Raw genomic sequence first — 56,372 nt, forward strand, 5'->3', positions numbered from 1 at the left:
AAAAAACAACCAGGCCAACGCTCTTTGATCAAACTACTTATATAGAAGAGCAGCTTCAGATAACGCCCGCAGCCTTCAGCGCAGCCACATTCGCCGAATCCAGACCCAACACCCCCTGCAGCACCTGCACCGTATGCTCGCCCAATAGAGGAGGCGCATTACGATATTCCACCGGTGTCTTGGACAACCGCATCGGACTGGCGACCTGAGGCACCATCCCCGCCAATGCATGCGGCAACGCCATCGCCAACCCACGCGCCTTGACCTGCGGGTCGGCAAACACCTGCGCCAGATCATTGATCGGCCCACACGGCACGCCTACTTGCTCCAACTGCGACACCCACTCAGCCGTCGTCTTGAACACTGTGGCCTGGCGAATCAGCGGAATCAGCTCCGCACGGTTAGCCACCCGCACCTTGTTAGTCGCGAAGCGCGGATCATCCGCCCACTGCGGCTGCCCGGCCACCTCAGCAAACTTGCGAAACTGTCCGTCATTACCCACCGTCAGAATGAAGTCGCCATCAGCCGTGGGAAAGTCCTGGTAAGGCACAATATTGGGGTGAGCATTGCCCAGGCGCTTGGGCGCGATACCCGTCGTCAGGTAATTCATCGCCTGATTGGCCAGGCACGCCACCTGCACATCCAGCAACGCCATGTCGATATGCTGCCCACCGCCGTCATGATCCCGATGAGCCAGCGCCGCCAGGATCGCCACGGTCGAGTACAGCCCCGTCAGGATATCCGTCAACGCCACGCCCACCTTTACCGGCCCAGCTCCCTCATCACCCTCGGGCCGACCGGTCAGGCTCATAAGCCCACCCAGCCCCTGGATCATAAAGTCGTAGCCTGCACGCGTCGCATAAGGCCCCGTCTGGCCGAAGCCTGTGATCGAGCAATAGATCAACTCTGGATTGATTTCCTTGAGCGACTCATAGTCCAGCCCATACGCCGCCAGACCACCCACCTTGAAGTTCTCGATCAGGATATCGGACTTGGCCGCCAGGTCGCGCACCAACTTCTGCCCCTCAGGGCGCGTGAAGTCGATGGTCACCGACTCCTTGTTACGGTTGGCCGACAGGTAATACGCCGCCTCACTGGTGTTCTCGCCATAGGCGTCTTTAAGGAAGGGCGGCCCCCATGCCCGCGTATCATCGCCACTGCCCGGCCGCTCAACCTTGATCACCTCGGCCCCAAGGTCTGCAAGGATCTGCCCGGACCACGGGCCGGCCAGCACTCGTGACAAATCCAATACCCGCAGATGTGAAAGCGCACCCATGCCGTTCTCCTATTAATAGAACGCTTGAAGACCGGTCTGCGCGCGCCCAAGAATCAAGGCGTGCACGTCATGGGTGCCCTCATAGGTATTGACCACCTCCAGGTTGACCAGGTGACGCGCCACCCCGAACTCATCCGAAATACCGTTGCCGCCCAACATGTCCCGCGCCATGCGCGCGATATCCAGGGACTTGCCACACGAGTTGCGCTTCATGATCGACGTGATCTCAACCGCCGCCGTCCCTTCATCCTTCATGCGCCCCAAACGCAGGCAGCCTTGCAAGGCCAGGGTGATTTCGGTCTGCATATCTGCCAGCTTCTTCTGGATCAGTTGGGTAGCCGCCAAGGGCCGCCCAAACTGCTGACGGTCCAGGGTGTACTGGCGAGCGGTATGCCAGCAAAACTCGGCAGCCCCCAGCGCCCCCCAGGAAATGCCATAGCGTGCCGAGTTAAGACAAGTGAAAGGCCCCTTCAGGCCGCGCACATCCGGGAAGATGTTCTCCTCGGGTACAAACACGTTATCCATGACGATCTCACCGGTAATCGAAGCCCGCAGGCCGACCTTGCCGTGAATCGCCGGAGCGCTCAGCCCCTTCCACCCCTTCTCCAGGACAAAACCACGGATATCACCCGCATCGTCCTTACCCCACACCACAAACACATCGGCGATCGGGCTGTTGGTGATCCACATCTTGGCGCCGGTCAGGCTGTAGCCGCCATCGACCTTACGTGCACGGGTAATCATCGCACCCGGGTCAGAACCGTGGTTAGGCTCGGTCAGGCCGAAACAGCCGATCCACTCGCCCGATGCCAGCTTTGGCAGGTACTTCTGCTTTTGCGCCTCGGTGCCAAATTCGTTGATCGGCACCATCACCAATGACGACTGCACACTCATCATTGAGCGATAACCGGAGTCGACACGCTCCACCTCACGGGCAATCAGCCCGTAGCTCACGTAGTTCAGGCCACTGCCGCCGTACTGCTCAGGGATCATCGCGCCCAGCAGGCCGGTTTCACCCATCTCGCGAAAAATCGCAGGGTCGGTCTTTTCATGGCGAAAGGCTTCGAGCACACGCGGCGCCAGCTTGTCCTGGGCGAATTGCTCAGCACTGTCGCGCACCATGCGCTCTTCTTCGGTGAGCTGTTGATCCAGCAACAGCGGATCGATCCAGTTGAAGCTTGCCTTGCCAGCCATGAATAAGTCCTCGGGGAAGAAAACAGAAGTCGTGGATGCAGCCTAGGCCTAGCAACCGCAGAGGGCAAACGAGGTTTATGCATAGGGTTGTGCTAATTTCTCACTTCGTAATGAGCTAGAAGCGCACAAATGCGCTTTATGAGTGAGTACAACGTACATGCGCAGAAAAATTCCCAGCACCACCGCCCTGGTCAGCTTTGAAGCAGCGGCCCGCCACGAGAGCTTTACCAAGGCGGCGCACGAGCTTTCACTCACTCAAGGCGCCATCTGTCGACAGATCGCCAGTCTGGAGGAGTTTTTGAGTGTCGAGCTATTTCGACGCTCACGGCGGGGCGTCAAGCTGACGGAAGCGGGGCTGTCGTATAGCCGTCGCGTTGCCATGCAACTGGACGCCGTAGAGCGCGATACCTTGTCGGTCATGGGGCAGCAAGGTGCGAATGTCATCGAGCTGGCAGTGGTGCCAACGTTCGGCACCCAATGGCTGATCCCACGGCTCAAGGACTTCCAGCACCAACACCCGGAAGTCACGGTCAACCTCACCAACCGCACGCGCCCTTTTCTGTTTGCCGACACCGAGTTCGACGCCGCCATCTACTTTGGCGATGCCGATTGGTCGGGCACCGAATCCCACCGGCTAATGGGCGAAAACCCCGTTCCCGTGTGCAGTCCGCGCTTACTGGGCAGCCGTGCCCACTTCAGCCCGGAAGAGATCGCCCAACTGCCACTGCTGCAACAAACCACTCGGCCATATGCCTGGCGCCAGTGGTTCAGCGCGCAACAACTGAACATACCTCGCGACATGACAGGCCCGCGTTACGAGCTATTCTCGATGTTGTCGCAGGCAGCCATGCATGACATGGGGATCGCGCTGATTCCGCCTTTCCTCATCCAGCGCGAGCTGGAGGAGAAGCATCTGGTGATCGCAAGCCTCGAAGCGCTGAGCAGCACAAAGGCTTACTACCTGATGATTCCCGAAAGAAAAGTCGAATCTGCGTCGCTGCACGCGTTTAGAGATTGGCTGATCGACCAGTCACAGCGCTATAACCCCAGCATTTAAAGGACAAGGTCATTTTATTGACCTTGTAGTCAAATAAATTAAGCGCCTACAGATGTAACTATATGTCGTGTTTTGAAAGACTGTACCTCTCAGTGTAAAAATGAGCTTAACGCCATGACTGACAAGGCTTGTAGCGACTATCAGCTGCCAATGCCCGACCATTCACGGCAAAGATAGGAAAACCGTCTACAACCCTCTAAAACCCTTTAAACACCTGTATTTAAAGAGGTTATTTTGCCATGTTGCGACAATCAGTCACAGGGTGACTTGTAGTTAATTTTTCGTCACCCGTCATAATCCCTTGAAGGCCGTAAAGTTCGCCTGCAAAATGCCGCGCCCCGCTGTCATTTCAGCGGGATCGTGCTGATCGGCCGCCCCAGCTGCGCCCCTCACGGTGCACTGGCCTTTTTACAAAAAGATCAAAAGCAAAAAGATCATGCAGGAGATTTGACGTGCACATTGGTGTTCCTCTCGAAACCCAGACCGGTGAAACGCGGGTGGCTGCCACCCCGGAAACCATCAAGAAGCTGATCGGCCAGGGCCATAAGGTCACTGTACAAAGCGGCGCAGGCATTACCGCCAGCATCGTCGACAGTGCCTATGAAACGGCAGGCGCAACCATTGGCAGCGCCAGCGACGCGTTTGGCGCCGAGCTGATTCTCAAGGTGGTTGCCCCCAGCGACAGCGAACTGACGCTGATCAAAAGCGGCACCGTGTTGGTGGGCATGCTCAACCCGTTCAGCAACGAAACCATCGCCAAGCTGGCAGAGCGAGGCATTACCGCCTTCGCGCTCGAAGCTGCGCCACGTACCTCGCGAGCCCAAAGCCTCGACGTGCTGTCGTCACAGGCCAACATTGCCGGCTATAAAGCCGTATTGCTGGCAGCCCATCACTACCCACGCTTCATGCCGATGCTGATGACTGCCGCCGGCACCGTCAAAGCCGCGCGCGTGCTGATCCTCGGCGCGGGTGTCGCAGGCCTGCAAGCCATCGCTACAGCGAAACGCCTGGGTGCCGTGATCGAAGCGTCTGACGTGCGCCCTGCCGTAAAAGAGCAGATCGAGTCCCTCGGCGCCAAGTTCGTCGACGTGCCCTACGAAACCGATGAAGAGCGTGAATGCGCGGTCGGTGTCGGCGGCTACGCGCGCCCGATGCCATCGAGCTGGATGCAGCGCCAGGCCCTGGCCGTGCATGAACGCGCCAAACAAGCGGACATTGTCATCACTACAGCGCTGATCCCGGGCCGCAAAGCCCCGACCTTGCTCAGTGCCGAAACCGTCGCACAAATGAAGCCGGGTTCGGTGGTCATCGACCTCGCCGCCGCCCAGGGTGGCAACTGCCCGCTGACCGTCGCCGACCAAGTCGTGGTGGAAAACGGCGTGACCATTTGCGGCCCGACCAACCTGGCCGGTGCCGTCGCCGCCGATGCTTCTGCTTTATATGCGCGCAACCTGCTGGACTTCCTGAAGCTGGTCTTCACCAAGGAAGGGCAGTTTGAAATCAACCTCGAAGACGACATCGTCGCCGCGTGCCTGATGTGCCGCGACGGCCAAGTCATCCGCAAAAACGCCTAAGCAGGGATTCAGACGATGGAAGAGCTTATCTCCCCCGGTATCTACAACCTGATCATCTTTGTGCTGGCGATTTATGTCGGTTACCACGTGGTCTGGAACGTCACACCCGCGCTGCACACACCACTGATGGCGGTGACCAACGCGATCTCTGCGATCGTAATCGTCGGCGCCATGCTCGCCGCAGCCCTCACCGTGACACCACTGGGTAAAACCATGGGCACCCTGGCCGTGGCCTTGGCGGCGGTTAACGTATTCGGCGGGTTCCTGGTCACGCGCAGGATGCTGGAGATGTTCAAGAAGAAAGCCCCGAAAGCAAAAGAAGAGGCGCCAAAGTAATGAGCATGAATTTGGTTACGACGCTCTACTTGATCGCGTCGATCTGCTTTATCCAGGCCCTCAAAGGCCTGTCGCACCCAACCACATCGCGACGCGGCAACCTGTTCGGCATGCTCGGCATGGCGCTGGCGGTGCTGACGACCGTGGGCCTCATCTACAAGCTCGGCGCTGAGCTTGCAACAGCCGGTATCGGTTACGTGATCGTCGGCCTGCTGATCGGCGGCACCGCCGGTTCGATCATGGCCAAGCGCGTAGAAATGACCAAGATGCCAGAGCTGGTTGCCTTCATGCACAGCATGATCGGCCTGGCGGCGGTATTCATCGCGATTGCCGCCGTGGTCGAGCCGCAATCCTTGGGCATCGTCAAACACCTGGGCGACTCGATTCCTGCGGGCAACCGCCTGGAACTGTTCCTCGGCGCAGCCATTGGTGCAATTACCTTCTCCGGTTCGGTGATCGCATTCGGCAAACTCTCGGGCAAGTACAAGTTCCGCCTGTTCCAGGGCGCACCGGTACAGTTCGGTGGCCAGCACAAACTGAACCTGGTGCTCGGCCTGGCAACCCTGGGCCTGGGCCTGGCGTTCATGTTCACCGGCAACCTCACTGCGTTCGCGTTGATGCTGGCCCTGGCTTTCGTGCTGGGCGTGCTGATCATCATCCCGATCGGCGGCGCCGACATGCCGGTGGTTGTCTCGATGCTCAACAGCTACTCCGGCTGGGCAGCGGCGGGCATCGGCTTCTCGCTGAACAACTCGATGCTGATCATCGCCGGCTCCCTGGTGGGCTCCAGCGGCGCGATTCTGTCGTACATCATGTGCAAGGCAATGAACCGCTCCTTCTTTAATGTGCTGCTCGGTGGCTTCGGCAACACAGCAGATGCCGGCGCAGCGGCAGGCTCCAAAGAAGCGCGTCCGGTGAAATCCGGTTCGGCGGACGACGCCACGTTCCTGCTGACCAACGCCGACACCGTGATCATCGTTCCCGGCTACGGCCTGGCAGTCGCTCGGGCGCAACACGCCCTTAAAGAGCTGACCGAAAAGCTGACACACCGTGGCGTGACCGTGAAGTACGCGATCCACCCGGTAGCGGGCCGTATGCCTGGGCACATGAACGTGTTGCTGGCCGAGGCGGAAGTGCCTTACGACCAAGTGTTCGAGATGGAAGACATCAACTCCGAGTTCGGCCAGGCCGACGTGGTGCTGGTGTTGGGCGCCAACGACGTGGTCAACCCGGCCGCCAAGAACGACCCTAACTCACCGATTGCCGGTATGCCGATCCTTGAGGCATTCAAGGCCAAGACCATCATCGTCAACAAGCGCTCGATGGCCAGCGGCTACGCCGGTCTGGATAACGAGCTGTTCTACCTGGACAAGACCATGATGGTCTTCGGTGATGCCAAGAAAGTCATCGAAGATATGGTCAAAGCCGTCGAATAACACTGCGCCAGCGCAATACACGAAACCCTGGCCTCCAGTAGGCTGGGGTTTTTTTATTGTTCCCAAGCTCTGCGTGGGAATGCATCCGGGAATGCTCGGCGTTCCGCTTTGTACTCACGTGAAACCCGACCAAAGGCTCTAAATCGCTGCCTGGCATTCGACCATGGTAGCGGGCCGAATTTTTTTGAAATCACTACACTGCCCACCTTGCTTCCGTAGCCTGAGATAACAATTCATGTACCGTGATCGTATCCGCTTGCCTTCGTTGTTGAACAAGGTCATGAGCGCGGCAGATGCCGCCGCACTGATCGAGGACGGCATGACCGTCGGCATGAGCGGCTTCACCCGTGCCGGTGAAGCCAAGGCCGTCCCCCACGCCCTGGCCGAACGCGCCAAGACTTCGCCGCTGAAAATCACCCTGATGACCGGTGCCAGCCTGGGCAATGACTTGGACAAGCAACTGACCGAGGCCGGCGTTTTGTCGCGCCGCATGCCGTTTCAAGTCGACAGCACACTGCGCAAGGCGATCAACGCAGGCCAAGTGATGTTTATCGACCAGCACCTGTCGGAAACCGTCGAGCAACTGCGCAACAACCAGCTCAAGTTGCCGGACATCGCCGTGATCGAAGCCGTCGCGATCACCGAACAAGGACACATCGTGCCCACCACCTCCGTGGGCAACTCGGCCAGCTTTGCGATTTTCGCCAAACAAGTGATTGTCGAGATCAACCTGGCGCACAACCCGAACCTGGAAGGGCTGCACGACATCTATATCCCGACCTACCGGCCAACGCGCACGCCAATCCCACTGGTCAAGGTCGACGACCGCATCGGCAGTACCGCGATTCCGATCCCGCCGGAAAAAATCGTCGCCATCGTGATCACCAATCAGGCCGACTCCGCCTCAACCGTGACACCACCGGACGCCGACACCCAAGGCATCGCTAACCACCTGATCAACTTCCTCAAGCAGGAAGTCGACGCCGGGCGCATGACCAACAAGCTCGGCCCGCTACAGGCCGGGATCGGCAACATCGCCAACGCGGTGATGTGCGGCCTGATCGAATCGCCATTCGAAGACCTGACCATGTATTCGGAAGTGTTGCAGGACTCGACCTTCGACCTGATCGATGCGGGCAAGCTGAGCTTTGCTTCCGGCAGCTCCATCACCTTGTCGGAGCGACGCAACGCCGACGTGTTCGGTAACCTGGAACACTACAAGGACAAGCTGGTACTGCGCCCACAGGAAATCTCCAACCACCCTGAAGTGGTTCGGCGCCTGGGCATTATCGGTATCAACACTGCGCTTGAGTTCGACATCTACGGCAACGTCAACTCCACCCACGTCTGCGGCACGCGGATGATGAATGGGATTGGCGGCTCCGGAGACTTCGCGCGTAACGCGCACCTGGCGATTTTCGTCACCAAGTCGATTGCCAAGGGCGGCGCGATCTCCAGCGTGGTGCCGATGGTCAGCCATGTGGACCATACCGAGCATGACGTGGACATTCTGGTGACCGAGGTTGGCCTCGCTGACCTGCGTGGCCTGGCGCCACGCGAGCGCGCACGGGTGATCATCGACAATTGCGTGCACCCGGCTTACCGCGATGCGCTGAACAGTTACTTCAACGCTGCCTGCGCGATCGGTGGGCATACTCCGCACATCCTGCGCGAAGCACTGAGTTGGCACATCAACCTGGAAGAAACCGGGCATATGCTCAAGGCTTGATTGATACAGATCCGAGCTGATGCAAACACAGTTTGTTCAGCTCGGTGACCACAGCCGTACATTTTGAAAAAACTGTACTGCTGTACCGGTCATTTCCTATTGAATTCTCCTACGAACCCCACCGCAAATGCCAATTTCGCACCAATAAAGTGCAGACAGGTACAGTTGCCCCATTTCCGTACAGTACAGCCGCTATAAACAGTTAACTGGCCCCTCACAATACAGGTGAACTGTATCTAGAGAGTCTTGCGTCGGAGGAGGATCATTGGCATCAGTTAAACCACTACCTAATCCCGCCACAAGCGGAAGGATGTCATCATGGAACGTACACTCAGTTCCGATCTGTTCTTCGAAGAAAAAGCTGTAAACACCCAGGCTTCCCTGCCTTTGCGCGTTCTCGCCAACCTGATGTTGTGGCAGCGCCGCATCTCCAGCCGCCATCAACTGGCTCGTCTGGATTCGCGTCTGCTGGCTGACGCCGGTATCAGCGAAGCTCAACGCTACGAAGAGCTGAGCAAGCCGTTCTGGCGCTAATTGGCGCCCGCTGGCCCTGACCCGCCGGGTCCACCGCCAGCACCCTGATTTAACAAAACAAAGCCCGCCCCGGGAAACCGGAGGCGGGCTTTGTTGTTTCCGGGTTTCAAACTTTACACGGCTAAAACAGACCCCAGAGATAAGGACCAGTACAGTTTAAATAACATAACAATTAGACGGTACAATTTAACTTTGGTGTATCTGTATTGGTAAAAGCTGGCCGCCCAAGATGGTGTTCCAAGACCTCATGGAAGGCCGCCGTCATGAACACACAGACCTCACGTTACAAACAGTTGATCATTCGAATGGCTTGCGCCCTGGGCAGATGGGCGCGGCAGGCCCATGAACGCCGCCAACTTGCGCAACTTGACCCACGTGAATTAGCCGACGCCGGCATCAGCCAGGGCGACCGTACTGCCGAGCTGTCCAAACCTTTCTGGCGTGACTAGGCAGATAGAGGCTTTCCGAACGGATAAGCGGCAGCTTAAGATCCCGTTATTACGTGGCGAACCTTGTAGAGCGGACGTCTGATGCTTAATCCGCAGCAATGTCCGTTTCACAGTGGCCGCTTTGCGCCGCTTTTATTTGATCTTCTACAGGAGTTTTTCCATGTCCCGTCTTCGCCTGCTGAGTGCTGCCACCCTGTTGGCCCTGGCCGCCAACGCCAACGCGAGCAGCCTTATCGTGACCACCGACTCGATCGTCGGCGCCCTCAAAGCCACTTCCGATGCCAGCTCCGATGCCACGTCGTCCCTGCGTGACAACAAAGTCGTGCAAGCCGCCCGTGACGACGCTGCCAGCTTTGTTGCCAGCGAAGGCGCCATTCGTGGTGTGAAACTGGAAAGCGCCCTGGCCCAGATCCGCCAACAAGCCCCACAACTGAACACAGCGACCGACGCACAACTGGCCCAGGCGATTCTGGCCATCTGATGATCCGGTAAACGCCAGGGCGCGCCAGCCGCTACCAAATGTGTCAGCACTGGCTCTCGCCCGGGCGTTGCGCTAGCCTTGGCGCTCGCTTTCAGTTGTCGAGTCCCATGGCTTTTTCATACCGCCTGTTGATTGTTCCCGTGTTGTTTTCCGCCTGCTGGTCACCCTTGGCTTCGGCCTTTGATGTGTCCACCCAGAGCACCGTCATCAGTGCCTACGCCACCAGCAAGGTGACGTCAGCGCCCTTTGACAGAAAATTGATACTGGCCGCCCAGGATGACGCTGCCGCTTTTATCGCCACTGACGGCCAATGGCGGGGAGCTCGTCTGGAATCTGCGCTGGAGTATCTGCGCCGAACCCAGCCAAAACTTCATGTCAGCGACCTTGAACTGGCGCAGGCAATTCTCGTCCAATAATCATCGTATATTTCTATCTTTGTATTTCGGAGTCATTCCATGCGTAGCCCGCTGATCGCCGCCGCTCTGGGCCTGCTGTTGTTGGCCGATGTCGCCCACGCGCAAACCCTGAAAGCCACCAGTAACATCATCGTGCGTGCCTCGGCGCGCACCATTGATTTCACTTCGGACACCACCACTTCCATCCGCGACTCCAAAATCGTGCGCGAAGCCCACGATGACGCTGCCAGCTTCGTCGCCTCCAACGGCGAAATCCGCGGCGCACAATTGGAAGCAGCCTTCGATACCCTGCGCACCCGCGTACCGGAAGCCCGCGACGCCAGTGACCAGACCCTCGCCGAAGCTATCCTCGCTCTGTGAGGCGCCTGTTCGCCTGGCTACTGGCCGGGACTGTGCTGCTCTGTGCAGGCACAGCCCAGGCCAGCCTGCAACTGCGGCTCAAGACCGATGGCTTGAGCCCGGCCGAACAGCAGGCCAGCCAGGCGTTGCTCGACGAAGCGATGCGCGCTCTGCCGCCGCGCTTTATCGAGCAGTTGGACCGGCGTATTGATGTCGGCTGGACCGACAAGATGCCTGAAAACGCCTATGGCCAGGCTTCTCTGGTGTCCGAACTGGACCTCAACAGCAACCTGCTCGCCAGCCTCACCGACGGCAGCGCCGCCACCCAGAAGACCAATCGCCCCCATGGCACTGTGCGCCGCGAAATGCTCGCCACCGTGCTGCATGAGCTGACCCACATCTATGACCGTGCGCGCTTGTGGTCCACAGACGAGCGCCGCCTGATCCAACGCTGCAGCCGTCAGAACAACATCACCGGCCTGATCGGCCTGCCCGATCAATGCCGTGGCCAGAACGACCGTCGTTTCACCCTGAGTGACGACCCGCGCCTGCTGGACATTGCCGGCTGGCCCCAATACGTGGGCCGTCGCGGCGAGCGCGAGCAACATAACCACCAGGTCGCCCGCAGCCCCGATATCTACGAAACCACCAGCCCGCTGGAGTTCGTGGCGGTCAATATGGAGTATTTCCTACTTGACCCGAGCTATGCCTGCCGTCGCCCCGCGCTGTTTCGCTATTACAAGGAACACTTCGGCTGGGCACCGCCCGAACAAGACACCTGCGCCAAGACCTACGCGTTCCTGAACGCCGGCAATGACTTCGCCAAAACGCCGCTGGGCCAGATCGACCCGGAGCGCGTTTATGAAATCGACTACTTGCTGGCCGAGGCCAACCAAAATCTGGTGAGCCGCTGGGGCCACAGCATGTTGCGCCTGGTGATCTGCGCACCCGGCCGCCCGCGTGGCCCGGATTGCCGATTGGACCTGGACCAGCACTTGGTATTGTCTTACCGCGCTTTCGTCGGTGACGTACAGCTCTCGAGCTGGGATGGGCTGGTGGGCAAGTACCCGTCACGGCTGTTTGTGCTGCCGTTGGCGCAGGTGATCGACGAATACACCAAGACTGAACTGCGCGGCCTGGCCTCGGTGCCGCTCAAGCTCACCCGCCAAGAGATCAACGACACCGTCGAACATGCCGCCGAGATGCACTGGAGCTACGACGGCAATTACTTTTTTATCTCCAACAACTGCGCGGTGGAGAGCCTCAAGCTGCTACGCAGCGGCAGCGCCAACCCGCAACTGACCGGCCTGGACAACATCACCCCCAACGGCTTGCTCGAGGTGCTCAGTGCCCGCGGCCTGGCTGATACCAGTGTGCTAGACGACAAGCGCGAAGCCTTGCGCCTGGGTTATCACTTCGACTCGTTCCGCGAGCGCTACCAGGCGATGTTCGACGTGCTGCGCAAACACCTGCCGATCAAGCAGACCCAAGTCGAAGACTGGCTCGCCCTCAGTGCCGCAGAACGCCGCCAGTGGTTCATCCAGGCCGACCTGCGCACCAGCGCCGCGCTGCTGCTGCTGGAACAAGCCAGCTATCGCAAACAACTGATGCTGGCCCAGGACGAAGTCAAGCAGCGCTACCTCAATGCCCGTGAGCTGAAAAACGGCGGCATGGAAAAAGCCAACAACACACTGCAACAGATCCTCGCCAACAGCGGTTTTCTAAGCCGCCCGGCGGAATTGCTCGACAGCGGCGGCTACGGCCTGCCGCAACCTTCGGAAGCCAAACGCCTGGAATCGGAAAGCGCCGAGCGCCAGAAGCAACTGCAATCGTTGACCGGCGATCTGGATAAAGAGGTGAGGGCGCTGCTGGACCCCTCACGCGCCGACGAGATTGCCGCCTGCGAAGCCAACCTCAAGCAGATGGGCGAGCACCTGCGCGCCTTGCACAAAGCCTCAGGCGGTTTGGAGCTGCCCTGAGTCACCTTAAAGAAAATTCCTACAAACCTTCCATCATCTGACTTACACAGCGAAAGCTGGCTGAAAGCTTCCCCGTCTAGGATCGCCCCCACTGCCGGCAACAGACCGGCTGTAAACAACAACAATGGTGATTCCTGATGTCCGCTACTACCCGCCTGTTCGCTCCAACTCCACTCGTACGCTACGTGCCTTTCGTACTGCGCTGACCCCAACCCGGTTCGCCATTCCCTAGCCGCGCTACGCCCGGAGTATTCCTATGCTGACTTTCCTTGGCTTCGCCATGGTCATCACGTTCATGTACCTGATCATGACCAAGCGCCTGTCCGCGCTGATTGCCTTGATCATTGTGCCAATCCTGTTCGCCCTGTTTGGTGGTTTTGCCCCCGAGATCGGCCCGATGATGCTTGCGGGCATCACCAAGCTTGCGCCGACCGGCGTAATGCTGATGTTCGCCATTCTCTACTTTGCCCTGATGATCGACTCCGGCCTGTTCGACCCGGCCGTGCGCAAGATCCTCAAGATGGTCAAGGGCGACCCGCTGAAAGTTTCGGTCGGTACCGCCGTGCTTGCCCTGGTGGTGTCCCTGGACGGTGACGGCGCCACCACTTACATGATCTGCGTGGCCGCCATGCTGCCGCTGTACCAGCGCATCGGCATGAGCCCGCGGATCATGGCCGGCTTGATCATCCTCGCCGGCGGCGTGATGAACATGACGCCGTGGGGCGGCCCGACTGCCCGCGCCGCGAGTGCTTTGCATGTAGACCCGTCGGACATCTTCGTACCGATGATCCCGGCCATGGCTGTCGGCGTCGTGGCGATCCTGGTGATTGCCTACATGTACGGCAAACGCGAACGTGCCCGCCTGGGTGAACTGCACCTGCAGGGCGACGAGATCGATCACAGCGAGATCAGCGTGTCGCAATTCCCGGACGCCCGTCGCCCCAAGCTGATCTGGTTCAACGGCGCACTGACCTTCGCGCTGATGTGCACCCTGATTGCCGGCCTGTTGCCGCTGCCAGTGCTGTTCATGGTGGCGTTCAGTATCGCGATGATCGTCAACTACCCGTGCCTGCAACAGCAGAAAGACCGCGTCGCCGCCCACGCCGGCAGCGTGCTGGCAGTCGTCGGGCTCATCTTCGCCGCGGGCATCTTCACCGGCATTCTGTCCGGTACCGGCATGGTTGATGCCATGTCCAAGAGCTTGCTGGCGGTTATCCCGGAAGCGCTGGGCCCGTACCTCGCAGTGATCACCGCGCTGGTAAGCATGCCGTTCACGTTCTTCATGTCCAACGACGCGTTCTACTACGGCGTACTGCCTGTGCTCGCCGAAGCGGCCAGTCATTACGGTATCACCGCTGTGGAAATGGCCCGTGCGTCCATCGTTGGCCAACCCGTACATTTGCTCAGCCCGCTGGTACCATCGACTTACCTGCTGGTGGCCCTGGCCGGGATCGAGTTTGGCGATCACCAACGCTTTACCCTCAAGTGGGCAGTGCTGGTGTGCCTGTGCATAATGTTCGCCGCTTTGCTGATGGGGATTTTTCCGCTGTTCAGCACTCTATAATCGTAACGACCTGACCGCGCGGCGCTGCAGCTTGCGCGGTTTCACATTTGCTCAAAGGAATACACATGGAATGGCTGACCAATCCGGAAATCTGGATTGCCTTCTTCACCCTGACGGCCCTCGAGATCGTCCTGGGTATCGATAACATCATCATGATTTCGATCCTGGTCAGCCGCATGCCCAAGCATATGCAGGCGCGCACCCGGATCTTCGGCCTGGCCCTGGCCATGGTCACGCGAATCCTGTTGCTGCTGTCGATCACCTGGGTCATGCAACTCACCGCCGACCTGTTCGTGGTCTTCGGCCAGGGCATCTCCGGTCGCGACCTGATCCTGTTCTTCGGTGGCCTGTTCCTGCTGTGGAAAAGCTCCCAAGAGATGTACCACGCCCTCGAAGGTGAAGACGAAACCCACGATGAGCCGGGCGGCAAGGGTGGCAAGTTCATCTACACCATCATCCAGATCGCGATCATCGACATCGTGTTCTCCCTGGACTCGGTGATCACTGCGGTCGGCATGGTTTCCCATGTGCCGGTCATGGTCGCTGCGATCGTGGTAGCCGTACTGGTGATGATGCTGGCTGCGGGCACCATCAGCGAATTCATCGACAAGCACCCGTCGCTGAAGATGCTGGCGCTGTCGTTCCTGCTGGTGGTGGGTACGGTGCTGATCGCCGAATCCTTCGACGTGCATGTGCCAAAAGGCTACGTCTACTTCGCCATGGCGTTCTCGCTGGCAGTAGAAGCGGTAAACATCAAGATGCGTACCGCTATCGCGAAAAAGAAGAAACAGCAGGATCCTGTGAAACTGCGCAAGGACATTCCGGGTCAATAAACCTGACCCGCTGCTGTTGATCGTTGTTGATCGTTCCCACGCTCCGCGTGGGAATGCCGCCTCAGGACGCTCCGCGTCCGCCCTCAAAGCGACGCAGAGCGTCACGGGATGCATTCCCACGCAGAGCGTGGGAACGATCTTCATGACAGTTTTGTTTCAATCCCCACTTTAGCTATGCGATGCTGGCGCAGAGCCCATTCGCCAACTACAGCTTAAGTACAAGACGTAGAACGGCACGCGGCAATTCTCATTTGCTCTTTCTGGAGCACACCCACACGGGGGGCCGAGCATGCTGACCTTGCTCAATCTGCTTTCCGCCGTGACCCTGCTTATCTGGGGCACGCACATCGTCCGTACCGGCATCTTGCGGGTCTACGGTTCCAACTTGCGCCAAGTCATCGGGCAGAACATGTCCAAGCGCTGGCTGGCGTTTATCGCCGGTATCCTGGTGACGGCCATGGTGCAAAGCAGCAACGCCACGGCGATGCTGGTGACGTCGTTTGTCGGCCAGGGCTTGATGGGCCTTATGCCGGCGCTGGCGACCATGCTCGGTGCCGACGTCGGTACGGCGTTGATGGCGCGGGTACTGACCTTCGACCTGTCCTGGCTGTCGCCACTGCTGATTTTTCTTGGGGTGATTTTCTTCCTCTCGCGTAAACAGACACGGGCAGGGCAGATGGGCCGCGTCGGTATCGGCCTGGGCCTGATCATTCTGGCCCTGCAACTGATCGTCGAAGCCGCCGGGCCGATTACCCATGCCCAAGGCGTCAAAGTTATCTTTGCCTCGCTGACCGGCGATATTCTGCTGGATGCCTTGGTCGGCGCGCTGTTTGCGATGATTTCCTACTCCAGCCTGGCCGCCGTACTGCTGACCGCCACCCTGGCCGGTGCCGGTGTGATCGGCTTGCACGTGGCCATCGGCCTGGTGATCGGCGCCAACATCGGCAGTGGTGTGCTGGCCTTCCTCAGCACCAACATGCAGAACGCTGCCGGCCGCCAGGTCGCGCTGGGCAGCTTGTTGTACAAACTGATCGGCCTGTTGCTGATTATTCCGGTGCTCGACCCTCTCGTACGCTGGATGGATGGTTTGGACTACAGCGCCCAAGGCATGGTCATCACCTTCCATGTGCTCTACAACACCACGCGCTGCCTGATCCTGCTGCCCACCATCGGGCCAATGGCGCGCCTGTGCGCCTGGTTGCTGCCGGAACAACAGGAGACCAACGGCAAAGCCAGGCCACGTCACCTGGACCTGGCCTCGCTCGCCACCCCAAGCCTGGCGCTGGCCAACGCCGCTCGCGAGACCCTGCGCCTGGGCGACCTGATCGACAACATGCTCACCGCCATGCTCGAAGTACTGCGTGGCAAGCAAACCGCCATTACCCAGGAAATGCGCAGCCTCAGCGATGACGTCGAGGCCCTCTACAGCGCGATCAAGCTTTACCTGGCGCAAATGCCCCGCGAAGACCTCAGTGAACAGGACAGCCGCCGCTGGGCGGAGATCATCGAGCTGTCGATCAACCTCAAGCTGGCCGGCGACCTGATCGAACGTATGCTGCGCAAAGTCCAGCAGCAGAAAACCTCACAGCGCCGACAGTTCTCCGAAGTCGGCCTGGAAGAACTCACCGGCCTGCACAGCCAGTTGATTGCCAACCTGCGCTTGGGCCTGTCGGTGTTTCTCAGCGCCGACCCCGAAAGCGCCCGCCAACTGCTGCGTGAAAAGCGCCGTTTCCGCGCCCAGGAGCGCCGCCTGGCCCACGCCCACGTCAGCCGTCTGCAGCGTAAAATCGTACAGAGCATGGAGACCAGTTCCCTGCACCTGGAGCTGATTGCCGACATGAAACGCCTGAACTCGTTGTTTTGCAGCAGTGCTTATGTAGTGTTGGAAACCTCAGACACCGGCGCACTCTCTGCCGAAGATATTGCCGACATCACTCATTCGCCCTGAACATACGATGGCCCGTGAAGTCAGTTAACAATGGACCTCACCCGCCAGGAAGCTTGTTATGCGTCGCCTGTTACTTGCCTGCCTGCTCATGGGCTCGGCACACACCTTTGCCTTCGACCGCCTGCAAGTCGAAGGCTACAGCTTGCCCAACGGCCTGCAATTGCTGCTCAAGCCAGGCACCGAGCGTGGGCACGTGGCGATCCGCCTGGTGGTCGGCGTAGGCCTGGATGACTTTCCCTGCGACGAAAAAGAACTGCCGCACCTGCTCGAACACTTGCTGTTCAGCGGCATCGACGGCGGTGGTGAAGGCGACCTTGAGGACCGCATGCAAGCCCTCGGCGGCGAATGGAACGCCTACACCAGCAATGCCGATACCACCTTTGTGATCGAGGCACCCGCGCAAAACCAGCGCAAGGTGCTGGACCTGTTACTGGCGATCCTCACCCGCACCGAACTGACCGACGCGAACATCAATGCCGCCAAAAAAGTGGTCGAGCGCGAAGACGGCGGCCATTACTCGCACCTGCAACGCTTGCTCGACCGCCAGGACCTGGGTCACACCGCCAGCAACCAATTGGCCGTCGAACTGGGGCTCAAATGCGCCGAACGTGCCGAAGTCAGCCAACTGACCCGTGATCAATTGCAAACCCTGCGCACACATTGGTACGCGCCCAACAACATGACCCTGATTATCGTCGGCGACCTCGACAAACTGCTTCCGGCGTACCTGGAGCGCACTTACGGTCAACTTGATCCGGTCGAACCCACCGAGCACCGGCCGCTGCCGGAAATCCAGCACACCGCCGCCAGCCATCGCGACCTTATCCACGGCTGGGTTGGTGACAGCGCCAAACTGCACTGGCTGTTCCCCGAACCGGTTTTGGACGACCAACACGATGAAACCTACGATTTGCTCAAGGACTACCTCGACTGGGCGCTGTACCGTCAGCTGCGCCTCAAGCACGGTTTGTCCTACGGCCCATGGAGTGAGCGCGAAGTGCTCGGCGGCGTCGGCTTCCTCAGCCTGAATGCCGACCTTGAGCGCGACAAACTCCCTGAGGCTGAACAGGTGTTGCAGAACCTCACGGCACAACTGCTCAAGGACGGCCTCGACCCAGCGGTATTCGCCCGCCTGCAGCAAGCTGCCATCGCGCGCCAAGCCTGGGCGGTGCAGGGTAACAGCGCGCTAGCCGACTATTACTGGAGCGCTGCCGGCGACTATGCCGATGGCCATATCAGCGACCCGGCCAAGCGCATCAAGGCCGTCAACCTGGCGCAAACCAACCAGGCCATGCGCGAGGTGTTTAACCAGAAGGGCTACTGGCGCATCGAAAAACCCTTGCTGAGCTATGACGCCCTGAGCTGGATCGGTGCCGGTGTACTCGTGCTGATCGCCAGTGTGTTGATCGGCGTGCGCCTTTATCGCAAACGGATCACGTAATGAGGCACCGAACACAGGGCTAAGACGTTATTCTGTCTGGGATTTTTCCTACACCAATTGTGAATCGCCAATGCCAAATCTACCGCCCCTTATCCAGCGCATTATCGAACTGATCAAGCGCTATCCAGGGGTGATCGCACTCGGCGGTTTCATATCCGGTGTGTGCAGCTTCATCCTGGTGGACCGCCAGCAGGGCATGGCCAGCTGGATCGCGGTGATCATGCTGGTGAGCTGGCTGTGGCTGATGCTGGAAAACAGCTTTACCCAGCTGTTCGCCAAAGTCTTCAAGCGCGAAATCCCCGAGCCGCTGCTGCGCTACGCGACCCAGATGATCCACCAGGAAAGCCTGTTCTTCGTATTGCCGTTCTTTTTCGTCACCACCGCCTGGAACAGCGGCCAATCCGTATTCACTGGCCTGCTCGGCGCGGCGGCGCTGGTGTCGATCACCGACCCGCTGTACTACAAGTGGCTGGCACCCAAGCGCTCGCTGTTCCTGGCGCTGCACACCCTGACCTTGTTCGCGGCACTGCTCACCGCACTGCCCATCATCATGCACCTGACTACCGCCGAGAGTTACAAATTGGCGCTCGGCGTGGCCATGGCGCTGTCGATCCCGAGCCTGGCCGCGAGCCTGCCGCTGCGCAGCGTCAAAGGCTGGGCGATGCTGCTCGGGGTGACGGCCGCCATCGGCTGCGCCGGTTGGTTCCTGCGCAGCTGGGTGCCGCCGGCCACATTGTGGATGACCGAAGTGGCGATCAGCACCCAGCTGCAAGACCGCACACCGGGCGATGACCTCAAGGAAGTCACCGCCGCGCAACTGCGCAGCGGCGGGCTGTACGCTTACACCGCGATCAACGCGCCACGCGGGCTGGATGAGCGGATTTACCATGTGTGGAAATTCAACGGCCAAGAGGTCGACCGCATCGCCCTGGATATCCATGGCGGACGCAAGGAAGGCTATCGCGCCTGGACCCACAAGCAGAATTTCCCGGCCGACGCGGTCGGGCGCTGGCAGGTGCAGGTGTTGACGGAGGATGGGCAAGTCATCGGCGTGCTGCGTTTTAAAGTCACTGACCCAGCACAAACGGACAACCCAAAGTAGGCCGTATCGTGCTATTACGTAGCAATTGTGGATAGCCAAACAAGCTCGGAGCTTATGACCACTCGTACCACGGCCGGCGCAGCCCACCTCGACACCTCCAGCGTTCCCCCGTTGCTCAGGATTACGGGGGACTGGACGCTTGCCCACTACGCCAATCTTAAAAAGCTGAGCGACAAGCTCGACGGCCAATACGACGCCGGTGCACGCATCGACCTCAATGGCCTCGGCGCCCTGGATACCGCGGGTGCCTCGCTGCTGGTCGAGTTGCTGGGCCCGGAGCGCATCGAGCATTCCGCCGAGCAGACCGATTGCAGCTTGTCTACCGCCGACCGGGCACTGCTCAAAACCGTCTACCGCTCCCTGAACGATTTCTGCGTACCCGACAAAGAGCCGGAAGAAGCCGCCGGTATCCAAGTGCTGGCGCGTATCGGTCGAGCTGTCGACACGGTATGGCAGGACGGCATGAAACTGCTGGGCTTTATCGGCCTGATCCTCGAAACCTTCGCCCGTGGCGTTTTGCGCCCCAAGCGCTGGCGCATCACACCGATGGTTGCGCATATCGAACAAACCGGCCTCGACGCTGCGCCCATCGTCGCGTTGCTGACCTTTCTGGTGGGCGCCGTGGTGGCGTTCCTCGGCGCCACCGTGCTCAAAAGCTTCGGTGCGACGATTTTTACCGTGGACCTGGTGGCGTTTTCTTTCTTGCGAGAATTCGGCGTATTGCTTACCGCCATCCTGATCGCCGGCCGAACGGCCAGCGCCTTTACCGCGCAAATCGGCTCGATGAAGGCTAACGAAGAAATCGACGCGATCCGTACCCTGGGCCTGGACCCGATGGAACTGTTGGTGCTGCCACGGGTAATGGCGCTGCTGGTGTCGCTGCCGATGCTGACATTTTTGGCGATGCTCTCGGGGATTGTCGGCGGCGGCGTGGTGTGTGCCGTCGCCCTGGATATTTCACCGGCGATGTTTCTCTCGCTGCTGCAATCGGACATTGGCGTGCAGCACTTTTTGGTGGGGATGGTGAAAGCGCCGATTTTCGCCTTCCTGATCGCGGCGATTGGCTGCCTCGAAGGCTTCAAGGTCAGCGGCAGCGCCGAATCGGTCGGCGCGCACACCACCTCCAGCGTGGTGCAGTCTATTTTCGTGGTGATTGTGCTGGATGCGGTCGCCGCGATGTTCTTTATGGAGATGGGCTGGTGAGTCGTCTACACCGTGCGCCCACTGAGGCGGTGATCGAAGTGCGCGGCCTGTGCAATCGCTTTGGCAGCCAGAGCGTGCACGAAAACCTCGATCTGGATTTGTACAAAGGCGAGATCCTCGCGGTGGTCGGCGGCTCCGGCAGCGGCAAGTCGGTACTGCTTCGCAGCATCGTGGGCCTGCGGCGGCCCAGCGAAGGTGAGGTGCGGGTATTCGGCAAGAACCTGCCCAATTTGTCGGAACATGAACGCTCGCTGGTGGAACGGCGCTTTGGCGTGCTGTTCCAGAAGGGTGCGCTGTTTTCCTCGCTGACGGTCACCGAAAACGTCGCCCTGCCGTTGATCGAACACGCCGGCCTCAGCCGTCGCGACGCCGAACACTTGGCGGCAGTCAAGCTAGCCCTGGCGGGGCTGCCTTTGTCGGCGGCGGATAAATACCCGGCGTCACTGTCCGGCGGCATGATCAAGCGCGCGGCCCTGGCACGCGCCCTGGCCCTGGACCCGGACATTCTGTTCCTGGACGAACCCACCGCCGGCCTCGACCCGATTGGCGCGGCGCAATTCGACCAACTGATCCTCACCCTGCGCGATGCGCTGGGCTTGAGCGTGTTCCTGGTCACCCACGACCTCGACACGCTCTACACCATCACCGACCGTGTGGCGGTGCTGGCGCAGAAGAAAGTGCTGGTGGCCGATGCCATCGATGTCGTCTCGGAAACGGACGACGCCTGGATTCACGAATATTTCCACGGCCCCCGTGGCCGCGCGGCATTGGATGCCGCTCAATCGCTTAACGAGGTATGACATGGAAACCCGAGCCCATCATGTGATGATCGGTCTGTTCAGCGTGATCGTGGTGGTCGGCGCCATGCTGTTCGGCCTGTGGCTGGCCAAGTCCAGCGTCGATAGCGCCTTCCAGGAATACGAGGTGGTGTTCAACGAGGCCGTCAGCGGCCTGTCCCAGGGCAGTTCGGTGCAATACAGCGGGATCAAGGTGGGCGATGTCACCAGCCTGCGCCTGGACCCGAAAGACCCGCGCCGGGTACTGGCGCGCATCCGTTTGGCCGGGCAGACACCGATCAAGGAAGACACCCAGGCCAAGCTGGCACTGACCGGCATCACTGGCACCTCGATCATCCAGCTCAGCGGTGGTACGCCGCAAAGCCCGGAACTCAAGGGCAAGGACGGCAACCTGCCGGAAATTATCGCCTCGCCGTCCCCCATTGCGCGCCTGCTCAATAACAGCAACGACCTGATGACCAGCATCAACCTGCTGCTGCACAACGCCAACCACATGTTCTCGCGGGAGAACGTCGAGCGCCTGAGCAACACCCTGGACAACTTGCAACAAACCACCGGCGCCATTGCCGACCAACGCGGTGATATCAAGGTGGTGATGCAACAGTTGATGCAGGTGAGCAAGCAGGCGAGCGCCGCGCTGGAGCAAACCACCACGTTGATGCGCAATGCCAACGGCTTGCTCAATGACCAAGGCAAGCAAGCCTTCGGCAGTGCCGAGCAGGCCATGAAGTCGCTGGAACAAAGCACCACGACCATCAACACCTTGCTGACCAACAACAAAGACTCGGTGAACAGCGGCATGCAGGGCCTCAACGAACTGGCACCGGCCGTGCGCGAACTGCGCGAAACCCTCGGTTCGCTGCGCGCCATCTCCCGCCGCCTCGAAGCCAACCCCAGCGGTTACCTGCTGGGCAGCGACAAGAACAAGGAGTTCACGCCATGAAGCGTGCTTACCAAATAATCGCCCCGCTGGCCTTGGTACTGATCAGCGCCTGCTCGATCCTGCCCAAGCCGGATCCGTCTGATGTGTATCGCCTGGCGTCGGCGCCAACCAGCACCCAAGGCGCGCCGGTGAGCTGGTCGCTGCGGGTGTCCAAGCCGCAGAGCAGCGAGTTTCTCGACAGCCCGCGCATCGCCGTAGTGCCAAACGGCGACCTGATCAGCAGCTACGCGAACTCACGCTGGAGCGACCCGACGCCGGTGTTGCTGCGAAATCGGTTTATGGACGGTTTCCAGCGCGATGGGCGGGTGACGCTGCTGAGTACCGACGAGACCAACCTGCAGGCCGATTACGAGCTGGGCGGGCAGTTGCAGGCGTTTCAGAGTGAGTACCATGGCAGTGCGGTGGAGGTGGTGATCCGCCTGGATGCGCGTCTGGTGCGTGGCAGTGATCAGCGGATTATTGCCAGTCGGCGGTTTGAGGTGAAGCAGCCGGTCGGCGATACAAAAGTGCCCGCGGTAGTGGCGGCGTTTGGGCAGGCGGGGGATCAGTTGAATAAGCAGGTGGTGGATTGGGTGGTGCAGCAGGGCAATGCTGCACTTGTGGCGAGGGAGCTTGCTCCCGCTGGGCTGCGCAGCAGCCCCAAAACCCGCCCATGAATTTTAACTGACACACCTGCCAAACCCTGTTGGGGCCGCTTCGCGGCCCAGCGGGAGCAAGCTCCCTCGCCACAGATAACTATGCCTTAACCAAAGAACCAGTAGCACACCGAAATTGCCGCCACCACGCCGGCAAACTCCGCCAGCAACGCACATCCAACCGCATGCCGCGCGCGCTGGATGCCCACCGAACCAAAGTACACCGCCAACACATAAAAGGTGGTCTCGGTACTGCCCTGAATCGTCGCCGCGACCAACGCCGGGAAGCTGTCCACGCCCTTGGCCTGCATGGTCTCGATCAACAGCGCCCGCGCCGCGCTGCCGGAGAACGGCTTGACCATCGCCGTCGGCAATGCATCGACAAAGCGCGTGTCCATGCCCGTCCAGGCCACCACATGGCGAATCCCCTCCAGGCCAAAGTCCAACGCCCCGGAGGCGCGCAATACGCCCACGGCGCAGAGCATCGCCACCAGATACGGCAGCAGGTTCTTGGCAACATCGAAGCCCTCTTTGGCACCTTCGACAAATGCCTCATACACCTTCACCTTGCGCAACGCACCGATCACCAGAAACAGCATGATCAAGCCAAACAGCGTCAGGTTGCCGAGGATCGACGACAGGCCCGCCAGCGCCGTGGCGGACAGTGTCGCCAGCAACGCCATAAAGCCGCCCAGCATCAGCGCGCCGGGAATCAGATACGCCAGCACCACCGGGTCCCACAAGCGCAGGCGCTGCATGACAGCCACCGACAACAGGCCCACCAGCGTTGAGGCGCTGGTGGCCAGCAGGATCGGCAGGAACACCAGCGTCGGGTCGGCGGCGCCTTGCTGGGCGCGGTACATGAAGATCGTCACCGGCAACAGCGTCAGCGAGGACGCGTTAAGCACCAGGAACAGAATCTGCGCGTTGCTCGCGGTGTTGGGGATGGGGTTGAGTTCCTGCAACGCCTTCATGGCTTTCAGGCCAATCGGTGTGGCGGCGTTGTCCAGGCCCAGGCCATTGGCGGCGAAGTTGAGGGTGATCAAGCCGATGGCCGGGTGGCCAGCGGGCACTTCCGGCATCAAACGGCGAAACAGCGGGCCGAGCGCCTTGGCCAGCCAATCGACGATGCCCGCTTTTTCGGCGATGCGCAAAAAGCCCAGCCATAAGGTCAGGGTGCCGAACAGCAGCACCATCACGTCCACCGACAGTTTGGCCATGGCGAAAATGCTTTCGACCATCGCCGCAAAAATCCCGGCATTACCGCCAACCAGCCATTGCGCCAGTGCTGACACCATTGCCACGACAAAGAAGCCAAGCCACAGGCCATTGAGCATCAGTTGAATCCCCCGAAAGATGGGGCGAATGATAGCGGGGCTGGCAGAAACGACAAACCCCGGAATTTTCCGGGGTTTGTTTCAAAGCAGCGGTGCTATCAGCCGCGGGTAGCTTGTGCGGTCGGTGCGGCTTCTTTGCTGCGCCAGTGCGGCAGCGAGTTCCAGTAGCGCTCGCCCTTGGCATCGTCGTACATGCCTTCCCAGCGGGAGATGACCAGAACAGCCAAGGCGTTGCCGATCACATTAAGTGCGGTACGCGCCATGTCCATCACTCGGTCGACGCCGGCGATGAAGGCCAGGCCTTCCAGCGGAATGCCCACGCTGCCCAGAGTCGCCAGCAGCACCACGAAGGACACACCCGGCACGCCGGCGATACCTTTGGAGGTGACCATCAGGGTCAGCACCAGCATCAGTTGCTGGCCGATCGACAGGTCGATGCCATACAGCTGGGCGATAAAGATGGCCGCGATACTCTGGTACAGGGTCGAACCGTCGAGGTTGAACGAGTAGCCAGTTGGCACTACGAAGCTGCAGATGGCCTTCGGCGCACCGTAGGCTTCCATCTTCTCGATCACACGCGGCAACACGGTTTCGGAGCTGGCGGTGGAGTAGGCCAGCACCAACTCATCCTTGAAGATGCGCATCAGCTTGAGAATCGAGAAGCCGAACAGGCGGGCGATCAGGCCCAGTACCGCAAAGGCGAAGAACAGGATGGCGACGTAAACCAGGATCACCAGCTTGGCCAGCGGCAGCAAGGAGGCGAAACCGAAGTTGGCGACGGTTACCGCGATCAAGGCAAATACACCGATTGGGGCGTACTTCATGATCATGTGGGTCACTTTGAACATGCTCTCGGACACGCCCTGGAACATGGTCACCAGCGGTTCGCGCAGCTCAGGCTTGAGGCTCGACAAGCCCAGGCCGAACAGCACCGAGAAGAAGATGATCGGCAGCATGTCGCCACGGGCAACGGCAGCGAAAATATTCGATGGGATCAGGTTGAGGATGGTTTCGATGAACGCATGCTCATGCTGCACTTCGGCGGCGGTGGCGGTGTATTTGGAAATATCGACGGTACCCAGGGTACTCATGTCGATGCCAGCGCCCGGGTGGAACAGGTTGGCAAGCAACAGGCCGACCACAATGGCGATGGTGGTGACCACTTCGAAGTAAAGAATGGTTTTGACGCCGATCCGCCCCAGCTTCTTCGCATCCCCTACGCCGGCGATGCCAACAATCAGCGAGGAAATCACAATCGGGATCACGATCATCTTGATCAGGCGGATAAAGATATCGCCCGCTGGCTGCAACACATTGCTGATCCACCAGGCTTTTTCAGCACTGAAATGGTTGAGCACTGCACCGATTGCGATCCCCAGTACCAAACCGATGAGGATCTGCCAGGCGAGGCTTAGCTTTGCCTTCTTCATGTCATTACCCTTACTTCAAGTGGACTTAAGGCAAATGCGCCACTCGCAACGCTCGGAAGCGAAAAAGTGTGCGCATTTGCCTCCATGGAAGGTCACCGCAGCATGGCCGAAATGGCTTACTGGCAGGCGAAAAAAGGCGCAACTATTCCCATGCAAGGGTTCGACGTCTAATGCCGTAAACGCCTACCCTATGCCGAATCGGCATGACTTTTTTTGAAATTAGCTGTCCGAACGGTCAGTTCAAATCCGCCATTAAAGCCCGTGAATATGCCGTTAACCGGCCAATACCGGCTCGCTCAGAGATGTTGGACGACTTATACAGGTTGGCGAAAATGCCTGGGAATTCACTGACCTGGCGCCAGAAATGTCCTATGGCGCAGCCAAAATTTTCTCGATAGATGGTCGCCACGAAACACCAAGTAATGGTTAGGCGCGCGCAAAAGAGAAATTGTCGGCTATGAGCCGTATAAGAAGCGGAGCATGAGAGTGACAAGCCCGTCGCAAGTTCAGCAAGCGTGAGGGCTTGTGAACTTGCGTCGCAGCTTTTCACCTGACCCGGCCCTTGCGCAGGCACTCCCTGTACCCGTAGGTCACGCCGATCTCGATTGATCAGAGCAACCCGGCCCCCTGGTCATGCATCACCCTTGGCGGGCGATGCAGACAGAAAGAAGCGAGGGGCTTCTTTCTATGGACGCCGGCTCCGCAGACGACAGACGCATCAGACGGAACCTAGTACCAATTCGGATCTTTCTTAAGCTGCTCCATCAGCAGCTTTTGCATGCCTTCGTTCGGCTTACCGATAAAACGGTAATCGGCGTGCCGTGTCGGGGATTTGTCCGCCGGCAAACCGGCCGGGACTTCCACCAACATGGCGTAGGCATCTTCCTTGTCGAGGCTAAAGGCAACGATCAGGCGCTTGTTCAGGCACGTATCTGCAGTCTCACAGAGCGGCCCCACCAAATACTTGTCGCCATCTTCTTCAACGGCATTCATTTGCTCGGCCGTACCGGACAGGTTCATCACCCATTCCGGCAAGCGCTGTTCTTTCTTCACCACGCTTTGCCAGGTTTCGCGGTACTGCTTATCCGCACTAAGCAATTCGTTGGCTCGGGATTGGCCGTCATTGGCGGCCATCACCAGCCCGCTGCCGCCCAAGAGCAGGGCGGCAGCCATGGTTTTAAAGGACAAAATGGTCATATTCAGCCTCGGCCGCGACGACCAAAGAAGAACGAAGCGATGAACATCACCAGGAAGACCACAAACAGAATTTTTGCGATACCCGTGGCGGTGCCCGCGATACCACCGAAGCCCAGGACTGCAGCCACAATGGCGATGATCAGAAATGTGATTGCCCAACTCAACATGGTGATTCTCCTTACGCTTTTATAGGGGTAACAGCGGTAGTGCCGTGCAGCCGCTCAACACAAGCGACCTTTTCTTGCTTAGAACACCCAGCGCTCTTGGGTTGGCAATTCACCCAGGGTTGAATCCTGGCCTGCCACTCTCAATTGCGGGGCGGTTACTTCAGTAGTAGCGCTGGCGCTGCCAACGGAACGGAAATGGGTTTGGGTCATCGACGGACGTTCGAATTGCGCGGTTTGCTGCTGACTTTGCTGCCAATGCTGCATCTGCTGGCCGGCAATCAACGTGACCATCAAAGCCAGGCTGGCGAACAGACCTTGCTGCAAGCGCAGTGGCGATACACGTAGTTGGCTGAGGCTTTGGCGAGTCATGCTGCATTTCTCCCGCATTTTGATTATTCGTTGGGAGAGCTATTGCAGAGTGCATGCCAGTTTTTTTACAAAATAAAACCCAATAAAATCAATTAGTTATAGATACACCAATACAGTATCGAACAGCATCCTGCACGATGCCCCTTTGCAGGCCGTGCGAAATGCACGATGGTCAGTGGTCGGGTCAATGGATCGAAACAACCGCGGGCGTTGCCGAATTGGCAAGAAGGCAAGAAAACGCCATCAATCGGCGCCTTTGTAGGGGAACGTGAAGATACCTGCGCGAAGATGCCTTTTATGAATCAGAATAAACCATGCAACTTGCCCGATTAATCCGGGACTAAACACCATCATTTATAGTTAAGGAGCGCGGGACAGATGGAATCAGCCAAGGAACTTCAAGGCCGCATTCTTTTAGTGGATGACGAATCCGCGATCCTCCGCACCTTCCGTTACTGCCTGGAAGATGAAGGCTACAGCGTAGCCACTGCCAACAGCGCCGCCCAAGCCGATGCCTTGATGCAGCGTCAGGTATTCGATCTGTGCTTCCTGGACCTGCGCCTGGGTGAAGACAATGGCCTGGATGTGTTGGCCCAGATGCGCATCCAGGCGCCATGGATGCGCGTGGTGATTGTGACCGCGCATTCGGCTGTAGACACCGCCGTTGACGCGATCCAGGCCGGCGCCGCCGACTACCTGGTCAAGCCGTGCAGCCCCGATCAACTGCGCCTGGCCACCGCCAAGCAGTTGGAAGTGCGCCAGCTCTCCGCACGCCTGGAAGCACTGGAAGGCGCAGTGCGCCAACCCAAGGACGGCCTCGATTCCCACAGCCCGGCGATGATGGTGGTACTGGAAACTGCGCGTCAGGTGGCTGGCACCGATGCCAATATTTTGATCCTCGGTGAGTCCGGCACCGGTAAAGGCGAGCTGGCCCGGGCCATTCACGGGTGGAGCAAACGCTCGAAAAAATCCTGCGTGACCATTAACTGTCCGTCACTGACAGCCGAGCTAATGGAAAGCGAGTTGTTCGGCCATAGCCGTGGCGCGTTTACCGGCGCCAGTGAGAGCACGCTGGGCCGCGTTAACCAAGCCGACGGCGGCACGCTGTTTCTCGACGAGATCGGCGACTTTCCCCTGACGTTGCAGCCAAAACTGCTGCGATTCATTCAAGACAAGGAATATGAGCGCGTAGGCGACCCGGTCACTCGACGTGCTGATGTGCGCATCCTCGCGGCCACCAACCTGAACCTGGAAGACATGGTGCGCGACGGCCGTTTCCGGGAAGACTTGCTCTACCGCCTCAACGTCATCACCCTGCACCTGCCGCCCCTGCGCGAGCGCAGTGAAGACATCCTGACTCTGGCCGACCGTTTCCTGGCGCGCTTCGTCAAGGAGTATGCCCGACCTGCACGCGGTTTCAGCGATGCCGCCCGTGAAGCGCTACTTAACTACCGCTGGCCGGGCAATATCCGCGAACTGCGTAACGTGGTGGAGCGGGCCAGCATCATTTGCCCGCAGGAAAAGGTTGAAATCAGCCACCTCGGAATGGCCGAACAGCCGACCAACAATGCCCCGCGTATTGGCGCAGCACTGAGCCTGGACGAACTGGAGAAAGCCCATATCGGCGCCGTTCTCGCTACCAGCGACACCTTGGATCAAGCGGCCCGCACGCTGGGCATCGACGCGTCGACCCTGTACCGCAAACGTAAACAGTACAACCTGTGAGCTGTACCTTATGAAGCTTGCGATGAAACTGCGCACTCGGTTGTTTCTGAGTATCTCAGCGCTGATAACCGTCGCCCTGTTGGGACTGGTCCTGGGACTGGTCAGCGTCATGCAAATGGCCAAGAGCCAGGAGTCGCTGATCCGCAGCAACTTTATCACCCTGGACCTGGGCCTCAAGCTGCGCCAGACCTTGGGCGACCAGTTGATCCTGATGCTGGAGGAGCAGCCCGACCCCGCTGCCCTGCAGACGTCCAAGCAGAACTATTTTGCCCTGCTGGACCAGGGCATCGCCCATGAGCAGCAGGACGGCAGAACCAGTGGTTTCAGCCAGGCACGCATCGACTACCTGAATTTCCTCAAGGCGTTTGACGAAGCTCAGCAAAGCTCACTGGCCAACAATAAAAACGAAAAACTCACCGAAACCTTCAATGCACTGCGTAACGGACTGATCGCTGAACACAAAGGCGCCCTGGAAAATATCAACGACAGCGAGCACAAGTCGCGCAATCGCGCCTTGTTAATCGCCGGCTTGCTGGGGCTGGTCGGCCTGGCGGTGTTGATCATCGGCTTCGTCACCGCCCATGGCATCGCACGGCGCTTTGGCGGGCCAATTGAAGCCTTGGCCAAGGCCGCCGACAAGATCGGGCAAGGCGATTTCGAAGTGACGCTGCCGATCTCATCGGCGGCAGAAATGAATCAGCTGACCCGTCGTTTCGGCATCATGGCCGAAGCACTGCGTCAGCATCAGGCGACCAATATCGATGAATTGCTGGCCGGCCAGCAACGCCTGCAAGCAGTGCTCGACAGCATCGACGACGGCTTGCTGATGATTGACCGCCAAGGCCGTCTGGAACACCTTAACCCCGTGGCACAGCGCCAGTTGGGCTGGGACGAAGAGCGCCTCGGCCAAGGCTTGGGTGAAGCCTTGGGTCGCCCTGAAATGGATGAGCAGCTGCAACTGGTGCTGCGCGGCGGCAACCTGGAGCGCGCGCCGGACGATCTGGAAGTGGAAGTCGAAGGCGAACTGCGCCTGCTGACCTACAGCCTGACGCCGGTCAGCCATACCCAAGGGCATATTCTAGGTGCGGTGATGGTGCTGCATGACGTCACCGAACAACGCGCGTTCGAACGTGTGCGCAGCGAGTTCGTATTGCGCGCCTCCCACGAATTACGCACGCCGGTGACGGGCATGCACATGGCCTTCGGGCTGTTTCGCGAACGGGCGAAGTTTCCCGCCGAGTCCCGTGAGGCCGACCTGCTGGATACGGTCAATGAAGAAATGCAGCGCCTGATGCAGTTGATCAACGACCTGCTCAACTTCTCGCGCTACCAGAACGGCCTGCAAAAACTCACGCTCGGGCCATGCGATGTCACTGATTTGCTCGAGCACGCACGAGCCCGGTTCACGGAGCCCGCGAACGCACAACACATCGAACTGCTGGTGGAAGCTCAATCGGAATTGCCCAGGCTGTACGCCGACCAGGTTCAACTCGAGCGTGTACTCGATAACCTTCTAGGCAATGCTTTGCGACATACGGCCAATGGTGGCCAGATTCGCTTGCAGGCGCGCCGCCACGGCGAACGGGTGATTATCAGCGTTGAAGATAACGGCGAGGGTATTGCCTATGGCCAACAGGGGCGCATCTTTGAACCTTTCGTACAAGTAGGCCGCAAGAAAGGCGGCGCTGGCCTGGGGCTGGCGTTGTGCAAGGAGATCGTACAGTTGCACGGCGGTCGCATGGGCGTGTATTCGCGGCCGGGGCAGGGTACGCAGTTCTATATGGCGTTGCCGTTGTAGCCTTGATAAAAAAATGTGGGAGCAACTGTCTTAACCCACCGTCCGTCAGCGCCATTCTGTACCGTCTCGCAGCATGGCATTTAGTCTGATCAGCAGTATCCGCATGCAGGCGATGAGCGCGACTTTCGCGCTCTTGCCTCGCTCCCTTAGAGCCTCGTAGCGCGTTTTAAAGTCTGCTTGAAAGCGGATAACAACCCAACTCGACATGTATAACGCATGCCTGACACGGGTTCTTCCTCCGTATATCTGCCGTTTTCCATTGTGGCTTCCGCTGTCGTCGTTGTAAGGGGCTATGCCCGCTAACGCCGCCACTTCTCTGCGATCCAACTCGCCCAACTCCGGCAAGTAAACCAGCAAACTGGCGGCCGCGACTTTGCCAATCCCCTTCACAGACATGAGTCGCCTGGCCTTTTCTGCATCCAAATCAAACATGCCCTGAACGAGGTGTTTTTCCAGGGCTTTGATCTGCGCTTGCAGGTAGCGAATATGATCTTTGGTAGCGCTGACAACGGTTGGCAACTGAGCCTGCTGAAGTCGACGCTTATTGTCGTCGCGCTGCTGAACGAAGTGCTCACGTAATTGGATCAGTTCGCGCAGAGCTTCGCGCTCAGGAGAAATGACCTTTTCGTGAGACCCATGCAGCACTTCGGCAAAATCAGCCAGAACTGCCGCATCAATCGGGTCGGTCTTGGCATTTTTGCCCATGGCCACCGCGAAGGCTCTGGCCCGACGAGGATTGATTCGGAGCACTTGGAAATTCGTCTGTTGCAGTGCCGCCATGACCTGGCGCTCGTAGCCTCCCGTGGCCTCCAGCAATACACGGCCAACCTCATAGCAGCTCAATCGTTTGATCAGCTCAACAAAGCCTTCAGATGTGTTTGGAATCTCGAAGCCTTCTTTCTGAGGTTGAACCCAGACAACAAGGTTTAATTTAGAGATATCGATGCCGACCCAGGAAATCATGGCAAAACCCTCTTACACTCAGGAGTGAGAGTGCTCTGGCTATGCCCACGCTTGTGATTCGAGTGGTGCTCGTCCAACTGTTCGGGCTTGTCGGCCAGAGTGGAAAGGTGGATGGCAGCTTTGCTCCCACTCGTGCTTCTAGCACCGCGGACTCACAGCTTGCCATCCACCCCTCTCACCTCAGAGTTTATTCCCAGATCAAGACACAAGCGGGCTTGCCCGCAATGATGGTGGTTCAGCCAAAACCTTATTGACTGACACTCCGTCATCGCGGGCAAACCCGCTCCCACATTTGAATGGGGTTACACCTTTAGCGGCGGTTCAATGCGCTCAGGATAGCTGCACTTTCCGCATCCGGCGTGCCGTCGAACCGTGATGGCCGGAAGTGCATCTGGAACGCCGCGATCACATGTCGCGTGGCCACATCCAGTTCACCCGTCTGCGGCGTCTGGTAGCCCAGGCGCGCCAGTTCTTCCTGGAACCACGTAATACTCGGCAGGCTAACGGCATACTGTTGCTGGAACCGAGCCACCGCCTGTGCATCCGGCCACACGCCCAAACCTTCAGCCGCCAGGCGCTTCCACGGAAACAACGGGCCTGGGTCGAGCTTGCGCAATGGCGCAATGTCGCTATGGCCGATAATGTTTTTGGGGTCGATGCCGTTGCGCTTGCTGATGTCCTTGAGCAACACCACCAACGACTGCACCTGGGCCTCGGAGTACGGGTACCACAGGCGGCCGGTCGGCGCGTCTGTATAACCTGGGTTCACGATCTCGATACCAATGGAGCTGGAGTTGAGCCAGGTGCGGCCCGCCCATTCGCTTTCACCGGCGTGCCAGGCGCGCTGGCTCTCGTCTACCAGCTTGTAGATGGTGCCTGAAGCGTCATCGCCAATGAGGTAATGGCTGCTGACCTGGCCGTGCGTGAGCAGCGCCAGGGAGCGTTCAAGGCTGGCGGAGGTGTAATGGACAATGACGAACTGCACGCGGTTGTCGTGGTTCAAAGAAGGGTGGCTGGTGTTCAGCCGCGGGCCGCTGGCGCAGCCGGCGAGCAAAAGAAGCACAAAGGCAATGCAAAAGGATTTCATGGCGGAAGACAGTACGCAGAAGACGATAATGCAACAGTGTAACGGATGGTTCGGGGCTCGACGGTCAAATCACAAAATGGAACATCTTTTACGCCGCCTGCACCCGGTTGCGTCCAGCGGCCTTGGCCCGATACAACGCCTCATCGGCACGCTTTAGCGCCAGGTCACTGCGTTCTCCCGGCAGGAACTGCGCCACGCCCATGGACACCGTGATGGTCACCGGCTCGCCTTTGAAGTGGAACGGGCATGCCTCGATGGCCGAACGCAGCACCTCACCCACGTCCAAAGCATCTGCCAAACCTGAGTCAGGCATCAACAATACAAACTCTTCACCCCCAAATCGCGCGATAAAATCGCCGGAGCGCAGGCGCTTGCGCAACACATTGGCGATGATCTTCAGCACCTTGTCGCCGGCCAAGTGGCCGTAGCCATCGTTGATGCGCTTGAAGTGGTCCAGGTCGAGCATGGCCAGTGACAGGCTGTTGCCGCGCTGATGCCAGCTATTCACTTCATGATCCAGGCGCTCGCTCCAGGCCGCACGGTTGGGCAGGCCGGTGAGCGGGTCGATCAAGGCCTTCTGGCGCTGCACTTCCAAATGCTCGCGATAACCTTGGGCTTCCTGCTCCATGTTCGCCACCCGCTCGGCCAGGCTTTTGAGCCGCGCCGCGACTTCCTGCTCGCGCTGGTCACGCTGCTGCCGGTGTTCGTCCATGGTGCCGAGCAAGCCTTCAAGGTGGCTTTCCAGCACATGCTTGAGGCTGTCCAGGTCAGCAGCTTCCTGCACGCTGCTTTGCAGGCCGTCGACCTGTTCACGGATCTGCGTATCCAGCTCCCGTGCGGCCGAGCGGCTGTCGGCGTGCCCCTCACTGGCCACCTGCAGATGGCCCTGGAAGGCTTCGAGGCGTTCATTAAGCTGCTTGAGGTAGGCCTCGAACTCATGCTGGCCACTGTCGGTAATCGCCAGCATCAGCACCGCCAGGTCATCGAGGATCGGCAGCAATTCGTACCAGTTCAAGCCGTGGGCCAAGCGCTCGCGCATGGCTTCGGCCTGGGGCCGGTGGCGCTCGGGTAAGGACAGATCCTCCAGCAAGCCAAGCAAGGTGTCTTCGATATGCTTGGCGACCGAGCTGTAGGACGGCTCGGGGGAGTCGGGCAGGGCGTAGGTGCCGTCCGGTTGCAGCGCATCGGGATCGGGCTCGCAGGGTTCCAGCACGGGCGGAAGCGACAGGCTGCCGATGAGCGTTTGATCTGGCGTGTCGACCTCAACCTGCGGCTCTTCGATAAATGCAGCAAGGGCGCTTTCGGGCGCGGCTTCCTCTAGTGCCGGCTCGGGCATCTCTGGCTCAGAGACTTCGTCAGGCCCGACGGGGGCTTGCTCCGGCGCCGGTGCCTCAAAGGCAAAGGCTTCGCGGGCGACTTCAGCCACTTTGACCGACTCAGCGGGTTCAGGCTGCGCGGCGGCCGGCGTTACCGGCAATGGCGCAAAAGCGCGCAAGGCTTGGGTCAGCTCTTCGGATTGCACGGGCTCCAGTGGCTCGGGCGCGGCTTTGGCAGCAGCAGGTTTCGACGCCGGCGGTTGCGGTGCATAGAGCGGGGCAGATTCAACCAGCGGCGCCTCATTCGACACATCCTTTGCACCAAACAGGCGTTGCAGCAGGCCAGGTCCAGGGCGCGCAGCTTCGCCTTCAGGCTCCAGGTTATTTAGCGCCTGCCCTTGCAGGCTGCTCAATTCGCTGAGCAGCAGCGGGATCTCACGCGCCTGGCCGACTCGGCCATCAAGCTGTTTGGCGAAGGTTTTCAGCGGGCGGGCGACTTCACGCGGCAGAGGCAGTTTCTGCAACTGCGCAACCAAGGCAGTCAGCGCAGTGCTGATCTGGTCGACCCGGGTTTCGCGGCGCTGCTCCGAGTCGAGCACGGCTTTTTCCAGGCGTGGCAGCAAGGCGGCGAGGGCAGCGTCCATGTCGTCGGTACGCACCACATCGCGCATTTCTTTCATGCATTGATCAACCGCACGGTCGGTGCCTTCCGCCGCCAGCGTGCTGCGCACCAGGCCTCGGCGCAACAGGTCGAGGCGGGCAGCCCAGCGGCGTTCGAGCTTATCTTGCTGCTCAACGCTTTTAAGGTATTTCTCTTTCCAGCGCTGGGCGTCGTCGCTCATGCAAGGGGTCCGCGAGGGCCTGGGCTCAACGCGGGTAATGCATCAGCCGTGAGCGAACCCGGCAGACGAATCTCTACCGCGACGGGCAGGTGATCGGAAATGGGCTGCGCCAGCACCTGCACACTTTCCAGTGTAAGGCTGGGGCTGAGCAGGATATGGTCGAGACAGCGTTGCGGGCGCCAGCTGGGAAACGTGGCTTCGACTTGCGGCGCCAGTAACCCGAGGTCGCGCAACGGGGAATTCTGCAACAGGTCGGTGGCATGGGTGTTCATGTCACCCATCAGCACCTGGTGTTTGTAGTTGCCGATCAGATCACGCACGTAGGCCAACTGGAGGTTGCGTGTACGCGCTCCAAGCGCCAGGTGCATCATCACCACCACCAAGGCTTCCGGGCCTTCGCCGAAACGCACAAGAATCGCGCCGCGCCCTTTTGGGCCGGGCAACGGGTGATCTTCGATGGCTGTCGGCTTCAAGCGGCTGAGCACGCCATTGCTGTGCTGTGCCAGGCGCCCGAGGTTGCGGTTGAGTTGCTGATACCAATAAGGGAAAGCACCGAGATGGGCGAGATGCTCCACCTGATTGACATAACCGGAGCGCATGCTGCCGCCGTCGGCTTCCTGCAAGGCGACCAGATCGAAGTCGTTGAGCAGGTCGCCGATTTTCTGCAGATTACCGGTACGCCCTTTGTGCGGCAGCAGATGCTGCCAGCCACGGGTGAGGTAGTGCCGATACTTCTCGGTACTGTTGCCCACCTGAATATTGAAGCTGAGCAGCCGCAGACGACTGTCTGCCGGCAAGCCCGTGGACTCCAGGTGGTGTTCGTTGACCCGCGGTTCATGCAGGCCAACGCTACGTTCAGTACCCCAGCCGCGCATGATGGCCCCCTTACTTGGCTGCGCGCTCTTTAGCGATCAGTTGGTCGGCAACATTGAGGGTTTGCTCAGGACCACCGGTAGTGCCCAGGTCGAAACGGTATTTGCCGTTGACGATCATGGTCGGTACGCCTTGTACGCCGTACTTCTGGGCGAGTTCCTTGGCCTGTTTGATTTGGCCCTGGATAGCGAAGGAGTTGAAGGTGGCCAGGAACTTGTCCTTGTCGACGCCTTGGGTGGCAACAAAGTCAGCCATTTCGTCAGGCTTGGTCAGGCGCTTGCCTTCTTTTTGAATCGCATTAAATACAGCGTTGTGAACCTTGTGCTCGACACCCATGGCTTCCAGGGTCAGGAACAGTTGGCCGTGGGCATCCCATGGGCCGCCGAACATGGCCGGGATGCGTCGGAAGTTAACGTCGGACGGAAGTTTTTCGGCCCAAGGATTGATAGTCGGCTCAAAGGCGTAGCAATGCGGGCAGCCATACCAGAACAGCTCCACCACTTCGATCTTGCCTGGCTCCGAGACCGGAACCGGGTTGGCCAATTCAACGTAGGTTTTACCGGCTTCAAGCGGCACGTCGGCAGCTTGCGCGGTCATGCCGAAAAGGCTGACAGTGACGAGAGCGGCGCTGAGGATCAGATTACGCATGCTTTACTCCTGGACAAATAAAGTCGCCTCACGCGACCTTTAGTTGTGACAGGTCTACGCGGGCATGAGTTCGTTAGTGTAACGGCACCGGCCACAAAAAAGGGCGGCCTAAGCCACCCTTTTTATGCTTGCATCGATGGATTAATCGAGCGTTAACGTCGCAGGTCCAATCAGTGCAGGCCCTGAATATAGCTGGACAGCGCTTCGATATCTTTATCCGAAAGTTTCGCCGCAATGTCAGTCATCATTTTGTTGCTGGCATCGCCATCGATGGAGCGAACCTTCTCACGGAAGTCCTTCAACTGCTTGGCTGTGTATTGGGCGTGCTGACCACTCAGGTGGGGAAAACCCGCCTCGGCCAGCCCACTGCCACCTGCGATGTGGCAAGCCTTACAGGCAGGCATGCCACCGATAGGCTGGTCTTCGGCGAGCTTGCCGCCTTGAAACAACGCCTGGCCTTTATCAACGAGCTTCGGATCAGCAGCTCCCACACTGCCTTTCTGGCTGGCAAAATACGCCGCGATGTCCGCCAGGTCCTGATCGCTGAGATTGGTCAGCAAGCCGGTCATTTCCAGCACCGTGCGCTTGCCGTCCTTGATGTCGTGCATCTGCTTGGTCAGGTAACGCTCACCCTGGCCTGCCAGTTTGGGGAAGTTCGGCGCCGGGCTGTTGCCATCCGGTCCATGGCAAGCACCACATACGGCGGCTTTCGCTTGACCGGCAGTGGCATCACCTTTAAGGGGGCCCTCTGCAGCGACGGCAGCGCCAGTGATGCCCAAGGTCAACAGCAGACTCACGATCAGTTTGTTCATCAGCTAATCCAACTACGGCTAAGGGTTTAAGAGTTATCTACCGGGTTTACTCACCATCAACGCGTTGATGGCCTGGTAATCCTCAGTACTGCAGTCCATGCACAAACCACGCGGCGGCATTGCCTTGAAACCCTGAGTCACGTGTTGCATCAGCGTAGCCATGCAAACTCGGTTGTACAGCGCCTCTGGATCCTGTGTAGCCTGAGCGCCTAAAAGCGCGATCAGGACACCAAAAGCGCATAACCATCGGGTCATACATCGACCTTTTCAGGGTTTGAGAGCGTTTTGCGTTCTAATGCGCAATGAAGGTCTTTCGCTCCCGTGAACTTCATCCTTCGCTGGGACAAAGCACACACAAAATCTGCGGCATTATATACTGGCGCTACTGAAACGGAAACGACACCGCTTGCCGCACCCTTTCTCGGCACCGCCCACATCGGAAATCTCATGCAACTCAAGAATCCCATCCTCGGCCTGTGCCAACAGTCCACGTTCATGCTCAGCGCCGCCAAAGTGGACCAATGCCCCGATGACGAGGGCTTTGAAGTCGCCTTTGCCGGCCGTTCCAACGCCGGTAAGTCCAGCGCGCTGAACACCCTGACCCACGCCAGCCTGGCGCGCACCTCGAAAACCCCGGGCCGCACGCAGCTGCTCAATTTCTTCAAGCTAGACGATGATCGGCGTCTGGTCGACCTGCCGGGCTACGGTTATGCAAAAGTACCCATCCCGTTGAAGCTGCACTGGCAGCGTCACCTTGAGGCTTACCTGGGTGGCCGCGAGAGTTTGAAGGGCTTGATTCTGATGATGGACATCCGTCATCCAATGACCGATTTCGACCTGCTGATGCTCGATTGGGCCGTCGCCAGCGGCATGCCGATGCATATCCTGCTGACCAAGGCCGACAAGCTGACCTACGGCGCAGCCAAGAACACCTTGCTCAAAGTGCAGTCCGAAATCCGTAAAGGTTGGGGCGACGCGATCACCATCCAGTTGTTCTCGGCGCCCAAGCGCATGGGCCTGGAAGACGCTTACACCGTGCTGGCCGGCTGGATGGAATTAGCAGACAAGGGCGCGGAAATCGCCGAATAACTTTTGCGCAGGCAAAAAAAACCCCGGACTTCGTATGGGGAGGGGAAGTTCGGGGTCCAAGTTCCGGACCGCTAGGGCGGGGTCCAGATATCTGCCAACACTTAACACAACATAGGAGCATTGAAGGGCTTCACCACCCATTCAGTAACTCTGAGTAGCAGTTCACGGGTTAAGTTCCGGCAGGTCAAAAAAACTATTGGAAATAACCTGCGACGCCTTTTGATCTAAAGCGCTCTGCCATCACCCTCGGCAATGGCAGAGCCGCGCTGTCAGTGTGCTTCGTCCCAGTTATCGCCCACGCCCACGTCTACCACCAAAGGCACGTCAAGCTTGGCCGCCGCGCTCATATGCTCGCGGATCTTGTCGCTGACTTGCGCCACCAGATCCTCTCGCACCTCAAGCACCAATTCATCGTGCACCTGCAGGATCACCTTGGCATCCAGGCCCGACTCGGTCAGCCAGTTGTCCACCAGCACCATGGCTTTCTTGATGATGTCCGCCGCGGTGCCCTGCATCGGCGCGTTAATCGCTGTGCGTTCTGCGGCCGCGCGCTCCTGAGGCTTGTTGGAGTTGATGTCCGGCAGATACAGCCGACGCCCAAAGAAGGTTTCGACATAACCCTGGTCGGCCGCCTGGGCGCGGGTGCGCTCCATGTATTCACGCACGCCTGGGTAGCGCGCAAAGTACACATCAATGTAGGCCTTGGCGGTCTTGGTATCCACGCCAATGTCCTTGCCGAGCTTCTGCGCGCCCATGCCGTAGATCAGGCCAAAGTTGATCGCCTTGGCACTGCGGCGCTGGTTGGACGTGACCTCTGTCAGCTCAACCTTGAACACTTCGGCGGCGGTGGCGGTGTGCACGTCCAGGTCATTACGGAAGGCATTCATCAGCCCCTCGTCCTTGGACAAATGCGCCATGATCCGCAGTTCGATCTGCGAATAGTCCGCCGCCAGCAACTTGTAGCCTTTAGGCGCGACAAACGCCTGGCGAATGCGCCGCCCTTCGGCGGTGCGCACCGGGATGTTCTGCAGGTTCGGATCACTGGACGACAAACGCCCGGTCGCCGCCACCGCCTGATGATAAGACGTGTGAATACGCCCGGTACGCGGGTTGATCTGCTCCGGCAGGCGGTCGGTGTAGGTGCTTTTGAGCTTGCTCATGCTGCGGTACTGCATCAGTACCTTGGGCAACAGGAAGTCATCTTCGGCCAGCTTGGCCAATACTTCTTCAGCCGTGGACGCCTGGCCTTTGCCGGTCTTTTTCAATACCGGCAAACCGAGCTTCTCGTAAAGAATCGCCCCGAGTTGCTTGGGCGAGCCCAGGTTGAACTCTTCACCGGCGATCTCAAACGCCTGGCGCTCCAGCTCAACCATCTTGTTGCCCAGCTCGATACTCTGGATGCCCAGCAGCGCCTTATCCACCAGTGCGCCTTGACGCTCGATAAGCGCCAGCACCGGCACCAAGGGTATTTCAATGTCCGTCAGCACACTGGCAAGGCTTGGAATGGCTTCAAGCTGCGCATGCAAAGCCTGGTGCAGGCGCAGCGTCACGTCGGCATCTTCGGCCGCATAAGGGCCGGCTTGCTCAAGCGGGATCTGGTCGAACGTCAGCTGCTTGGCGCCCTTGCCGGCGATGTCCTGGAAGCTGACAGTGTCGTAGTCCAGGTACTTCTTGGCCAGGCTGTCCATGTCGTGCCGGGTCGCGGTGGAGTTCAGCACATAGGATTCGAGCATGGTGTCGAAAGCGATGCCGCGCACGGTAATACCGTTGGCCTGGTCGCCGCCGATGGCACAGTTGGCCAGGATGTTCATATCAAACTTGGCGTGCTGGCCGACCTTGAGCTTGGTCGCGTCCTCCAGCAATGGCTTCAAGGCCAGCAGTACCGTGTCACGGTCCAGTTGCTGCGGCGCGCCGATGTAGGAATGGGTCAGCGGGATGTAAGCTGCTTCATGGGGCTGCACGGCAAAGGAAACCCCGACCAATTGCGCCTGTTGCGCATCGATCCCGGTGGTTTCGGTGTCGAACGCGAACAATTTTGCCGCGTTGAGTTTTTTCAGCCAGGCGTCGAATGTCGCCTGGTCGAGGATGGTGGTGTAAGACGCTTCTGCGGGTGCCACCACTTCGATGGCCTCCTCAACAACAGGGGCAGCCTTGAGCTCAACGCGCTTGGCATCGCGCTGAATTTCATCAAACCAGCTCTTGAACTCCAGCAGCGTGTACAGCTCCAGCAGCTTTTCGCGGTCCGGTTCGATCAGGTGCAAATCATCCAGGCCCACATCCAGCGGCACGTCGACCTTGATCGTCGCCAGTTGATAGGACAGGAATGCCATCTCCTTATGCTCTTCCAACTTGGCCGGCAGGGTCTTGGCCCCGCGGATCGGCAAGGTCGGCACGATATCCAACTGCTCATACAGCTCTTTGATGCCGCCATTCACGCCCACCAGCAAGCCGGAAGCCGTCTTCGGACCAATCCCCGGCACGCCTGGGATGTTGTCGGACGAATCGCCCATCAGCGCCAGATAATCGATGATCTGCTCCGGAGCGACACCGAATTTCTCCTTCACGCCCTCGATGTCCATCGAGCTACCGGTCATGGTGTTGACCAAGGTAATGTGCCCGTCCACCAGCTGCGCCATGTCCTTGTCGCCGGTAGAAATCACTACCGGACGGTCAGCCGCCGCGCTGCTGCGGGCCAGCGTACCGATCACATCATCGGCCTCGACGCCTTCAACGCACAGCAAAGGGAAGCCCAGGGCGATCACACTCTGGTGCAGTGGCTCGATTTGCAGGCGCATGTCATCGGGCATGCTGGGGCGGTTAGCCTTGTATTCGGCGTACATCTCATCGCGAAAGGTCCCACCCTTGGCGTCGAACACCACCGCGAACGGGCTGTTTGGGTACTGCTTGCGCAGGCTTTTGAGCATGTTCAACACGCCCTTGACCGCACCGGTCGGCAGGCCTTTGGAGGTGGTCAGCGGTGGCAGCGCGTGGAAGGCGCGGTACAGATAAGAAGAACCGTCCACCAGGACGAGGGGGGCTTGGCTCATGAGCAGGATCAACCTTTTCGGCGGGTCAGGCGCTAGAATAGCCGGACCAATGACGACAAAGGGACAAGGTTATCATGCGTACAGTAAATCGCCTGTTGTTGACCGGCTTGATTGCACTCACCCCGATAGTGGCCATGGCGGCGGATACTGCGCCGTCGGGCGACCCGGAAGTTACCATTCGCACGGAAGGCGACAAGACCATTCAGGAATACCGCCAGAATGGCTTCCTGTACGCAATTAAGGTGACGCAAAAAGGCTTTCCACCGTATTTCCTGGTGCGCGCGGACGGAACCGATGCGAACTTCATCCGCTCTGACCAGCCGGATATGCTGATCCCGTCATGGAAGATCTTCGAATGGAAATGATTTCTTAACTTAAATTGGCGCCGCGCACTGCGGCGCCCGTACTGGCAGCTTAAACATGTCTGTGTTCACCCCCCTGGCTCGGCCCGAGCTGGAAACCTTTCTCGCCCCTTACGGGCTCGGCCGCCTGCTTGATTTCCAGGGGATTGCCGCCGGTAGCGAAAACACCAACTTTTTCATCAGCCTGGAACAGGGCGAATTCGTCCTGACTCTGGTTGAGCGCGGCCCAGTGGCGGAAATGCCGTTCTTCATCGAACTGCTAGACGTGCTCCACGACGCCGACCTGCCGGTGCCTTACGCACTGCGTACCACCGATGGCATGGCGCTTCGCGAACTCAAAGGCAAACCGGCGCTGTTGCAGCCGCGCCTGGCCGGCAAGCACATAAAGGACGCCAACGCGCAGCATTGCGCCCAGGTCGGCGACCTGCTCGGCCACCTGCACCTGGCGACGCAAGGCGACAAAGTGCTGGAGCGCAAGACCGATCGCGGCCTGGAGTGGATGCTCACTGAAGGCGCGCAGCTTATTTCACACCTGAACGAAGCCCAGCAGCGTCTGCTGCAAGCGTCCTTGAGCGAAATCGAAGCCCACAAGGCCGACATCCTCGCCCTGCCGCGCGCCAACGTACACGCCGACCTGTTCCGCGACAACGCGATGTTCGAAGGCACCCACCTCACCGGTTTGATCGACTTCTACAACGCCTGCTCAGGCCCGATGCTCTACGACGTGGCAATCGCCTTGAATGACTGGTGCTCCGACGCCGATGGCGTGATTGATGGGCAACGCGCCCGCGCGTTGCTGGGCGCCTACGCGGGGCTGCGGCCGTTTACCGCCAAGGAGGCCGAGCTGTGGCCGACCCTGCTGCGCGTTGCGTGCGTGCGTTTCTGGCTGTCACGCCTGATCGCCGCAGAATCGTTTGCCGGGCAGGATGTGTTGATCCATGACCCGGCGGAGTTCGAGCATCGGCTGGCGCAGCGCCAGCAGGTTACCGTCCACCTGCCGTTCGCACTTTAAAATGTGGGAGCGGGCTTGCTCGCGAATGCGCAGTGTCAGTAAATACATCTATTACTGATCCACCGCATTCGCGAGCAAGCCCGCTCCCACATGGGTTATGTATTTGCAGTTAGAGTGACTCCAGGCACCCGGCCAAGTCATTCCCCAGCTTTTCCAGTACCTGCTCATAACCCTGCGCCGTCGCCGGGGTATAGCCACCCAACGCATCCAGCTCTGCCAACTTCACCGGCAAGCCCGCCACCAAAGTCTCGGCCAAACGCGGACGCAACGGCGGCTCGCTGAACACGCACGTCTTACCCACTTCCTGCAAACGCGTACGCATCGCGGCAACATGCTGAGCGCCCGGCTGCACTTCGGCGGCCACGCTGAACACGCCCGTGTGCTTGAGCCCGTAAGCGTCTTCGAAGTAATCAAATGCCTCGTGGAACACGAAGTACGGCTTGTCGCCGACGGTGGACAGGCGCGCCTTCAAACGTGCATCCAAAGCATCCAGACGCTCATCGAACGCCTTCACATTGCTCTGATAACGCGCAGCGTTGGCCGGGTCGGCAGTGCTGAGGTCAGACGCCATACGCGCCGCAATCACCCGAGCGTTGACCGTCGACAACCACAAGTGCGCATCCAGGCTGCCAGGGCGGTGATCGTGGTCATGTTCGTCGGCATCATCGGCATGCGAGTGGCTATCTTCGGCGAACCGACGCAACTTCATCCCAGGCAAGTCCTGAACTGCCACGGTCGGCAGGCTACGCCCCTTGAGCACGCGTGGCAGGAAGCTTTCCATGTCCGGGCCGATCCAATACAGCAGGTCTACCGACTGCACGCGCCGTACGTCGGATGGGCGCAAGGCGTAGTTATGCGGCGATGCGCCAGGCGGCAACAGCACCTCTGGGATCGCCACGCCGTCCTGCACGGCGGCGGCAATCAACTGCAATGGTTTGATGCTCGTCAGCACCTTGACCTCAGCCTGAGCGGCTCCAGCGATGAACAAACTGGTGACAAATACGACAAAAACGGGAAAAAGTCGGGACACGATGACCACTCAATGGCGTAGGAACAGGTAACATAATAACGTCTCTATCAAATGTCTGTCGCCGCTCATGCCTAAAACACCGCTTGCCAGCCGTCCCCACGACCACTCTCACTGCGTACACACCGCGCTGTCGGAGGCCGATACCCTGTGCGCGCAGAAAGGCTTGCGCCTGACCGCCCTGCGTCGTCGGGTGCTGGAGCTGGTGTGGCAAAGTCACAAGCCGCTGGGCGCCTACGACATTCTTGGCGTGCTCAGCGAGCAGGACGGCCGCCGCGCCGCGCCGCCGACGGTGTACCGCGCGCTGGACTTCCTGCTGGAAAACGGCCTGGTGCATCGCATCGCATCGCTCAACGCCTTTGTCGGCTGCAGCCACCCGGAACACGCGCACCAGGGCCAATTCCTGATCTGCCGCGAGTGCCATGCCGCCATCGAGCTTGAACAAAAAAGCATCAGCGACGCCATCGTCAAAAGCTCCGCCGACGTGGGCTTCAAGGTCGAAGGGCAAACGGTCGAAGTGGTCGGGCTCTGCTCCGGTTGCCAGGGGGCTTGATGAGCAACGCGTTAATCCGCCTGGAGCAGGTTGGGGTCACGTTCGCCGGGCAAAACGTACTGGATAACATCGCGTTGAGCGTGGAGCCGGGGCAGATCGTGACGCTGATCGGCCCCAATGGCGCCGGCAAGACCACGCTGGTGCGCGCCGTGCTTGGCCTGCTCAAGCCCGACAGCGGCAGCGTGTGGCGCAAGCCCAAGCTGCGCGTCGGTTACATGCCGCAAAAATTACACGTCGATCCAACGCTGCCGCTGTCGGTACTGCGCTTCCTGCGCCTGGTGCCTGGCGTCGACCGCGCACGCGCACAAGCGGCGCTTAAGGAAGTCGGTGCCGAACAGGTTATCGACAGCCCGGTGCAGAGCATCTCCGGCGGCGAGATGCAGCGCGTACTGCTGGCGCGCGCCTTGTTGCGCGAACCCGAGCTGCTGGTACTTGATGAACCCGTGCAAGGCGTGGATGTTGCCGGCCAGGCCGAGCTGTACAGCCTGATCACCCGCCTGCGTGACCGCCATGGCTGCGGCGTGCTGATGGTCTCCCACGACTTGCACCTGGTGATGAGCACCACGGATCAAGTGGTGTGCCTCAACCGCCACGTATGCTGCTCCGGCCACCCGGAACAGGTGAGCGGCGACCCGGCATTCGTCGAGCTGTTCGGCAAAAACGCGCAGAGCCTGGCGATCTATCACCACCATCACGATCACGCCCATGATTTGCATGGCGCTGTGGTCGACGATCCCGCTACGCCTCAACCCCACGTTCATGGAGATAGCTGCAAGCATGGCTGATTTTCTGCTCTACGCCCTGCTGGCAGGCTTGGCTTTGGCACTGGTGGCGGGCCCATTGGGCTCGTTCGTGGTCTGGCGGCGCATGGCCTACTTTGGCGACACGTTGTCGCATGCCGCGCTGCTGGGCGTGGCCATGGGCTTTCTGCTGGATGTGAGCCCGACCATCGCCGTCACTGTGGGCTGCCTATTACTGGCAGTGCTGCTGGTAACCCTGCAACAGCGCCAGCCGCTGGCCTCGGACACGCTGCTGGGCATTCTGGCGCCAAGCACGCTGTCGCTGGGCCTGGTGGTGCTGAGCTTCATGCATGAAGTACGCATCGACCTGATGGCCTACCTGTTCGGCGATTTGCTGGCGATCAGCCCCACTGACCTTGCCTGGATCCTCGGCGGCAGCGCCGCTGTGCTGGTGCTGCTGGTGGCCTTGTGGCGCCCGTTGCTGGCAATTACCGTGCACGAAGAGCTGGCCACCGTCGAAGGTTTGCCCGTACCGGCGCTGCGCATGACCCTGATGCTGTTGATCGCCGTGGTGATTGCTGTCGCAATGAAGATTGTCGGCGTATTGTTGATCACGTCGCTGCTGATCATTCCCGCAGCCGCCGCCCAGCGCCATGCCCGCTCACCGGAGCAGATGGCGATCGGCGCCAGCCTGCTGGGCATGCTCGCCGTGTGCGGGGGCCTGGCGCTGTCCTGGTTCAAGGACACGCCGGCCGGGCCGTCGATTGTGGTCACGGCCGCCGCCCTGTTTCTGCTGAGTTTTGTCCTGCCCCGTCGAGGGGTGTAGACTTGCTCGCTTTTTGCGCAAATAGAGAGTCGCAGGAATGAAGCCGTTCAACTCCCGTTATCTGCTCCTTGCCGCATTTTCCCTGCTGCTGGGCGCCTGCCAAAGCACACCGCCCGCCGCCCCCGAGGCGCAGGACCCGCGTGCTGCGGCCATCGCGCAGCTGGAGCAAAACCTGGCCAGCAGTGAACTGGCCACCGCCGAAGACGAGCTGGCCGCATTACAGGCCCAGTCGCCCAACGACCCAGCCCTGGAAACCTACCAGCGCCAATTGGCCGAAGCCTACTTGCAACGCAGCCAGATCGTATTGCAAAAAGGTGATGTAAATGCCGCCGCTACGGCGTTAAGCCGCGCACGCGCCTTGATGCCCAAGGCTCCGGCGCTTACTGGCGGCGTCAACAGCGCCATCAGCCACGCCCGCAAAGCCGAGCTGGATAAAGCCGAAGCCGCCTTGAAAGCTGCCGAGGCCAAGCCACCCGCCAAGGTCATCGACCCGGCGGCTCAAAGCACCACGGTTGCGTTGAACCTCACCGATATTGAAGAACTTCGCCATCAGTTGGATGCGATCGCCACCGATGTGGTGAATTACCAGTGCGACGTGACCATTCAGGCGCCGCGCACCCAGGATTACCCATGGCTGGCCACACTGCTGACCAAACGGGTGAAGCGCATTGATTCGGCGTATGACCTGAAGATTCACCGGCAGATTGTGAAACACATCCCGGCGCAGGTTGTGTTGATTCCGCGCAAAACCGAGTAAAGCCATCGCAGGCAAGCCAGCTCCCACCTTTTGAACTGTGAATACAGTCAAATGTGGGAGCTGGCTTGCCTGCGATAGCGGTCTAACAAACACCCAAAAGCTTAAGCCGGAATCGCCTTGGCCTTAGGCTCCCGCGCCCACACCCGATGCTGCGCAATCGCCGCAAAGAATGCCTTGAACGCCTTGGCATCCGCTCCCACGATCAACCCCGCATCCGCCTCCAGCTTAAGCTGCTCCAGCAACGGCTTGGCATCACTGGCAAGCGCAATCGCCTTCAGATGCTTGTACGCCTCCAACAGGAAGTGCAAAGCCACGCCGTCGCCACTCAAGGCCTTGATCGACTCTTTACCGCCCGGCACGAACACCGCATCAAACGCCACCGACGGCATGCCTTCCATCGACGCATCCACCGGCAGGCTCTTGCCATCCGCAGTCTTCACCGGTGCCGACGTCGGCCCCAGCACCTTGGCATGCGCACCTTCGGCGGCCAGCGCTTTCTTCAACGCCGCAATCGCTGCGCCATCCACACCGTTAGCCGCAAGAATTGCGACTTTGCGTGTTTTGATGTCGCCCGACAGCAGGTTCACCTGGCTCAACGCCGGCGACTCTTTCAGCGACGTCTTGCGCGGCGGTACCGTGCCTTTGGTCGGCGCCGGCAGGCCGAGGTTCTGCGCAACGCGCTTGGCCAACTCCAGGTCGATATTGGCCAGAATCTCGTTGACCTGACGCGCGCGGATAAACTCACGCTCCACCTTGCCCAACTCGAAGCTGTAGGCCGCGATGATGTGCTCTTTCTCGTGGTGGCTCATGCTGTGGAAAAACAGCGTGGCTTGCGAGAAGTGGTCACCAAACGACTCACTGCGCTCACGTACCTTGTTGGCGTCAACGCGCTCGTAATAAGTCTCGAACCCGCCATCCTGAGCCGCCGCTGGCGTTTCTTTGGGCCAACCGCCATCAATCGAGTTCGGCTCGTAGGACGCACGGCCCTTATCGATCACGGTGCGGTGCTGGGCATCACGCTGGCCGTTATGGAAAGGCGTGACCGGCCGGTTAATCGGCAGCTCATGAAAATTCGGGCCACCGAGTCGGCTGATCTGCGTATCGGTGTAGGAAAACAGACGGCCTTGCAGCAGCGGGTCGTTGGTGAAGTCGATACCCGGCACGATATGGCCTGGGCAAAAGGCGACCTGCTCGACCTCGGCAAAGAAGTTGTCCGGGTTGCGGTTAAGCACCATTTTGCCTAGCGGGGTTATCGGCACCAGCTCTTCGGGGATGATCTTGGTCGGGTCAAGCAGGTCGAAGTCGAACTTGTGTTCGTCCTCTTCGGCAACGATTTGCACGCCCAACTCCCACTCAGGGTAGTCGCCGCCCTCGATCGCTTCCCACAGGTCGCGACGGTGGTGGTCGGTGTCTTTACCGGCAAGCTTTTGCGCTTCGTCCCACACCAGCGAGCAGGTGCCGACTTTCGGGTGCCAATGGAATTTCACAAAGCTGGACTTGCCTTCGGTATTGATCAACCGGAAGGTGTGAATACCAAAACCCTGCATGGAACGCAGGCTTTTTGGAATGGCACGGTCAGACATGGCCCACAGCACCATATGCGCCGATTCCGGCTGCAGCGAGACGAAATCCCAGAACGTATCGTGGGCCGAGCCACCGGTAGGAATCTCGTTATGTGGCTCAGGTTTTACCGCATGCACAAAGTCCGGAAACTTGATCGCATCCTGGATGAAGAAGATCGGCATGTTGTTGCCCACCAGGTCGAAGTTGCCTTCGTCGGTGAAGAACTTCACGGCAAAGCCGCGTACGTCACGCACGGTATCGCCCGAACCACGCGGGCCTTGCACGGTGGAGAAGCGCACGAACACCGGGGTTTTATGCTCCGGGTTACGCAGGAACCCGGCCTTGCTCAGCGCAGAATGGTTCTTATAGGTCTGGAAATAACCATGGGCGCCAGTGCCACGGGCATGCACGATGCGCTCCGGGATACGCTCATGGTCAAAGTGCGTGATTTTTTCACGCATGATGAAGTCTTCCAGCAGCGAGGGGCCACGGGCGCCGACTTTGAGGGTGTTCTGGTTATCGGAAATCTTTACGCCTTGGTTGGTGCGCAGCGCCTGGCCGGTCGCATCGGAGCGAAATTCTTCCAGGGCCTGCAGCTTGGCGTTGGTGTTGCCACGGTCCAGGGTATCGGTGCCCGCAAGCTCACTCTTAGGCGGGGTGGCTGGCTTCTTGGTACTCATCAGTCAAAACTCCTTATTCAAAGTGGCCAGAGCGGTCCCCGGCTCGTTTGAGCAAACCCCCAGGCACGGCACCTGGGAAATTGAGTTGCTTAAGTAGTGACTGATGGGGTTTTGGGCCGTTCCTTTTTTATGACCTTTGATCGCGTTATTGCCAAATCGCTGGTTGAATGCGAAATAAATGCTAAGAAACGCTATACGGACAGGCTAAAATGCGCGCCCGGCTAACCGCTGATCCCTTTTCAATGCGCCCCACAAGGTTCGCTACGTGATCGAGTTTCATAACGTCCATAAAACCTACCGCGTCGCCGGTAAGGAAATCCCCGCCCTGCACCCCACCAGCCTGCGCGTCGAAAACGGCCAGGTGTTCGGCCTGATTGGCCACTCCGGTGCGGGCAAAAGTACCCTGCTGCGCCTGATCAATCGCCTGGAACAACCAAGCGGCGGTCAGATCAACGTCGACGGTGAGGAAGTCACCGCCCTGGACGCCAACGGCCTGCGCCGTTTTCGCCAGCAAGTCGGGATGATCTTCCAGCACTTCAACCTGCTGGCGTCCAAGACCGTTGCCGACAACGTGGCGCTGCCACTGACCCTGGCCGGCGAGTTGTCGCGTAAAGACATCGACCTGCGCGTGGCTGAACTGCTCGCCCGCGTGGGCCTGTCGGACCATGCCAAGAAGTACCCGGCGCAGTTGTCCGGCGGCCAGAAGCAGCGCGTCGGCATCGCCCGCGCCCTGGCGACCAAGCCAAAAATTCTGCTGTGCGACGAAGCCACCAGCGCCCTCGACCCGCAGACCACCGCCTCGGTGCTCAAATTGTTGGCCGAGATCAACCGCGAGTTGAAGCTGACCATCGTGCTGATCACCCATGAAATGGACGTGATCCGCCGCGTGTGCGACCAGGTCGCCGTGATGGACGCCGGCGTGATCGTCGAGCAAGGCTCGGTGGCCGAGGTGTTCCTGCACCCCAAGCACCCGACCACCAAGCGCTTTGTGCAAGAAGCCGAGCAAGTCGATGAAGGCGAGCAGCGTGATGTGTTTGCCCATGTACCGGGCCGCATCGTGCGCCTGACGTTCCAGGGCGAAGCGACCTACGCGCCATTGCTGGGGACCGTCGCCCGCGAAACGGGAGTGGACTACAGCATCCTTGCCGGTCGCATCGACCACATCAAAGATACCCCCTACGGGCAACTGACCCTGGCCATCACCGGCGGTGACATGGAAGCGGCCTTCGCCCGCTTTACCGCAGCCGATGTGCATATGGAGGTCCTGCGTTAATGGACGTGTTACTGCATTACTTCGACAAAGTTGACTGGGCCGACATCTGGGTTGCCACCGGCGACACCATGCTGATGCTCAGCACCTCGCTGGTGTTCACCGTACTGGTTGGCTTGCCGCTGGGCGTTCTGCTGTTTCTGTTCAGCCCACGTCAGTTGCTCGAGCAGAAAGCCACCTATGGCGTGCTGGCATTTATCGTCAACGCCATACGCTCTCTGCCGTTTATCATTCTGCTGATTGTGATGATCCCTACGACGATCTTTATCACCGGCACTTCGCTCGGTGTGGCCGGCGCGATTCCACCTTTGGTGGTGGGCGCTTCGACGTTCTTCGCGCGCCTGGTGGAAACCGCATTGCGCGAGGTGGATCGCGGCATCATCGAGGCGACTCAAGCCATGGGCGCCACCACTCGGCAGATCATCACCAAGGCACTGCTGCCAGAGGCTAAACCCGGCATCATTGCGGCCATCACCGTCACCGCTATTGCTCTGGTGGGTTACACCGCCATGGCAGGCGTCGTGGGTGCTGGCGGGCTGGGCGACCTGGCGATCCGCTATGGTTACCAACGTTTCCAGGACGACGTGATGGTCGTCACCGTGGTGATGTTGATTGTGCTGGTACAGATTCTGCAAACCATCGGCGATAAGCTGGTGACACACTACTCTCGAAAATAACGGCCATTGCCGGCCCCCGCCGGCACATGCCCGAACAAGGAGCTTGTTGGATGAAAAAACTACTGGTTGCTTTCGCCGCCGTTGCCGCGTTTTCTGCCCACGCTGCCGAGACTATTACAGTCGCTGCATCGCCGGTGCCCCACGCGGAAATCCTCGAATTCGTGAAACCTGTACTCGCCAAAGAAGGCGTTAATTTGCAGGTCAAAGTCTTCACCGACTACGTGCAGCCGAACGTACAAGTGGCTGAAAAGCGCCTGGACGCCAACTTCTTCCAGCACCAGCCGTACCTGGATGAGTTCAACAAAACCAAGGGCACTCACCTGGTAAGCGTTGCCGCGGTACACCTGGAGCCACTGGGCGCCTACTCCAGCAAGTACAAAAAGCTGGAAGACCTGCCAAGCGGCGCCAACGTCGTGATCCCTAACGACGCCACCAACGGCGGTCGCGCCCTGCTGCTGCTGGCCAAGCACAACCTGATCACCCTGAAGGACCCGACCAACATCCTGTCGACCATCAAGGACATCAGCGGCAACCCAAAAAACCTGAAATTCCGCGAACTGGAAGCCGCCACCCTACCGCGCGTGCTGACCCAGGTCGACCTGGCGCTGATCAACACCAACTACGCCCTGGAAGCCAAGCTGGATCCATCCAAGGATGCGCTGGTGATCGAAGGCAACGACTCGCCTTACGTGAACATCCTGGTGACCCGCGACGACAACAAGGATTCGGACGCGGTGAAGAAGCTGGTTGCAGCCCTGCACACGCCAGAAGTGAAAGCGTTCATTCTTGAGAAGTACAAAGGCGCGATTCTGCCGGCGTTCTGATCCAGAGCTACACCGTAAACCTAATGTGGGAGCTGGCTTGCCCGCGATAGCAGAGTGTCAGTCACCGAAGATGTTGACTGGCCTGCCGCTATCGCAGGCAAGCCAGCTCCCACATTTGTTTTGTGTTGTGATCGTTCCCACGCTCCGCGTGGGAATGCAGCCCGGGACGCTCTGCGTCCCGCTTCTGAGGCCGTGACGCAGAGCGTCACAGGAGGCATTCCCACGCAGAGCGTGGGAACGATCATTTGCGCTGGAGCAAAACCGGCAACTCTGCCACCAGCTTTGTGTGGCTTTTGCTGTCAGCGCAGGGCTGGCACCACCTCATGGGTCAACCATTGGCGCAGGCACCGATTCTCCGGGTAGTAGTGGTAGATAAGCAGCGCGTAGACGCCAGACTCACTGACCATCAACGTCGGCGCACAGTGGCCATGAGTGATCAGCGGCAGGGTGAGTTGTTGGTCGGGATCGAGCTTGCGCAGTAACGCAGGGTTCAGGTGCAGGCCCATCAGGTGGCCGATGTCGCAGGCGCTGAACCATGGCTGGTTGTCTATCAACACAGCGTGCAGCTGGTGATGGTGGCGGGTGAAGACTTTGGGTGTGATCGGTGGATCAGGGGTAAGTGATTGCATTGGGACAACTCCGGGTATGAACAGGAGCTGCCAACAGCCTTCCTACGGGCATGGGTGGCAGCCATACGCGGGGTAGGAACCGAGTACCCAGGGATCTCAGCCACGTCGAAACGTGCCCGCGCATAGCCGCCGCGACTGATAGTACGGGCACAAAAAAAACGCCGCAATCAGACGGTGGCGCTATGACGCCAAGGGTACATAAAAGGGTTCCTACGCCCTGTCACTGAATTTGCAGCGACAGGCCAAAGACTAGCCACCCCAAGACCGTCCAACAAGTTCACGCACAGCGCGACAACACGTGGGAAATCTCCGACGACACCCTGTTCAAACCTTGCACAAAACCACTGTGGGAGCTGGCTTGCCTGCGATGGCGGTGGGTCAGCAACTGAGATGCAAGCAGGCCCACCGCTATCGCAGGCAAGCCAGCTCCCACAGGTTATTTGTGTTGTTGGTTAGCTTGGTGATTGGCCTACTTGCGCTGTAGCAAACCTGGCAACTGCGCCACCAGCTTTTGATTATTCAACGGCGCACGAATAAACCCACGCTGCGTGCCGTCCGGGCCGATCAGCGCCAGGTTGCCGCTGTGGTCCACGGTGTAGTTGGGCTTGCTGGTATCGGCCGGAATAAACGGAATGCTCACCGCATTCGAGACCTTCTGCACATCCGCTACATTCGCGCCGGTCAGGCCTTCGAATTGCGGGTCGAAGTAGCCCAGGTACTGCTTGAGCTGGGTCGGCGTGTCGCGGTTCGGGTCAACGCTGACCAGGATCACCTGCAACTTATCCACCGCCTCTTTAGGCAGCTCGCTCTTGATCTGGCGCAGTTGCGCGAGGGTGGTCGGGCAGATGTCGGGGCAGAAGGTGTAACCGAAGAACAGCAGGCTCCATTTGCCTTTCAGCTCGTTGACCACCACCGGCTGGCCGTCCTGATTGGTCATGGTCACCGGCGGCAGCTGGCGGCTTTGCGGCAGCAGGATAATGCCGGCGTCGATCAGCGCGGTAGGGTCGCCCTGGCCTTTGCCGCTGAGCACTTTGTTAACGGTCAGGCCCATGATCAACGCGACGATGGCCACCAGGATGAAGACGGTTTTTTGAGTTCGAGTCATAGGTTCAACAATAGGTAGTGGTCGACGAGCAGCGCGATAAACAGCAGCAGCAAGTACCAGATAGAGTACTTGAAGGTGTTGATCGCCGCGTGCGGCTTGCTGCCACGGTACAGCACCCAGGCCCATTGCAGAAAGCGCCCGCCCAATACCAGCGCACACGCCAGGTACAGCAGGCCGCTCATATGGATCACATAGGGCATGAAGCTCACCGCCAGCAGGGCGAAGGTGTAGAGCAGGATATGCACCTTGGTGTAGTGCTCGCCGTGGGTGACCGGCAGCATCGGGATATCGGCCTTGGCGTATTCCTCTTTGCGGTGAATGGCCAGGGCCCAGAAGTGCGGCGGGGTCCAGGCGAAGATGATCAGCACCAGCAGCAGCGGCTCGGCGCTGACATGCCCGGTAACCGCGACCCAGCCGAGCAGCGGCGGCGCCGCACCGGCCAGGCCGCCGATCACGATATTTTGTGGCGTGGCACGCTTGAGAAAACCGGTGTAGATCACCGCGTAACCCAGCAATGAGGCCAACGTGAGCCAGGCCGCCAAAGGGTTGGTGAACGCCAGCAACAAGGCCAAACCTGCAACAGCCAGAAACAATGCAAACGCCAATGCCGCCACGGGCGACACGCGCCCTTCTGCCAACGGCCGTTTATGCGTGCGCGCCATCACCGCATCGATGCGCCGATCCACCACATGGTTGACCGCCGCCGCACCTCCGGCGCACAGGGCAATGCCCAAATTGCCGAACACCAGCACCGTCCACGGCACCCCGGCGCGGGTCGCGAGGAACATGCCCACCAAGGAGGTGATGAGCATCAGCACCACCACTTTCGGCTTGGTCAGCTCCAGGTAATCCCGCCAGATCGCCCGATCGTGACGCGCGCCGATCAAGGTCGCCATGGCATCTCTCCTTTAAGGGTGATGAGGCCCGATACGTGTTTGCGCGGGATAAAACGCCAGCCAAACGGCAACTGATTGCGCACCCGGACCAGGCTGGTACGGGCGTGGTAGTTGACCAGCACCAGCGTCAGCAATAACCCCGCCCCACCGGCGTTGTGCCCGACCGCCACCGGCAGCGGCAAGCCGAACGCCACATTGCTCACGCCCAGGCAGATTTGCGCCGCGAGGGCGATCAGCAGCAGGCCCGACAGCCGCGTCATGCCCACGGCGCGCAATTGCCAGGCCAGCCCCAGCAGCACCAGCGTCACCAGCACCGCGCCGATGCGATGGGTCAGGTGGATGGCCGTGCGCGCCTCACTGTCGAGCTGGCCGCCGAGGTAATTGGGGCCGATATGCTGGGTGAGGTGAAACCCGTTGGCAAAGTCCGCCGCCGGCCACCACTCGCCATGACACGTCGGCAGGTCGACACAGGCCACCGCCGCGTAGTTTGAACTGACCCAACCGCCCAGCGCGATCTGCCCGATCACCAGCACCAGGCCCGCCGTGGCCCAATATTGCAGGCGCTTGGGCACGATCAAAGCGGGCAACACGCCGGACAGTCGCAAGGTGAGCAGAAACAGCAGGCTCAAGGTTGCAAAGCCGCCAAGCAAATGCCCCGTGACCACTTGCGGCCACAACTTCAGCGTCACCGTCCACATACCGAACGCCGCCTGGGCAAACAACACCGCCAACACAAACAGCGGCAGTTTCACTGGCTGCCCCGGATCACGCCGATGGCTCCACGAGCGCGCCGCCAGCAGCACGATCAGCAAGCCCAAGGTGCCGGCGAAGTAGCGATGGGTCATCTCGGCCCAGCCCTTGTCGGCTTCTACCGGCGTATCGGGAAAATGCAGCTCGGCATGCGCCAGCTGGGCTTCGCTTTGCGGCACGCTGATAAACCCGTAGCAGCCCGGCCAGTCCGGGCAGCCGAGGCCAGCGTGGGTCAGGCGCGTGTAGGCGCCGAGCAGCACGACCAGCAGCGCCAGCAAGGTGGCAAACAACGCGAGGCGAAATCCAGGTTTGGCCATGACGATGCCCTTATCCGATGTTCGACAGTTTCAGCAGCAAGCGCAGGTCGTTGAGCAAGTCCTTGCCCTTGACCTTGGCGTCGTAGCGCAGCACCAGGTTGCCGTGCGGGTCGACGATCCACAGTTGCGCCTCACCCGGCGCAGCCGCGTTTTTACTGAAGGTGGTCAGGTCCAGCGGGTAGCGCTGCAGTTGTGGGTATTCGGCCTTGAGCTTGGCGTCGTAATCCGTGCTCACCGGCTGCGCGCTGGCCAGGGCATGGCTGGCGCGGGAGGCATCGCGGCCCAGGCTGATTTGAAGCTGGCGCGCCAGGTACACCAGTTGCTGGCACTCAGCGGCGCAGGCGGTGGGCGCGGTAACCAACAGTTGCCAGCGATCTTCATCGGCCTGCACGCCGATGTCGGCGCGGGTCTGGCCGTT

Annotated in this window: 53 protein-coding genes and 1 pseudogene (1 of these 54 only partly in view); 32 read left to right on the top strand and 22 right to left on the bottom strand. The window is 59.7% G+C overall.

The features are described from left to right. Positions 1-55: 55 nt before the first annotated feature. Together AB4P96_RS01230 and AB4P96_RS01235 are read right to left on the bottom strand one after the other, a co-directional pair. Positions 56-1,276 (bottom strand): CaiB/BaiF CoA-transferase family protein, encoded by a 1,221-nt coding sequence (locus AB4P96_RS01230; RefSeq protein ID WP_099550152.1) that lies wholly within the window; start codon positions 1,274-1,276, stop codon positions 56-58. Between the two features lie 12 nt (positions 1,277-1,288). Continuing rightward, positions 1,289-2,470, bottom strand: a complete 1,182-nt coding sequence (locus AB4P96_RS01235) for an acyl-CoA dehydrogenase (protein ID WP_003187423.1) — start codon at positions 2,468-2,470, stop codon at positions 1,289-1,291. 157 nt (positions 2,471-2,627) lie between these two features. Here AB4P96_RS01235 and AB4P96_RS01240 point away from each other — a divergent pair, with 157 nt between their 5' ends. From AB4P96_RS01240 to AB4P96_RS01335, 20 genes are all read left to right on the top strand, one after another. Beyond that, positions 2,628-3,527, top strand: coding sequence for a LysR family transcriptional regulator (locus AB4P96_RS01240; protein WP_017139060.1), 900 nt, complete (start codon positions 2,628-2,630; stop codon positions 3,525-3,527). Between the two features lie 452 nt (positions 3,528-3,979). Continuing rightward, on the top strand, positions 3,980-5,101 hold the full coding sequence (locus tag AB4P96_RS01245) for a Re/Si-specific NAD(P)(+) transhydrogenase subunit alpha (RefSeq protein ID WP_099550154.1): 1,122 nt from the start codon (positions 3,980-3,982) through the stop codon (positions 5,099-5,101). A gap of 15 nt (positions 5,102-5,116) precedes the next feature. After that, positions 5,117-5,437 carry an NAD(P) transhydrogenase subunit alpha gene (locus AB4P96_RS01250; RefSeq protein WP_003220416.1) on the top strand — a complete coding sequence of 107 codons (321 nt, stop codon included), beginning with the start codon at positions 5,117-5,119 and terminating at the stop codon, positions 5,435-5,437. Further along, positions 5,437-6,873, top strand: coding sequence for an NAD(P)(+) transhydrogenase (Re/Si-specific) subunit beta (locus tag AB4P96_RS01255; protein WP_017139062.1), 1,437 nt, complete (start codon positions 5,437-5,439; stop codon positions 6,871-6,873). Before AB4P96_RS01250 ends, AB4P96_RS01255 begins: the two co-directional genes overlap by 1 nt. A 235-nt stretch (positions 6,874-7,108) precedes the next feature. Continuing rightward, on the top strand, positions 7,109-8,602 hold the full coding sequence (locus tag AB4P96_RS01260) for an acetyl-CoA hydrolase/transferase family protein (RefSeq protein WP_017139063.1): 1,494 nt from the start codon (positions 7,109-7,111) through the stop codon (positions 8,600-8,602). 318 nt (positions 8,603-8,920) lie between these two features. Next, positions 8,921-9,136, top strand: a complete 216-nt coding sequence (locus tag AB4P96_RS01265) for a DUF1127 domain-containing protein (RefSeq protein WP_003214752.1) — start codon at positions 8,921-8,923, stop codon at positions 9,134-9,136. A gap of 263 nt (positions 9,137-9,399) precedes the next feature. Then, on the top strand, positions 9,400-9,585 hold the full coding sequence (locus AB4P96_RS01270; RefSeq protein WP_017139065.1) for a DUF1127 domain-containing protein: 186 nt from the start codon (positions 9,400-9,402) through the stop codon (positions 9,583-9,585). A 160-nt stretch (positions 9,586-9,745) separates the two neighbouring features. Next, entirely contained in the window at positions 9,746-10,066 is a 321-nt protein-coding gene (locus AB4P96_RS01275; protein WP_017139066.1) for a DUF2388 domain-containing protein, read from the top strand. 107 nt (positions 10,067-10,173) lie between these two features. Further along, positions 10,174-10,482, top strand: coding sequence for a DUF2388 domain-containing protein (locus AB4P96_RS01280; RefSeq protein ID WP_099550155.1), 309 nt, complete (start codon positions 10,174-10,176; stop codon positions 10,480-10,482). 39 nt (positions 10,483-10,521) lie between these two features. Continuing rightward, a complete protein-coding gene (locus AB4P96_RS01285) occupies positions 10,522-10,842 on the top strand; it encodes a DUF2388 domain-containing protein (protein WP_060756468.1) in 321 nt (106 codons plus the stop codon). After that, positions 10,839-12,800 (top strand): DUF4105 domain-containing protein, encoded by a 1,962-nt coding sequence (locus AB4P96_RS01290; RefSeq protein WP_170040723.1) that lies wholly within the window; start codon positions 10,839-10,841, stop codon positions 12,798-12,800. The genes AB4P96_RS01285 and AB4P96_RS01290 overlap by 4 nt, the downstream gene beginning before the upstream one ends. Positions 12,801-13,056: 256 nt before the next feature. Next, a complete protein-coding gene (locus tag AB4P96_RS01295; RefSeq protein ID WP_017139070.1) occupies positions 13,057-14,364 on the top strand; it encodes a CitMHS family transporter in 1,308 nt (435 codons plus the stop codon). Between the two features lie 65 nt (positions 14,365-14,429). Next, the gene (locus tag AB4P96_RS01300) at positions 14,430-15,197 is read left to right on the top strand and encodes a TerC family protein (protein WP_017139071.1); all 768 of its coding nucleotides are present in this window, start codon (positions 14,430-14,432) and stop codon (positions 15,195-15,197) included. Positions 15,198-15,486: 289 nt separating this feature from the next. After that, entirely contained in the window at positions 15,487-17,145 is a 1,659-nt protein-coding gene (locus tag AB4P96_RS01305; protein WP_017139072.1) for a Na/Pi cotransporter family protein, read from the top strand. 58 nt (positions 17,146-17,203) lie between these two features. Beyond that, positions 17,204-18,586, top strand: a complete 1,383-nt coding sequence (locus AB4P96_RS01310) for a pitrilysin family protein (protein WP_169987974.1) — start codon at positions 17,204-17,206, stop codon at positions 18,584-18,586. 70 nt (positions 18,587-18,656) lie between these two features. Then, the gene (locus AB4P96_RS01315) at positions 18,657-19,688 is read left to right on the top strand and encodes a DUF5924 family protein (protein WP_017139074.1); all 1,032 of its coding nucleotides are present in this window, start codon (positions 18,657-18,659) and stop codon (positions 19,686-19,688) included. A gap of 54 nt (positions 19,689-19,742) precedes the next feature. Next, complete coding sequence (locus tag AB4P96_RS01320) at positions 19,743-20,891, top strand: ABC transporter permease (protein ID WP_017139075.1); 1,149 nt, start codon at positions 19,743-19,745, stop codon at positions 20,889-20,891. Next, positions 20,888-21,691 carry an ABC transporter ATP-binding protein gene (locus AB4P96_RS01325; RefSeq protein WP_017139076.1) on the top strand — a complete coding sequence of 268 codons (804 nt, stop codon included), beginning with the start codon at positions 20,888-20,890 and terminating at the stop codon, positions 21,689-21,691. The genes AB4P96_RS01320 and AB4P96_RS01325 overlap by 4 nt, the downstream gene beginning before the upstream one ends. Position 21,692: 1 nt before the next feature. After that, positions 21,693-22,631 (top strand): MlaD family protein, encoded by a 939-nt coding sequence (locus AB4P96_RS01330; protein ID WP_017139077.1) that lies wholly within the window; start codon positions 21,693-21,695, stop codon positions 22,629-22,631. Next, positions 22,628-23,287: an ABC-type transport auxiliary lipoprotein family protein gene (locus AB4P96_RS01335; protein WP_186618278.1), complete on the top strand. Its 660-nt coding sequence runs from the start codon at positions 22,628-22,630 to the stop codon at positions 23,285-23,287. Before AB4P96_RS01330 ends, AB4P96_RS01335 begins: the two co-directional genes overlap by 4 nt. Before the next feature lie 86 nt (positions 23,288-23,373). Here AB4P96_RS01335 and AB4P96_RS01340 read toward each other — a convergent pair whose 3' ends face one another. The 5 genes from AB4P96_RS01340 to AB4P96_RS01360 form a co-directional block, all read right to left on the bottom strand. Then, the gene (locus tag AB4P96_RS01340) at positions 23,374-24,603 is read right to left on the bottom strand and encodes a nucleoside recognition domain-containing protein (protein ID WP_017139079.1); all 1,230 of its coding nucleotides are present in this window, start codon (positions 24,601-24,603) and stop codon (positions 23,374-23,376) included. 98 nt (positions 24,604-24,701) lie between these two features. Beyond that, positions 24,702-26,033 carry a glutamate/aspartate:proton symporter GltP gene (gltP, locus tag AB4P96_RS01345; RefSeq protein ID WP_017139080.1) on the bottom strand — a complete coding sequence of 444 codons (1,332 nt, stop codon included), beginning with the start codon at positions 26,031-26,033 and terminating at the stop codon, positions 24,702-24,704. Positions 26,034-26,762: 729 nt separating this feature from the next. Further along, the gene (locus tag AB4P96_RS01350; protein ID WP_017139081.1) at positions 26,763-27,230 is read right to left on the bottom strand and encodes an inhibitor of vertebrate lysozyme family protein; all 468 of its coding nucleotides are present in this window, start codon (positions 27,228-27,230) and stop codon (positions 26,763-26,765) included. Positions 27,231-27,232: 2 nt separating this feature from the next. Beyond that, positions 27,233-27,397 (bottom strand): DUF1328 domain-containing protein, encoded by a 165-nt coding sequence (locus AB4P96_RS01355; RefSeq protein ID WP_003170804.1) that lies wholly within the window; start codon positions 27,395-27,397, stop codon positions 27,233-27,235. A gap of 78 nt (positions 27,398-27,475) precedes the next feature. After that, positions 27,476-27,766 (bottom strand): hypothetical protein, encoded by a 291-nt coding sequence (locus AB4P96_RS01360; RefSeq protein ID WP_017139082.1) that lies wholly within the window; start codon positions 27,764-27,766, stop codon positions 27,476-27,478. Positions 27,767-28,144: 378 nt separating this feature from the next. Here AB4P96_RS01360 and algB point away from each other — a divergent pair, with 378 nt between their 5' ends. Together algB and AB4P96_RS01370 are read left to right on the top strand one after the other, a co-directional pair. After that, entirely contained in the window at positions 28,145-29,491 is a 1,347-nt protein-coding gene (gene algB, locus AB4P96_RS01365) for a sigma-54-dependent response regulator transcription factor AlgB (RefSeq protein WP_017139083.1), read from the top strand. Positions 29,492-29,501: 10 nt separating this feature from the next. Beyond that, on the top strand, positions 29,502-31,289 hold the full coding sequence (locus AB4P96_RS01370; RefSeq protein ID WP_017139084.1) for an ATP-binding protein: 1,788 nt from the start codon (positions 29,502-29,504) through the stop codon (positions 31,287-31,289). Between the two features lie 45 nt (positions 31,290-31,334). On the opposite strand, the gene AB4P96_RS01375 is transcribed toward AB4P96_RS01370, so the two are convergent. The 7 genes from AB4P96_RS01375 to AB4P96_RS01405 form a co-directional block, all read right to left on the bottom strand. Further along, positions 31,335-32,252: an IS110 family transposase gene (locus tag AB4P96_RS01375; protein ID WP_395600441.1), complete on the bottom strand. Its 918-nt coding sequence runs from the start codon at positions 32,250-32,252 to the stop codon at positions 31,335-31,337. A gap of 310 nt (positions 32,253-32,562) precedes the next feature. Beyond that, on the bottom strand, positions 32,563-33,339 hold the full coding sequence (locus AB4P96_RS01380; protein ID WP_017139085.1) for an N-acetylmuramoyl-L-alanine amidase: 777 nt from the start codon (positions 33,337-33,339) through the stop codon (positions 32,563-32,565). 88 nt (positions 33,340-33,427) lie between these two features. Next, complete coding sequence (locus AB4P96_RS01385) at positions 33,428-35,497, bottom strand: diguanylate cyclase (protein WP_395600442.1); 2,070 nt, start codon at positions 35,495-35,497, stop codon at positions 33,428-33,430. After that, a complete protein-coding gene (locus AB4P96_RS01390; RefSeq protein ID WP_370589433.1) occupies positions 35,494-36,375 on the bottom strand; it encodes an endonuclease/exonuclease/phosphatase family protein in 882 nt (293 codons plus the stop codon). The genes AB4P96_RS01385 and AB4P96_RS01390 overlap by 4 nt, the downstream gene beginning before the upstream one ends. Before the next feature lie 7 nt (positions 36,376-36,382). Beyond that, the gene (dsbA, locus tag AB4P96_RS01395) at positions 36,383-37,018 is read right to left on the bottom strand and encodes a thiol:disulfide interchange protein DsbA (protein ID WP_017139088.1); all 636 of its coding nucleotides are present in this window, start codon (positions 37,016-37,018) and stop codon (positions 36,383-36,385) included. A 170-nt stretch (positions 37,019-37,188) separates the two neighbouring features. Beyond that, positions 37,189-37,830, bottom strand: a complete 642-nt coding sequence (locus tag AB4P96_RS01400; RefSeq protein ID WP_017139089.1) for a cytochrome c — start codon at positions 37,828-37,830, stop codon at positions 37,189-37,191. Between the two features lie 33 nt (positions 37,831-37,863). Further along, positions 37,864-38,085: a cytochrome gene (locus AB4P96_RS01405; protein WP_017139090.1), complete on the bottom strand. Its 222-nt coding sequence runs from the start codon at positions 38,083-38,085 to the stop codon at positions 37,864-37,866. Between the two features lie 192 nt (positions 38,086-38,277). Here AB4P96_RS01405 and yihA point away from each other — a divergent pair, with 192 nt between their 5' ends. Then, positions 38,278-38,919 (top strand): ribosome biogenesis GTP-binding protein YihA/YsxC, encoded by a 642-nt coding sequence (yihA, locus tag AB4P96_RS01410; protein ID WP_042943980.1) that lies wholly within the window; start codon positions 38,278-38,280, stop codon positions 38,917-38,919. Positions 38,920-39,188: 269 nt separating this feature from the next. Here the strand turns inward: yihA and polA are convergent, their stop codons facing one another. Further along, the gene (gene polA, locus AB4P96_RS01415; protein ID WP_395600443.1) at positions 39,189-41,966 is read right to left on the bottom strand and encodes a DNA polymerase I; all 2,778 of its coding nucleotides are present in this window, start codon (positions 41,964-41,966) and stop codon (positions 39,189-39,191) included. A gap of 74 nt (positions 41,967-42,040) precedes the next feature. Between polA and AB4P96_RS01420 the strand changes: the two genes are divergently transcribed. Both AB4P96_RS01420 and AB4P96_RS01425 read left to right on the top strand, forming a co-directional pair. Continuing rightward, positions 42,041-42,331 carry a DUF2782 domain-containing protein gene (locus AB4P96_RS01420; protein WP_017139093.1) on the top strand — a complete coding sequence of 97 codons (291 nt, stop codon included), beginning with the start codon at positions 42,041-42,043 and terminating at the stop codon, positions 42,329-42,331. A 55-nt stretch (positions 42,332-42,386) separates the two neighbouring features. Then, positions 42,387-43,340 carry a homoserine kinase gene (locus AB4P96_RS01425; protein WP_017139094.1) on the top strand — a complete coding sequence of 318 codons (954 nt, stop codon included), beginning with the start codon at positions 42,387-42,389 and terminating at the stop codon, positions 43,338-43,340. Between the two features lie 109 nt (positions 43,341-43,449). Here AB4P96_RS01425 and AB4P96_RS01430 read toward each other — a convergent pair whose 3' ends face one another. Beyond that, positions 43,450-44,379: a zinc ABC transporter substrate-binding protein ZnuA gene (locus tag AB4P96_RS01430; RefSeq protein WP_069785817.1), complete on the bottom strand. Its 930-nt coding sequence runs from the start codon at positions 44,377-44,379 to the stop codon at positions 43,450-43,452. A gap of 58 nt (positions 44,380-44,437) precedes the next feature. On the opposite strand from AB4P96_RS01430, the gene zur reads away from it, so the two are divergent. From zur to AB4P96_RS01450, 4 genes are read left to right on the top strand one after another with little or no spacing between them, the layout of a single operon-like run. Continuing rightward, positions 44,438-44,920: a zinc uptake transcriptional repressor Zur gene (gene zur, locus AB4P96_RS01435; protein WP_056861009.1), complete on the top strand. Its 483-nt coding sequence runs from the start codon at positions 44,438-44,440 to the stop codon at positions 44,918-44,920. Then, positions 44,920-45,705, top strand: a complete 786-nt coding sequence (gene znuC / locus AB4P96_RS01440) for a zinc ABC transporter ATP-binding protein ZnuC (protein WP_017139099.1) — start codon at positions 44,920-44,922, stop codon at positions 45,703-45,705. The genes zur and znuC overlap by 1 nt, the downstream gene beginning before the upstream one ends. Next, positions 45,698-46,486, top strand: coding sequence for a zinc ABC transporter permease subunit ZnuB (gene znuB, locus AB4P96_RS01445; RefSeq protein WP_017139100.1), 789 nt, complete (start codon positions 45,698-45,700; stop codon positions 46,484-46,486). The genes znuC and znuB overlap by 8 nt, the downstream gene beginning before the upstream one ends. A gap of 37 nt (positions 46,487-46,523) precedes the next feature. Further along, positions 46,524-47,243, top strand: coding sequence for a PA5502 family lipoprotein (locus AB4P96_RS01450; protein ID WP_017139101.1), 720 nt, complete (start codon positions 46,524-46,526; stop codon positions 47,241-47,243). Positions 47,244-47,344: 101 nt separating this feature from the next. Here the strand turns inward: AB4P96_RS01450 and katE are convergent, their stop codons facing one another. Beyond that, positions 47,345-49,486, bottom strand: coding sequence for a catalase HPII (katE, locus tag AB4P96_RS01455; protein ID WP_017139102.1), 2,142 nt, complete (start codon positions 49,484-49,486; stop codon positions 47,345-47,347). A 265-nt stretch (positions 49,487-49,751) separates the two neighbouring features. On the opposite strand from katE, the gene AB4P96_RS01460 reads away from it, so the two are divergent. The 3 genes from AB4P96_RS01460 to AB4P96_RS01470 are packed head-to-tail and all read left to right on the top strand — an operon-like array spanning position 49,752 to position 52,257. Then, positions 49,752-50,759, top strand: a complete 1,008-nt coding sequence (locus tag AB4P96_RS01460) for a methionine ABC transporter ATP-binding protein (protein ID WP_017139103.1) — start codon at positions 49,752-49,754, stop codon at positions 50,757-50,759. After that, a complete protein-coding gene (locus AB4P96_RS01465; protein WP_017139104.1) occupies positions 50,759-51,433 on the top strand; it encodes a methionine ABC transporter permease in 675 nt (224 codons plus the stop codon). The genes AB4P96_RS01460 and AB4P96_RS01465 overlap by 1 nt, the downstream gene beginning before the upstream one ends. Before the next feature lie 50 nt (positions 51,434-51,483). Further along, positions 51,484-52,257, top strand: a complete 774-nt coding sequence (locus tag AB4P96_RS01470) for a MetQ/NlpA family ABC transporter substrate-binding protein (RefSeq protein WP_017139105.1) — start codon at positions 51,484-51,486, stop codon at positions 52,255-52,257. A 302-nt stretch (positions 52,258-52,559) separates the two neighbouring features. On the opposite strand, the pseudogene AB4P96_RS01475 reads toward AB4P96_RS01470, so the two are convergent. The 5 genes and pseudogenes from AB4P96_RS01475 to AB4P96_RS01495 all read right to left on the bottom strand — a co-directional run. Further along, positions 52,560-52,886 (bottom strand): annotated as a pseudogene (locus AB4P96_RS01475) (Bro-N domain-containing protein); the annotation flags it as partial. 469 nt (positions 52,887-53,355) lie between these two features. Beyond that, on the bottom strand, positions 53,356-53,991 hold the full coding sequence (locus AB4P96_RS01480) for an SCO family protein (protein ID WP_017137893.1): 636 nt from the start codon (positions 53,989-53,991) through the stop codon (positions 53,356-53,358). Further along, on the bottom strand, positions 53,988-54,887 hold the full coding sequence (gene cyoE / locus AB4P96_RS01485; RefSeq protein WP_017137894.1) for a heme o synthase: 900 nt from the start codon (positions 54,885-54,887) through the stop codon (positions 53,988-53,990). The genes AB4P96_RS01480 and cyoE overlap by 4 nt, the downstream gene beginning before the upstream one ends. Beyond that, entirely contained in the window at positions 54,875-55,954 is a 1,080-nt protein-coding gene (locus AB4P96_RS01490; protein ID WP_169987960.1) for a heme A synthase, read from the bottom strand. Before AB4P96_RS01490 ends, cyoE begins: the two co-directional genes overlap by 13 nt. 10 nt (positions 55,955-55,964) lie before the next feature. Then, positions 55,965-56,372, bottom strand: partial view of a hypothetical protein gene (locus tag AB4P96_RS01495; RefSeq protein WP_017137896.1) — the 3' portion only. The gene runs 177 nt beyond the window's last position; only the last 408 of its 585 coding nucleotides appear in the window; its start codon lies off the right edge, out of view; its stop codon occupies positions 55,965-55,967.

The sequence above is a fragment of the Pseudomonas sp. B19125 genome (assembly GCF_044218855.1).
Lineage (GTDB): Bacteria > Pseudomonadota > Gammaproteobacteria > Pseudomonadales > Pseudomonadaceae > Aquipseudomonas > Aquipseudomonas edaphica.

What these genes read in the sequence shown, in the direction of transcription:
- AB4P96_RS01300 (WP_017139071.1), top strand. Translation starts at nt 14,430, where the DNA reads ATGGAATGGCTGACCAATCCGGAAATCTGGATTGCCTTCTTCACCCTG.
- AB4P96_RS01240 (WP_017139060.1), top strand. Translation starts at nt 2,628, where the DNA reads ATGCGCAGAAAAATTCCCAGCACCACCGCCCTGGTCAGCTTTGAAGCA.
- AB4P96_RS01270 (WP_017139065.1), top strand. Translation starts at nt 9,400, where the DNA reads ATGAACACACAGACCTCACGTTACAAACAGTTGATCATTCGAATGGCT.
- AB4P96_RS01330 (WP_017139077.1), top strand. Translation starts at nt 21,693, where the DNA reads ATGGAAACCCGAGCCCATCATGTGATGATCGGTCTGTTCAGCGTGATC.
- AB4P96_RS01340 (WP_017139079.1), bottom strand. Translation starts at nt 24,603, where the DNA reads ATGCTCAATGGCCTGTGGCTTGGCTTCTTTGTCGTGGCAATGGTGTCA.
- AB4P96_RS01480 (WP_017137893.1), bottom strand. Translation starts at nt 53,991, where the DNA reads ATGACTCGAACTCAAAAAACCGTCTTCATCCTGGTGGCCATCGTCGCG.
- AB4P96_RS01350 (WP_017139081.1), bottom strand. Translation starts at nt 27,230, where the DNA reads ATGACCATTTTGTCCTTTAAAACCATGGCTGCCGCCCTGCTCTTGGGC.
- AB4P96_RS01400 (WP_017139089.1), bottom strand. Translation starts at nt 37,830, where the DNA reads ATGAACAAACTGATCGTGAGTCTGCTGTTGACCTTGGGCATCACTGGC.
- AB4P96_RS01470 (WP_017139105.1), top strand. Translation starts at nt 51,484, where the DNA reads ATGAAAAAACTACTGGTTGCTTTCGCCGCCGTTGCCGCGTTTTCTGCC.
- AB4P96_RS01405 (WP_017139090.1), bottom strand. Translation starts at nt 38,085, where the DNA reads ATGACCCGATGGTTATGCGCTTTTGGTGTCCTGATCGCGCTTTTAGGC.
- AB4P96_RS01385 (WP_395600442.1), bottom strand. Translation starts at nt 35,497, where the DNA reads ATGAGCGACGACGCCCAGCGCTGGAAAGAGAAATACCTTAAAAGCGTT.
- AB4P96_RS01280 (WP_099550155.1), top strand. Translation starts at nt 10,174, where the DNA reads ATGGCTTTTTCATACCGCCTGTTGATTGTTCCCGTGTTGTTTTCCGCC.
- AB4P96_RS01285 (WP_060756468.1), top strand. Translation starts at nt 10,522, where the DNA reads ATGCGTAGCCCGCTGATCGCCGCCGCTCTGGGCCTGCTGTTGTTGGCC.
- zur (WP_056861009.1), top strand. Translation starts at nt 44,438, where the DNA reads ATGCCTAAAACACCGCTTGCCAGCCGTCCCCACGACCACTCTCACTGC.
- AB4P96_RS01465 (WP_017139104.1), top strand. Translation starts at nt 50,759, where the DNA reads ATGGACGTGTTACTGCATTACTTCGACAAAGTTGACTGGGCCGACATC.
- AB4P96_RS01255 (WP_017139062.1), top strand. Translation starts at nt 5,437, where the DNA reads ATGAGCATGAATTTGGTTACGACGCTCTACTTGATCGCGTCGATCTGC.
- AB4P96_RS01275 (WP_017139066.1), top strand. Translation starts at nt 9,746, where the DNA reads ATGTCCCGTCTTCGCCTGCTGAGTGCTGCCACCCTGTTGGCCCTGGCC.
- polA (WP_395600443.1), bottom strand. Translation starts at nt 41,966, where the DNA reads ATGAGCCAAGCCCCCCTCGTCCTGGTGGACGGTTCTTCTTATCTGTAC.
- AB4P96_RS01295 (WP_017139070.1), top strand. Translation starts at nt 13,057, where the DNA reads ATGCTGACTTTCCTTGGCTTCGCCATGGTCATCACGTTCATGTACCTG.
- cyoE (WP_017137894.1), bottom strand. Translation starts at nt 54,887, where the DNA reads ATGGCGACCTTGATCGGCGCGCGTCACGATCGGGCGATCTGGCGGGAT.
- AB4P96_RS01355 (WP_003170804.1), bottom strand. Translation starts at nt 27,397, where the DNA reads ATGTTGAGTTGGGCAATCACATTTCTGATCATCGCCATTGTGGCTGCA.
- AB4P96_RS01305 (WP_017139072.1), top strand. Translation starts at nt 15,487, where the DNA reads ATGCTGACCTTGCTCAATCTGCTTTCCGCCGTGACCCTGCTTATCTGG.
- AB4P96_RS01360 (WP_017139082.1), bottom strand. Translation starts at nt 27,766, where the DNA reads ATGACTCGCCAAAGCCTCAGCCAACTACGTGTATCGCCACTGCGCTTG.
- AB4P96_RS01425 (WP_017139094.1), top strand. Translation starts at nt 42,387, where the DNA reads ATGTCTGTGTTCACCCCCCTGGCTCGGCCCGAGCTGGAAACCTTTCTC.
- AB4P96_RS01315 (WP_017139074.1), top strand. Translation starts at nt 18,657, where the DNA reads ATGCCAAATCTACCGCCCCTTATCCAGCGCATTATCGAACTGATCAAG.
- AB4P96_RS01335 (WP_186618278.1), top strand. Translation starts at nt 22,628, where the DNA reads ATGAAGCGTGCTTACCAAATAATCGCCCCGCTGGCCTTGGTACTGATC.
- AB4P96_RS01380 (WP_017139085.1), bottom strand. Translation starts at nt 33,339, where the DNA reads ATGAAATCCTTTTGCATTGCCTTTGTGCTTCTTTTGCTCGCCGGCTGC.
- AB4P96_RS01370 (WP_017139084.1), top strand. Translation starts at nt 29,502, where the DNA reads ATGAAGCTTGCGATGAAACTGCGCACTCGGTTGTTTCTGAGTATCTCA.
- dsbA (WP_017139088.1), bottom strand. Translation starts at nt 37,018, where the DNA reads ATGCGTAATCTGATCCTCAGCGCCGCTCTCGTCACTGTCAGCCTTTTC.
- znuC (WP_017139099.1), top strand. Translation starts at nt 44,920, where the DNA reads ATGAGCAACGCGTTAATCCGCCTGGAGCAGGTTGGGGTCACGTTCGCC.
- AB4P96_RS01420 (WP_017139093.1), top strand. Translation starts at nt 42,041, where the DNA reads ATGCGTACAGTAAATCGCCTGTTGTTGACCGGCTTGATTGCACTCACC.
- yihA (WP_042943980.1), top strand. Translation starts at nt 38,278, where the DNA reads ATGCAACTCAAGAATCCCATCCTCGGCCTGTGCCAACAGTCCACGTTC.
- AB4P96_RS01260 (WP_017139063.1), top strand. Translation starts at nt 7,109, where the DNA reads ATGTACCGTGATCGTATCCGCTTGCCTTCGTTGTTGAACAAGGTCATG.
- katE (WP_017139102.1), bottom strand. Translation starts at nt 49,486, where the DNA reads ATGAGTACCAAGAAGCCAGCCACCCCGCCTAAGAGTGAGCTTGCGGGC.
- AB4P96_RS01230 (WP_099550152.1), bottom strand. Translation starts at nt 1,276, where the DNA reads ATGGGTGCGCTTTCACATCTGCGGGTATTGGATTTGTCACGAGTGCTG.
- AB4P96_RS01250 (WP_003220416.1), top strand. Translation starts at nt 5,117, where the DNA reads ATGGAAGAGCTTATCTCCCCCGGTATCTACAACCTGATCATCTTTGTG.
- AB4P96_RS01375 (WP_395600441.1), bottom strand. Translation starts at nt 32,252, where the DNA reads ATGATTTCCTGGGTCGGCATCGATATCTCTAAATTAAACCTTGTTGTC.
- algB (WP_017139083.1), top strand. Translation starts at nt 28,145, where the DNA reads ATGGAATCAGCCAAGGAACTTCAAGGCCGCATTCTTTTAGTGGATGAC.
- AB4P96_RS01320 (WP_017139075.1), top strand. Translation starts at nt 19,743, where the DNA reads ATGACCACTCGTACCACGGCCGGCGCAGCCCACCTCGACACCTCCAGC.
- gltP (WP_017139080.1), bottom strand. Translation starts at nt 26,033, where the DNA reads ATGAAGAAGGCAAAGCTAAGCCTCGCCTGGCAGATCCTCATCGGTTTG.
- AB4P96_RS01490 (WP_169987960.1), bottom strand. Translation starts at nt 55,954, where the DNA reads ATGGCCAAACCTGGATTTCGCCTCGCGTTGTTTGCCACCTTGCTGGCG.
- AB4P96_RS01235 (WP_003187423.1), bottom strand. Translation starts at nt 2,470, where the DNA reads ATGGCTGGCAAGGCAAGCTTCAACTGGATCGATCCGCTGTTGCTGGAT.
- AB4P96_RS01265 (WP_003214752.1), top strand. Translation starts at nt 8,921, where the DNA reads ATGGAACGTACACTCAGTTCCGATCTGTTCTTCGAAGAAAAAGCTGTA.
- AB4P96_RS01450 (WP_017139101.1), top strand. Translation starts at nt 46,524, where the DNA reads ATGAAGCCGTTCAACTCCCGTTATCTGCTCCTTGCCGCATTTTCCCTG.
- znuB (WP_017139100.1), top strand. Translation starts at nt 45,698, where the DNA reads ATGGCTGATTTTCTGCTCTACGCCCTGCTGGCAGGCTTGGCTTTGGCA.
- AB4P96_RS01310 (WP_169987974.1), top strand. Translation starts at nt 17,204, where the DNA reads ATGCGTCGCCTGTTACTTGCCTGCCTGCTCATGGGCTCGGCACACACC.